Here is a 46,475-nt window from a genome sequence, read left to right as displayed (position 1 = left end):
CCCCGGCCCCCCCCCCCCCCGCGGCCGCGGGGGGGGCGCCCGCGCGGGGGGGGCCCCCCCCCCCCGGGGGCGGCCGCCCGGGGGGGGGCGGCCCCCGCCGGGGCCGGCCGCGGCGGCGGTCAGTGGTTCGGGGGGCGGTGGTTCGGAGGCCGGCGGCTCAGGGGGTCGGCGTTTGCGTGGGGGCGCAGGGGCCGTCGTTCACCCAGACGCCCCACGGGCTGTTCATGGTCGGCTCCTCGTTCAGGTTCCACCACCTCGCGTGGTAGCGGTGGGCCTGGTAGGAGACCTTGGCGCCGCCGCTGTACGCGGTGTCGCGCTTCCACTCCGGGTCCCGGCAGACCCCCGGCATGGTGTACGTCGTGGTGGGGGACGGGGACCACGGCGGGATCGTCCACGGGGTGCTGGGGGAACTGGTGGCCACGACCGTGATCGTGGCTGCCGGCGCGGCGTTCGCGGCGACGGCCACGAGACCGCCGGCCGCCAGGGCGAGCACCGCGGCCGCGGCGGCGCTCGCCCGTCGGCCGGGCGTTCTCCGGGGCTGGTGCGTCTGTCGTGGTGAGCGTGGGGGACGGGCACGTTCCATCGGGATCTGCCTCTCCAGGAAACGGCGGGGTACGGCCCGCCCGCGCCGGCAGTGGGGGCGGCGCGCCGGGCCTGCGGAACCCCGCGGCGGAGTCGGGCCGCCGCAGGACCTCACCCGGTATAGACCTGTGGCGAGGGGCCGTCAACCGGGCCGGCGGGGCGGGCGGCGGGCCGCGTGGGGAAGGGCCGGCGGGTGCCGTCGTGGGAGCTGCGATGATGCCCGGCATGGGTGTTCAGAACGCTGGCGGGTTCCTGGTGCGGCCCGCGGATCCTTCGGACTGGGGCGCGCTCGCCGGGATCGACTCGGTCGCGGCGGCGGGTGACGTGGCGCGGCGGGCGAGCATCCGCCGGTGGTGCGAGGAGGCCGCGGTCCTCGTGGCCGAGGACCCGTCCGGGCCCCTGGGGTACGGCGTGCTGGAGTACACCTTCTTCGAACAGGGCTTCGTCACCATGCTGATGGTCGCGTCCGGCGCCCGCCGGCGGGGTGTCGGGGCCCGGCTGCTCGGCGCGCTCCAGGCGGCCTGCGCCACCCCGAAGCTGTTCACCTCGACGAACGTCTCGAACCAGCCCGTGCAGCGCCTCCTGCACCGGGCGGGCTGGCGTCCGGTCGGGCTGGTCGACGGTCTGGACGAGGGGGATCCCGAACTCTTCTTCCGCTGCCCCCGGCCACGGGGCGGGAGCGGCGCCGGCTGACCGCCGGGACCGGTCCGCGAGGGGCGGCGGCCCTCCGGGAACCGCCCGCAGCGGCTCGGCTCCCCGACGGCGTGCGGATGGACGTCCCCCCGGTCCGGCCCTCTGCCCGGAGGGTGAACAATGGGGTCGTGCTGGAGTTTCTACCGGGGGTCGGTGTAGCCCTGCCGGCCGGGGCCGGGACGCTCAGGTTCGGCATGGCTCCCGCTGAGGTCCGCGTGCTGCTGGCGGCGGCAACCGGGGTCCACCAGGCAATGCAGTGCATGTCACTGACCCGCGCCGACTACACAGAACTCCGCTATGCCCATGATGCGTGGCTCTCCGGTCTGCTCTTCGATCCCGCGTGGACCACCGTCGCCACCTTCGGTGACGTGGTCCTGACCGTCGCGGGCGGCGGCCCCGGTCGCCCGGACCGCCTTGCCCGTATCGGCATGGACCGCCATCGCCCCGAGGGCGGGTGCGCGACTCCTGTGGTGTGGGACGGTGTCGATCTGTTCGGGCACCCGGCCCAGGACGTCGTGTCCGTGCTGCCGGGACCCGCGCACCCGTTCGCCCGGCCGCCCTCGGACGTGACGGTGGAGCCGCTGGGGCTGCGGCTCCACAGGCCGCCGTCGGCGGCCGGCGGCTGCTGGTCGCAACTGGTCCTGTTCGGAGCGCCCGACGGGTGGGAGCCGTGCTGCACGGGCACCTTCGAGTGCGCCAGGGGTGGGGACGCCCTCGTGGGGATCTTCCGGTAGCAAGAGCCCGTCACCGCAAGGCGTGCGGCGGTCCGGTGGGTGCCGCGCGGCGCAGCGCCGGGCGCTCGTGGCGGCGAGCGGGGCGACCGGTGGGGCAGCCGGCACGCGCCCGGTGCTCCGTCGGTTCGCGGTGTCGCCTCGACGGACGTCCCGGGTCGGGGGACGCCGGCACCGTCGCGCCGGCCGGCCGGGTGGTCACGGCGCGCTCCCGGCCGCGGGCTCCGGCAGTTCGGCCGGCTCCGCCGCCGGCGCCCGGGCCGGTTCCGGCCCGATCCTGCGCCGTACCAGGACGGCTGCGAGCGCCGCCAGCGCGAACCCCGCCCCGGCCCACGGCAGTTGCCGCGTTCCGGCGCTCGCCACCACCAGGCCGCCCACGGCGCTGCCGACGGTGATGCCCAGGTTGGAGAAGGAGATGAAGAGGCTGTTGCCGAACTCGGGCGCGTCCCGGGTGTCCCGGGCCAGCCAGGTCTGGCTCACCACGAGCCCGCCCGAGTGCACCGCTCCCCAGAGCAGCACCGCGAGGACCATCGGCGCGGGCCACGGCCCGGCCGCCCGGACCAGCGCGTAGAGCAGGACGTAGAGGAGCGGGAAGACGGTCGCCGTCCGGACGGGGTCGCGTTCCAGCAGCCGGCCGAAGGCCAGGTTGCCGAGGACCATCACGGCCCCGAAGGCCATCAGCAGCCCGCCGATCGTCGACCCGCCCAGCCGGGTGACGCGCTCCAGGTACTCGGCGAAGTAGCCGTAGACCGAGAACATCGCCGCGAAGACGAACACCACGGCCGCCATCGCCAGCCAGGGCCGGGAGCGCCGCAGGACGCCCAGTTGGCGGCCGTAGGAGAGCCGCCGCTCGGCCGGCGTGGCCGGGAACAGGGCCAGGACCCCGAGCAGGGCGAGCAGGTTGGTGCCCGCGCCGAACCAGAACGCGGCGGCCAGGGAGAGGTGTTCGGCGAGGTAGGAGGTGATCGGCACCCCGAAGGCGAAGCCGAGCGTGACCCCCGCGAACACGGTGGTGACGGCCCGGGTGGCCCGTTCCGGCGGGACGAGGCGGGTGGCGGCGGTGAGCGCGACCGCGAAGAACACCGGGTGGAAGAGCGCGGGCACGATCCGGAAGGCGAGCATCACCGAGAAGCGGTCGGTGAGCGCGTACACGGCGTTGGACGCCGCGAACACCGCGAGCGCCGAGGCCAGGACGGTCTTGCGCCGCACGCCGGAGGCCAGCAGCGTCGCGAACGGGCCCGCGACGGCGACCACGAGCGCGAAGGCGCCGACCAGCCACCCGGCGGTGGACGGCGCCACCCCGAGTTCCTCGGAGATCCTGGGCAGGACGCCGACGACGCCCATCTCCGTGGTGATGATCCCGAACACCCCCAGCGAGAGGGTCAGGACGACAGGACCGGTCTTTCGCATGACTGCCTTCCACCGCCCGGCCGTCCGCGGGCACGGCTCCGCCGCCCCGCCGCCATTCCGAGCTACAAATCTAGATAGTTAGATGAATTTTGCCGCGGAAAAGGGCACACCCCTCCCCCGCGCCGGACCGGAACGGAGCTCAGAGCTCGTCGCGCACGTACGCCGCGAAGGCGGCGATGGTCTCCTCGTCGCGCCGGTAGAAGGTCCACTTGCCGACCCGCTCCGACACCAGCAGCCCGGCGTCCCGCAGGATCTGCAGGTAGCCGGACACCACCGACTGCGCGAGCCCGGAACGCTCCCGGATCTCCGTCACGCACACGCCGATGTGGAACCCGACGCCGCGCCCCAGGTAGTACTCCTCGTCGAAGTACCGCTCGGGATGCTTCAGCCAGAGCAGGAACTCGGCCCGCGCGGGATTGGCGAGCGCCTTGTGGACGGCCAGCGGATCCACCGTGCACCCCTCTCGCGAGCCGGACCCCGGAACGCATCCAATATTCTCGATACGAAGAAATGTGTCAACCCGGCCCGGCGCACCCCGGTCCCGGGCCAACGGTCGGCGGCCCGCGCCCGGGGCCGCCGGCGCTAGAAGGTGTCGTCCTCCTCGTCGAGTTCCGCCAGCACCCTGCGCTCGACGGCCTCGACCTCGTACCGCGCGTCGGGGTCACCGCTGCGGGCGCGGACCGCGCCGCGGACCAGTGCGAGGTAGAAGAGCGCGGGCGCGCAGGGGGTCCACGACTCCGCGGGCTCGTCGCGGATGAACCGCAGGACCGATTCCGGGGCGGCGTCGACGAAGGCGTGGCCCTCGTGCTCCCACTTGTCGGCCACGCCCCGGCTCCAGCGCACCCGCAGGTCCGCTTCGGACAGGTCGGTGAGGACCGCGCGGAAGAAGCCGGCCCACTGGTTGTTGCGCATGTCGAAGCCGAAGCCGAGGAGTTCGAGGTCGACCGTGTCCGAGTCCAGCACGGCCAGTTCCTCGCGCAGCGCCCGGCGGGCGGCGGCGTGCAGGCTGACCCGCCCCTCGGGAGAGAGGTCGTGGTTGCTGGCGAGTCCCTCGTTGGCGGAGGAGTTCCACTTGGACGTGTTGGGGCCGGCGACGCGGGCGCTGCGGCGGGAGAAGAGCATCCTGCCGTCCTTGCCGGTCTCGACGGCGACGTTGACGCCGAAGCTGCAGAACATGAACGGCGGCACCTCCAGGAGGTCCCTGCCGTCCAGGTGCTGCTGACGCAGGGTCAGGCCGTTCTTCTGCCTGCGGTCCAGATTGATCGACGTGGCGAGGAAGTCGTAGTAGTCGGCGTCGCACAGGGTGAGCGTGGCCACCGGGACCTCGGCCGCGTGGGTGCGGGAGACGACGAGGCGCCGCACCGCGAAGCGCGGGTTGTTCCAGCGGTACGGCTCGCCGGCCGCCTCCTTGCGGGCCTCCTCCGCCTCGATCTCGCGCCGCCACTCGGCCACCTCGTCGGGCAGTTCCACCCGCCCGGGCACGTACTTCACCCGCATGTTCTCCTCGGCGATCGAACTGGTCCCGTCCCCTTCGAAGACATGGCAGTCGGTCCGGCGGCCGACCACGGTGAACCTGTCCATGAGGGTCATCAACCCGCCCTTTCCAAGGCCCTGTTCGGCGATTCCACGACATGCGCCACGCGGATCGATCAGTATAGGTGCGGGAGGAACCAGGGGTTGTCCGCCGATGTGGAGATCAGACGCGAAGCACTCCGGTCGACCGGCCTGGTCGGCTCGGTCGCCATCGCCGAGTACGGCGAGCGCAGCCGAACGCACGACCGCAGGCACGTCCTGCGGGCCCGCGGCACCTTCGTGAAGCTGTGCGACCGGCTCGGCTTCGGCCGCGCCGAGAACCTGGAGGGCGACGGCACTCTGAGGCGCGTGGAGGAGGGCCTCAGACGGTTCGTCGCCGCCGACGCGGCCCGGAAGATCCTCTACTGGACCGGCCACGGCCACACCACCGAGGACCAGGAGTACGTCCTCGCCTGCCGCGGCAGCTACGAACCCGGCCGGCCGCACCCCGTCGCCGCCCTGGCGATGCCCTTCACCCGTCTCCTGAAGCACCTGGCCGACGTGCGCGGCTCCGAACTGCTGGTGGTCATCGACGCCTGCGAATCCCAGCAGGCCCTCAACGGGACCCGCCGGCTGTACGAGGCCCTGCGCAGCCGCCAGGACGCCCCGTCCGCCCGCGACGGGTTCGTGCTCCTCGCCACCGCAGGCGCCGACCGCCCGGTGGAGGAGAGTCTGTGGGTGGACTGGGTCCAGGACACCCTCGCCGACCGGAGTCTCGAACTGGACGGCACGGTCCGCCCGTTCGAGCCGACGGCCCCGTTCCTCCTGGTGCCGGACCTGCTGGAGGCCGTCGACCGCCGAGCCGTCGACGCCGGCTACGAGGACGCCGCGCTGCGGCCCGCCTACGTCGAGCTCCGCTCCCTGAGCCGCAGGTTCCTGCACAACCCGCACTACGACTCCTCCGACGCCGTCTACCGCTCCGCGCACCTGCCGCCCGACCAGGAGCCCTGGCTCGCGCCCGAGCAGTTCGGGCCGGTCAACGACGGCCTGCTGCCGGGCCACTTCTCGGGCCGGGTGCGTCCGCTCAGCCGGCTGGTGACCTGGACCGCCTCCCAGAGCCGGGGCCTGATGGTGGTCACCGGTCCGGCCGGGACCGGCAAGACGGCGCTCCTCGCGCGGCTGGCCCTGCTGTCGGTGAGCCGCCGCGTGCGCACCCTGGACCCGGCGCCGCCCCCGCAGACGGTGCCTCGGCCCGGCTCGGTCCACGCGGCGCTCTCCTGCCACGGGATGTCCCTGCACTCCCTGGCCCACTGCCTGCTCCGGGCTCTCGCACCGCTGGGCGCCGAGCTGCCGCACGACGCGGGGATCACCGCGCGCGAGGCGGTGGAGCGGATCGGCTCGCTGGTGCCGCGCGTCGGCGGCGTCACACTGCTCGTGGACGGCCTGGACGAGGCCATGCCCGGACAGGCCCACGAGATCGCCCGCAGACTGCTCAACCCCCTCTCCCGGTGCCCCGGCGTGAAGCTGGTCGTCGGCACCCGCGCCCACCCCCGCCGGACGGTCGACGGCGGGGCACGCGAGTCGCTGGTCGACGCCCTGGACCGCACCTCCCCCGCCCTGGACCTGGACCTCGACCGGGACACCGAGCGCGACATCGCCGCGCTCGTGGCCACCCTCCTCGCCGACACCCCCGGCTCCCCCTACGCAGGACCGGAGAACGCGGCGCCGCGGCAGGAGGCGGTCGCCCTGGTGGCGCGGCGCAGCGGCCGCAGGTTCCTCGTCGCCCGGCTGGCGGCCCGCGCGCTCGCCCGGCAGCCCGCTGCGCTGTCCGCCGACGCGCTCGACCTCTTCGTGCGGCGCGGAGGCGGTGAACTGCGCGCGCGCATGACCGACGAGCTGAACGTGCTCGACCCCGGGGAGCGCGGCCGGTTCGCCGAGTTGCTGCTGCCGCTCGCCGTGGTCCAGGGCCCCGGCCTCGACGATCCCGACCTCTGGCTCGGCCTGGCCAACGAGCTGCGCCGCAGGCGCACTCCCGTGATCACGCGGGGGATGCTCGACGCCGTGCTCCAGCGGCTCGGGGGCGTCCTGATCACCACGGAGCACCGGCCGGGCCTGCCCGCGCTGTACCGTCTCGACCACGCCAGTTACGGCACGGCCCTGCTGGAACGGGCCCGGCTGACCGAAGGGGCCGCGCACCGCCGGGTCTTCGATGCCCTGTACCGTCCCGCGGGCGACTGGGAGCGGGCGCACGAGTACACCCTGACCTACCTGGGCGCGCATGCCGCCCAGGTGCCGGCGGGTTCTGACGATCCGCCGGACGAGCAGCATCCTCTGGAGCAGTTGTTCCTGGACCCGGAGTTCCTGGTCCACACGGCACCGGACGTGATGCTGCCGCTGACGGGGCAGCCGGCCGGCCGCTGCGAGGGGGCCGACCTCTACCGGCGGGTCGGCGGCCGGTTCCGGGACCACCTGCTGCCGGCGTTGCGCAGGGCGGTGCTCGCGGCCGAGGCGTTCGTCGGCCACCCCGACGTCCACGAGGTGCTCGACCGGCTGCCGGGGTTCGCGGAGCGCGGATGGCGGGAGGTGTGGACGGACTCGCCCCCGCGGCCGGCCGAGCTGACGCTGTCCGCCCCGCTCGGCGGCGCCCTGGCCCTGGACTGGAGCCGGGCGGGCGGCGAGATGATCTCTCTCGGCGGGCGCGGTGAGATCGTCGGCCGACGGGTGGGGACCGGTGCCTACGTCCACACCCGGCGGGCCCCGCAGGACCGGGTGCGGGACGCCGCGTTCGCCGCGGTCCGGGAGGCGTCGCTGCGGGGGCGGCGCGTCACCGCCTCGCACGACGGCCGCTGCCTGTACCTGTGGTGGGGAGAGGAGAGCCTGCCCCGCCGGACCTACGGCTGGGACGGGAGCATCCGCGCCCTGGACGCCGCGCCCTGCGGCGACGGCGTCCAGATCGTGGCGGCGGACGGGTACCGGGTGTGGGCGTGGCGCTGGGCCGTGGCCTCGGGGGGCGCCTCCGAAGGCCGGGACGTGCGCCACGACATCCTGGCGGTGCCGGCGGACCGGGTGGCCCTGCTGGCGTTGCGGGAGCGCTGCTTCCTGCTCACTGCCGGCGATTCGCTGGTCCTGCACGAACTGCACGGCAAGCGCTACGGCGACCGGCCCCTGGTGCGCAGCGGCTGGAGGCTGTGCGCCGCGCCGGATGTGCGCTACCGCGCCGCCGCGGCCCTCGCCGACGGCGCCGACCGCGGGTTCGTGGCGGTGGCCGAGGCGGGCGCCGACCAGGACGCCGTCACGGTGTGGCGGGTGTCCGCGCCGGGGCACGGGGACCCGGACATCGTCCGCACGGCGCGTTTCGACTCCCCGGCCCGGCACATCGCCCTCGGGAGGCAGGGTGCCACGCCGCTGCTCGCGCTCCATGAGGGCGGGCGGGTCCGGGTGCGGAGCCTGACCGACGGCACGCTGGACGCGGTGCTGCGGCTGGCCGAGCCTCGCGGCGGCCTGGCGTTCGACCCCGCCGGCACCGGGCGGCTGGCGGTCGGGGACGGCGACGAGGTCAGGGTGGTCGACACCGCGGCGCTGACCGGCGCCGATTCGGCCTCGCGGCCGGTGGGCGGCGAGTCCTGGCCCCGGATCGCCGTCGCGACGGGGTCCTCGGGGTCGGTGCTGCTGGCGCGGGCGGCCGGTGCGCGGGTGCTGCTCGGTGTGCACACCCCGTTGCGCGGTCGGGCGGGGCCGGGGCTCGTGTTCTCCCGGGGGAGGCGGGTCACGGCGCTGTCCGCGCTGTGGCACGACGGCGCGTGGCTCGTGGCTGCTGCGGCCGGGCGCCGCGTGCGGGTGTGGCGGCTGGGCGAGGACCTCACGGGGTGGACCGAGGACGGCCCGGTCGAGTTGGGCGGCGATGTCAACGAGGTGGTCCCCGGGCTCGCGCTCGTACCGGCCCCCGAAGGGGGGTGCCTGCTGTTCGTCCCCGACGGGCGGCGGGTGGTTCCCTACGGCCGGGCGGGCGCGGTGTGGAGTGCGCGGCCCGCCATCGAGGCCGCTCAGGTGAAGGTGTGCGACGTGGCCGCGCACACGGCGGAGGGCCGGACCTGGGTCGTGGCGGACTGCGGTGACGCGCTGACGCTGTGGCAGGGCGCCGCGGGCGGGTTTCGCCGTGTGGGGCAGCGGGCCGCTGTGCCCGACCGGCGGGTGGGCGTCGTCCTGACCACCCGCCTCGACGGCCGTGTGCGGGTGCCGCTGGTGGCCTGGAGCGAGGCGGGCGCCGTGCGGCTGGCCGAGTACGACGACGGCCAGTGGTCGGCGGGCCGGTTCTCCGTCGCGCACGGCCCGCCCACCGCGCTGGCCTTCGCGGGGGCGGCCCGGCAGCCGCTGCTGCTGGCGTTCGGCGGAGCCGGGACCGTCACCGTGCGGGACGTGGCCGCGGGCAGCGCGCTCGATGAGCTGGCGATCCCGTACCGCGGTACGGAGGTGCAGGCAGCGGGCGCCGCGTACAGCCCGCGTCATGGACTGACGCTGTTCGTCCAGGGCCGCGAGCGCTGTGACCAGGTGAGGATTCCCCAGGATCGGATGGCGGCTGCGTTGCGGCGCGGGTGATCCGGGGCGGGGACGGCAGGCGGGCAGGGGCCGCCGGAGCGGAAGAGAGCGGAGGGCCACCACGTGGACCACGACCTGGTCGTTTTCGTACCGGGCATCCTCGGCACGCGCCTGACGCGCGACGGCGAGGACGTCTGGAACCAGTCGAAGCAGGCGCTGCTCGGCCTTCGGAGGCCCGGGCGGGCGGTGGAGGGCCTGATGCTGCCGCCCGGCGTCGGCGACGAGGCGCCCGAAGGCCCTTGGGCCCTGGACGCCGACCAGTTGCTGAAGGGCCCCGAGGCGCTGCCCGGCCTCGTGTCCAGCATGGGGTACCCCGACGTGCGGGCGGCCCTCGGCTGGAGCGGGGCCGAGGGGAGGGAGCAGGGGCCGCATCCCAAGCAGTACCTGGTGTTCCCCTACGACTGGCGCCTGTCGAACCGGTTCACTGCGCGGCAGTTGCGGGAGCGGGTCGACTCGGCGCTGGCCGAGTGGCGGGAGCTCGCTCCCGGCGTCCACCCGCAGGCCCGCGACGACCCGCCGAAGCTGATCCTCGTGTGTCACTCCATGGGCGGCCTGGTCGCCCGCTACTACCTGGAGTGCCTCGGCGGACGCGAGCACACCCGCGCCCTGGTCACCCTGGGCACACCGTTCCGGGGCGCCGCCAAGGCGGTCCGGGTGCTCACCGGCCACGCCGTGGAGCCGCAGAACGCGGCCGCTCGGGCGTTCGAGCGCGTCCTGTCGGTCAACGAGAGACTGGCCCTCCTCGCGCGGTCCTTCCCGTCCGTCGCCCAACTGCTGCCCCAGTACAAGGCCGTGTTCGGCGGGGACGGCGACGAGCGGCGCCTGCTGACCCGGGTGGCCGTGCCGGACCTGCCCACCGCGCTGGTGGAGGAGGCGTTCGCGTTCCACCGGGACATCGACGAGGCGTGGGAGCGCAATCAGGCCGGACTCGCCGCACCGCCGTACCGGGTGCACTGCTTCGCCGGGAGGGCGCACCCGACCGTGCACGGTGTCGTGGTCGGCGCCGACGGGGGGCTGGAGTTCGTGACGCGTCTGGACAACGACGGGGAGTGGGGCGGCGACGGCACTGTCCCCGGTGGATCGGCCGTGGCCTCCTGGGTGCTGGAGCGCGAGGACGACGCGTTGTGGAGCGGCGAGCGCCACTCGGGCATGGCCGGTGCCGAGTCCCTGCGGCATCAGCTCGGTGCGATCCGGCGCAGCAGGCCGGCCCGCCGGATGCTCGACGGGGACACCGCGTTCGGCATCGAGGTGCCCGAACTCGCCTGGGCGGGGGTTGCGTTCACCGTCCGGGCGACGGGGCCGGCGGTCACCGGGCGGGCGCTGCGGGCCCGCCTGTCCCCTGTCTCCGGGCCGCTCACGGGTGCCGGGCCGGTGGTGCTGCTGCCGGACGGCGCGGGCGGGGCGGGCGCCGAGATGACGGCCTCGGAGGGGACCTGGGTCCTGCGGGTCGAGGCGGACCGTCCGTCCATGGTGTGCCACGAGGTCATCACCGTGGGCGAGCCGTGACCCTCCGGGCGCGACGGCGGGCGCGGCGGCGGGCTCGCCGCGCGGGGCCTCGGTGTCGTCGGAGTCGGGCGCGGTGGTGTGCGGCGGGGCGGGCGGGCGGCCGTGAGGCGGGTGCTACTTCTCGGCGAGCGACCGTGCCCGCCGTGCGCGGCGCAGGGTGTCGAGCTGGTCGACCAGTCCGCGCCGGGTCGCCGCGGTGAGGTCCGGGTCGGCCAGGCAGGCCTCGGCCGCCCGTACCGTGCGCTCGGTGGCGGCGAAGGCGGGGAAGGCCGCCCGGGTGAGCACCCGGGCCAGTGCGGGGCCGCGGCGGGCGGCGGCCGGCCCCAGCTCCTCGAAGTAGCGCGCCGTCAGCCCGTCCAGCAGGTCGGCCTGCTCGGGCTGCCACAGGCCGCTCGCGGTGGCGGCGGCGAGGTAGTTGGAGAGCTCGCCGTGGAACAGCGCCTGCCAGGCGGCCTCCTTGGCCGCCGGGTCGGGCAGTGCGGCGCGGCAGCGGGCGGCGCCCTCCTCGCCGGTGTCGCTGGGGTGGGCGGCGAGCTCGGCGGCGATCTGCGGCTCGCCGGCCGCGCCGAGCGTGCACAGCCGCAGCAGCAGCTGCCAGCGCAGGTCCGGGTCGAGTGCCGGCCCGCCGGGCACGGTGCCGGCCGCCAGCCAGTCGCGCAGTTCGGCGGCCTGCGCCGGGTCGGCGGCCGTGCCGATCACGCCGCGCACGGCCACCAGGCGCAGACCGGTGCGCTGCGGCTCGCCGCCGGTGCGCCGCAGCAGGGCCCGGCAGGCCTGCGCCAGGAGGGCCAGCGCCGCCGGGCGCTGGGGCGGGGGCACGGCGCAGTCCGTCACGAAGGTGCGGGCGAAGGAGAGCGCCGCGTCCACCAGGTGGACCGAGGTCTCGCCCGGCAGGTGGGCGGCGGCCAGCTCCAGGTACTCCCCCGGTGCCAGCTCCCCGTCCAGTACCTGGTCGCGGGCGCAGTTCCAGAGCACCGCCCGGGCCAGTTCCTCGGGCACGGCGCCGAGCGAGGAGCGCACGGTCTGCCAGGAGCCGGGGTCGAGCCGGACCTTGACGAAGCCGAGGTCGGTGTCGTTGGGCAGGGTCAGCGCGGCGGGGCCCGTCCTCGCCCCGGTGCCGTCGGCCGCCAGCTCCAGCGGCACCCGCTCGGCGAGTTCCAGGGCGCCCTCGGCGGTGCGACGGTAGTGGCCCACGGTCAGCCGGTGCGGGCGCAGGACGCCGTCGGGCGAGGTGTGGGTGATGCGGCCGTCGCCCACCCGCAGGGTGTCCACGCCGGTGGTGCGCAGCCAGCGGTCGGCCCAGGCGTGGACGTCGCGTCCGCCGGCTGCCGCCAGTGCGCGGAGCAGGTCGTCGAGGGTGGCGTTGCCGAAGGCGTGCGTGTCGAAGTGGTCGTTGACTCCGGCCAGGAAGGCCTCCTCGCCGAGCCAGGCGACCAGTTGGCGCAGCGCGGCGGCGCCCTTGGCGTAGGAGATGCCGTCGAAGTTCTGCAGTGCCTGCGCGGTGTCGTCCACCGTGGCGGGGGCCACGGGGTGGGTGGAGGGGCGCTGGTCGGCGTCGTAGCCCCAGGTCTTGCCGTCGGCGGCGAAGGCGGTCCAGGCGCCGGTGAAGCGGGTGGCGGCGGCGGTGACGGCGTGGGCCAGGTACTCGGCGAAGGACTCGTTGAGCCACAGGTCGTCCCACCACTTCATGGTGACCAGGTTGCCGAACCACATGTGCGCCATTTCGTGCACCACCACCAGGGCGCGCTGCTCGCGCTGGGTGTCGGTCACGGCGGAGCGGAAGACGAGGTCGTCGCGCAGCGTGACGCAGCCGGGGTTCTCCATCGCTCCGAGGTTGAGTTCCGGGACGAAGCACTGGTCGTAGCTGTCGAAGGCGTAGCGGTGCCGGAAGATCCGGTGGTAGTGGTCGAAGCCCTGCCGGGTGACCTCCAGCAGTTCGGCGGCGTCGGCGTCCAGGTGGGGGGCGAGCGAGCGGCGGCAGTGCAGGGCGAGCGGGATCCCGTCGTGCTCGGCGTGCACCGAGTGCAGCGGGCCGGCCACGACCGCGAGCAGGTAGCTGCTGATCGCCGGGGTGGGCGCGAACTGCCAGCGGCCGGGTGCAATCTGGCAGCCCGTGCTGTTGGCGACCACGGTCCACTGCGGCGGCGCGGTGACGGACACCGTGTACGGTGCTTTGAGGTCGGGCTGGTCGAAGGCGGCGAACACGCGCGGGCCGTCGTCGAGGAAGGACTGGGTGTAGGCGTAGTCCTCGCCGTCGGCGGGGTCGGTGAAGCGGTGCATGCCCTCGCCGGTGTGCGAGTAGGCCATGTCGGCGTCGACGGTGAGTTCGTTGTCGGCCGCGAGGTCGGTCAGCGGGAAGCGTCCCTGCCGCAGGGTGTCGACGTCCAGTTCGCGGCCGTTCAGCACCACCCGGTGGAGCCTGGCCGGTTTGACGTCCAGATGGGTTCCGGCGCCCGGGGTGGTGCAGCCGAAGCGGATCACCGTGGTGGAGCCGAACACTTCCTGGCCCCGGGTCAGGTCGAGGTCGAGGTGGACGGTGCGGACGTCGAGCAGTTGGCGGCGCTCGAGGGCCTCGGCGCGGGTGAGGATCGAGGGTTCGGGCATACGGGCCATGCTGGGCCATCGGGGGGCGGGTGGCACCCGCTTTTCGGCGTCGGGCGCGTCGAGGGGCGACGCGTCCTCGCCCCGGGCGGCGGCCTCGCGGGTCGGGCCTGGCCACGCGGCGGGGCGGCGGGCCGCGTTGGTGTGCTCGGTCGGCCCGGACGGGGCCGTACCCCGTGCCGGCCCGGCTGGGCCGAAGTGGTGCTGGACGGTGAAGTCCGCGATGTCCAGGTCCGCTGCGTCACGTCCGCACCGGGCCGGGCCCTGGTCGAGGAGCCCGGCCCGGCGCCCGGGGACGGGGGGCGAGAGCGCCGGGAGCACCGCCGGTTCGCAGCCCGGCCACGAGTTCGCCCCGATCGCGGCCGGCATCGCCGAGGACCGTGCGACGCTGCTCGCCGTCGTGCGCCGCCTGGTCGTGCCGGTGCGGCGTGACAGGAGCGGTGCGGGGTGGATCGGCGAACGCGCCGGACGCGCCGGATGCCCGACGGCCGCCTGCGCGGCGCCGGCCGACCGCCTTCGTCGAACCGGAGGTGCTGTGCCTGGCGGAGGAGGGCGGAGCAGCCGGCTGAGAGGGCGGTTCGCAGCGGCCCGGGGCTGCGCGCGCACCGGCCGGGCGCGCGTTGCGGCCGATCGCCCGGCAGCTGCCCGGCCCGTGTTCGGCTCCTGGGGGGATAGGGTCCACGGGGAGGTGCGGGGATGAGTTTCCGACTGGCGGCGTACGCCGTGTGCATGGACGGTGACCGGGTGCTGGTCTCCCGTCATGTGTCGTCCGGTGGCGAGTCCACCTGGACCCTTCCGGGTGGCAGGGTCGAGCACGGGGAGGACCCGTTCGACGCCGTGATCCGGGAGGTGGGCGAGGAGACCGGCTGCGACGCGGTGGTCGAGCGTCTGCTGGGTGTGGATTCACGGGTGATCCCTGCGGCCGAACGGGCCGTCCCCGGCGGTCCCGAGCACCAGAACGTCGGCGTCTTCTACCGGGTGCGGATCGTCGGCGGCCGGCTCCGGCCCGAGCCGGACGGCGCGATCGCCGAGTCGCTCTGGACGCCGGTCCCCCGCGTTGCCGCTCTGCGACGATCGTCGCTGGTCGACATCGGTCTCGCCCTGGCACGGACGCTTCCGGCGACCGGGCATGTCGCTCCCGTGCCGGTCGGCGGCCTGGTCCGGCACTGAGCGGGCCCGCTCGGCGGTGGCCTTCGCCTCGTTGCGAGCGGCCGGGGCCCGGAGGCGCGCCGCCGGCCTGTCCTGCTGAGCGCCCCGGCTCAGCCGAGGACCAGCGGCAGCTTCGGCCCGCGCGTGCCGAGCGCCGCCAGCTGCGAGCGCTCGGCAGGTGTCGCGGCGCGTCGGCCGGTGCCGACGAGCAGGGCGTCCGCGTCCGCGAACGAGGCCGGGAAGGGTGCTGCGGCGACGCGCTCCAGCAGTCGCCGCGCTGCGCCGAGCCCCTCGGCGGGCGGGCCGGGCGCGTGCGGCAGGTGGGCGACCAGGTCCAGGTGGTGCAGCGTCCACTCCAGCACGTAGGCGTCCAGGTAGTCGCCCGCTGTGAGCACCTGTCCCTGGGTGGCCACCCGCCGGCCCGGGGCGGCGAGCTCCGCGGCGCGTCCTGCCGCGGAGCCGACGTCGTCCAGGTGGAAGCGCAGCAGCTCCGGGTCCCCGTACGCGGCGGCCAGCCGGACGGTCAGGGCGTCCAGCGGGTCCTCGCCGTCCGGGGGGCCGTCGGCGACCTGCCAGTACGACGCCGCGTCCCTGGTCGGCTCCGCCGGGGAGGGGGTCGCCAGGGTGATCAGCACGTCCTGGGCGTCGATCACCAGATGGCACACCAGGTCGCGCACCAGCCAGCCCGCGCACCCGGAGGGCCGGGCGAAGTCCTCGGCCGCGAGGCCTTCCACCGCTGCCCTCAGCGCCGTCCACGACGGCCCGAAGAGTCCCACGCGCAGCACGCTACCACCGCCCGCGCCCGGGCCCCGTGGCGTGGACGCCGGGGGTCGGGCGGGGGCCGCAGCGCCGTGCCGGCGGTCAGGGTGCGAGCGGCCGGCACGTCTCGCGGTGCGCGGTGCGGGTCGTTGGGCCGCAGGCGGCTTGCGGCCGGCGCGCGGTCAGCCGTGGTGCGAGGTGCTGCAGGTGCGGTCCTTCGCGGGGAGCCGTCCCGTCGTCAGGTAGCGGGCGACGTCGTCCTGCGCGCAGGAGGGGCGGCCGGTCACCAGGACGCCGTGGCCCTGGCCGTCGGCGACCGTGACCATGCGGGCGCCGTGCAGGGCGCGGCGCATCCCCGCGGCCATCGTCAGGGGTGTCTGCGGGTCCCACTGGTTCTGCACGATCAGGGCGTTGACGTCGTTGTCCACCGCGGTGGCCGCCTCGCGGGGGGCGGACTTCCAGAAGGCGCAGGGCTGGATGTTGGCCCCCAGGTCGCCGGCCAGGGGGTGGGCGGCGCGGTCGCGGACGGCGTCCCGGCGGTACTGCTCGGGGTCGCGCGGCCAGGTGCGGGCGTCCCCGCACAGGACGGCCCAGGCGGCGGAGACCGCGTTGTCCGCGTCCGGGGCACCGGCCGCGGCGGGAACCGCGGCGCCGGGCCCGGCCGGTGTGCCCGCCGCCGCGGCCCTCAGCGCGACGACGAAGGGCGTGACGGCCTCGACCTCCGTGAAGGCCCGGTACTGCGCCCGGATGGCGTCACCGTCGAACAGTTGGCCCTCCAGCGGGATCGGCGTGCGGTCGGCGCGGGCGACCAGGTCCCAGAACGCCGCGCGGACGGCCTGCGGGGTGGCGCCCAGCCGGTAGGTCGCGTCGCGTGCGGCGGCCCACTGCGTCCAGCGGGTGAAGGCGTGTTCGGCGGCTTCGCTCGCGCCGCGCAGCACACCGCGCCAGACGAGGGCCGGGTCGAGGGCGCTGTCGAGCACGAAGCGGTCCGCGCGCCGGGGGAACATCTGGGTGTAGACCGCGCCCAGGTAGGTGCCGTAGGAGTGGCCCAGGTAGGAGATCCTCCGCTCCCCCAGCGCGGCCCGCACGGCGTCCATGTCGCGTGCCGTGTTGCGGGTGGTGATGTGCGGCAGCAGGTCCCCGGCCTTGGCCCAGCACTTGTCCGCCACGTTCCTGGCGCGCGCCACGTCCTGTCCGAACGTCCGGGCCGCGTAGGGGTGGTCGAGGATCTGCTCGTCCGCCGTCAGGCCGCATTCGAGGGGCGAACTGCGTCCGACCCCGCGCGGGTCGAAGCCGATCAGGTCGAAGCGCTCGCGCACCTCGGAGGGCAGCAGGGGCTCCATCGCGGCGGGCATGGCCAGCCCCGCACCGCCCGGGCCGCCGGGGTTCATCAGCAGCACGCCGTGCCGCTTCGCCGCACTGCCCGCCCTGATCCGGGAGACGGCGATGCCGATGGTCCGGCCGCCCGGGTCGGCGTAGTCCAGGGGCACCTTGACCGTCGTGCACTCCAGCGACGCCGGCTGGTCCGCGGCACACCGCTCCCACCGCAGTTGCTGCCGTCCCTCCCCCTGGAGCGGCTCCTGCGCGGCGAGCGCGGTCGTCGGCGCGAGCGCCGCCAGTACGGCCGCACCCGCCGTCAGCGCGGAAGTCGTTCGTCCAACTCGCAGCACCATGCCGCCCCCTATGCAGAACTCGGTCTCTCGGATCGCCTCCAGTCTCCGGTCCTCCCGACCCGCCCCCGGTCCTGCTGCGGGATGGCTTCATGATCCGACTCAGGTGCCGCCGGGCACCCCGCACCCCTACGGGAACGGCCCCGCCGACCCCGAGATGCCGGGTCGGCTCGGGCCGGCGCGCTCACCGGCCGGTCGGCGGACGGCGGTGGCCACCGGGTCCTCGCGCCGGCAAGCCCCTTCGGCCGCGACCGCGCCGGTTGCCGCCGGCGCGCCGGTGCGCGGAGGGGCGGACCGGCGCGGCGGCGGGAGGGCGGCTGTGCGGCGGGAGGGCGGGCTGTGCGGCGGGTCAGATCCGGGTGGAGAGCGGCACCGTGATCCGCTTCAGCCAGGTGCCGGTCGCGAAGTCGCGGGCCTTGATGACGACGCGGTCGCGGTACACCTCCACCTGGAGGCCCTGGTTGAAGTGGCCGGGGACGGTGGCCTCGCCGCCCTGTCCGTTGTCGGCGAAGCCGGTCTGCACGGCGCCCGTGTTGACCACCGAGAAGCCGTCGAGGTTGGCGGTGCCCGGCACGACGCGGCGCACGTACCAGTCGGAGAGGGTGAGGTCCCAGTGGGTGTGGCCGCTGAAGAGGAAGACGTCGCGGTGGCGCCCGAGGAGGCCCAGGAGGCGGTCGGGCTGGAGGTAGTCGCCGGCGTAGATCTTGCTCCGGGTGCCCGAGACGGTGTTGGGCAGCGGGTGGTGGGTGATCACCATGACCGGCTTGCGGCGCCTCGCCCAGTACTGCAGGCGCTCCTCCAGCCACCGGAACTGCGCGTCGCTGATCCACACCTCGTCCCACAGGGCGCTGTCGTGGTACCTCATGTAGCGCTCGGTGCCGAGGGTCAGGACCGGGATCCCGCCGAACGTCGTCTCCGCGTAGACCGTGGACCGCTTGGCGAACCGGTGGAAGCTGCGGAAGAGGGAGTCCTCGGTGGCGCCGTTGGGCCAGCTGCCCTGGGCGAGCGTGTCGGGGTCGGCCCACTTGGGGACGTAGAACTCGTGGTTGCCGATGGCCCAGGCCACCTCGCGGGGCTTCGGCCCCCGGTCCAGCACCTTCTGGACCTCGGCGTACTCGAAGTCGTAGCCGCGCGGTGTGATGTCGCCCGCGACGGCCAGGCCCGACGAGCGCGGGTTGGTGGCCCTGATGTCCTTGAGCGCCTGGGCGAAGTCGCCGAGGTCGCCCTGGATGTCGCTGATGACGTCGAACGTGGTCACGAGCCCGTCGGCGCCGCCGGCGGGCGCCGCCGCGGCGGGCCCCTGGGCGAGGCCCCCGAGCACCAGGGCTCCGGCGGTCGCGCCGAGCAGGGATCTGCGTTCCATGGTCTTTCCTTTCGACTGCCGCGCGGAGTCGGGGGACGCCGGCCACGCGCGCTTTGGACCAGACCCGTTATCAATAAGCGATCAAGTGGGCGCCCAGGTGAACGGGTGTCGACGCGAGGCCGAGGCCTGTGCGGCCGGACCGGCCCCTCCCCACCGGCCGTTTCCCTGGCGGTGCGCCATGCAGATTGGGAGGCAAGGCTGTTCGTTCGCGAGGTCGAGCAGGTGGGCGTCGGGGTCGGCTTCGGCGAGGGCGCGGCAGTGGGCGGACGCCTCTTCGGCGGCGGCCAGGCCCTCGGCCCGCCGGCCGGCCTCGGCCAGACCAGCAGCAACGGCTCGATCCGCGCCCACAGCTCGTCGTCCACGATCCACGGCTTCTTGCTCACGCCATCACGAACGGACGAATCGCCACATCGGCCACGCCTCACCAGCAACGATCAGCAAGATCGTGTTGCGAGTTCTTTGAGCTGCGGCGATTCTCCATACCGCAGGAAAATGCGCAGCGTTGACCATGCGATTGCGCCAGCGAATCTTCGTCGAAGCCGGATAAAAGCCGCCGCACGGGCTGGCGCGGCTCTGCACTTGTCAGCCCGCCCGCGCCGAGGACGTTGAATCCGGGCGTTTCGTCCACTCGGCGGGCCACCCTGCAATACGATCCCGTCGGGGCCCCAACGGTCCCAGGTCGAAGGAGGGGGAGCCATGACGACGGTTGGCCGGCTCAACTGGATGTCCGGGGTGGACAACGGCACCAAGTTGCACAAACTGAGCATCCTCGGGACCCACGAGTCCTGCGCCCTGTACGGCGGCGGACCGACGCAGTGCCAGTCGAAGAGCATCACCGAGTTGCTCGAGGCCGGAGTCCGCTTCCTCGACGTGCGCTGTGTCCATGCGCATGGGACGTGGGACTTCCCCGTCTTCCACGGCAGCGTGTACCAGGAGACGCACTTCGCCGACGTCGAAAGGGCGTGCCGGGATTTCCTGCACGCCCATCCGTCCGAGACGATCCTCATGAACCTCCAGCAAGAAATAAACAACGGCTTGGTCAACCGGACGGGCGAGGAGTTCCTCGAGCGCTTCCTGGACCTGTACGACCCTTCGGTGTGGGTGTTCCCCAATTCCAGCCCGAAGCTGGAGGATTGCCGGGGAAAGATCGTCCTTGTCCGGGCGTACGATCCCGCGTCCAAGGCAGGCTGGCCGTCGACCTACCCCTCGGTGGGCAAGGCGCTGCCCGGTGGGGGAGGCCTGGAGTGGAACGGATTCCACACCGACGGCACGTCCTACAACACGTTGTTCGAAACCCAGAACGGCTGGGAGATCTACGGGAAGGGCAGGTCCTTCGATGCGGCCAACGCGGTGAAGGAGGGCAAGGTCGAGGAGTATCTGAAACTCGCCGCCGCCGGGAAGGTGAGCCCCAACCGGTTCTATATCAATTTCTTGAGCCGCGCTGCCGGTGCTTACGTCGGGACGGCGGCCGAGAAGATCAACGGCGCCACCCGGCAATTTCTGAGGAATCACCTCGCCGACTACAGTCAGCGGCTCGGGATCGTGCCGATCGACTTCGTCGGGAACACCTCGGTGCCGAATTGCCTTGAGGACCTGGTCCTGCGTCACAACCCGTACATCGCGGCGGTGAGATTCCAGTACTGAGGCCCGACCGAAGGCACCGCAACGGGGCCGACTTCGGACCGGCCGTGCCAATGATTCTGATCGGGACACGCCCGTAGCTCTTTTGATCGATTGCGTAGACGGCAGTCGCGATCACCAAGGGCTGCGGGCCTCTCGCTGGGCGTTTCACCCGTGATCGGGCGGGTTGAGCCCCGAACGGAGTTGGCCCCGGAATCCTGCCTATAGCCCCAGCCGCGAGGGTGGGGCGAGGCCTGGTGGGCGACGGACGGTGGGCGACGGACGGCGTCGGCCGGGGCGGGGCGGCGTCGGCCGGGCCGGGCGTGCTCGCCAGGGCGCGATGGCGGACACTCCTGTAGTGGGGCCGGCGTATTTCGCGCGGGCCGAAGTGAGGTGTTCGCCGTGCTTGAGGTCCCGCTCTGGCTGTGGGGGGCGTTCGCCGCGACGGTGGTCGTGTCGCTGGCGGTGGACCTGCTGGCCCACCGCACCGCGCACGTCATCCACTTCAAGGAGGCCGCCGCGTGGAGCGGCCTCTGGGTGGGCCTCGCCCTGACCTTCGGCGTGGTCGTCCTCCTCGTCCTCGGCACCACCGCCGGCACCGAGTACACGACGGCCTGGCTGCTGGAGAAGAGCCTGTCAGTCGACAACCTGTTCGTCTTCGCCGTGATCTTCGCGTACTTCAAGGTGCCCCGCGCCTACCAGCACCGCGTGCTGTTCTTCGGCGTCATCGGCGCACTCGTCTTCCGCGGGATCTTCCTGTCCCTCGGCGTGGCCGTGGTCAGCCGGTTCACCGCGGTGCTGTTCGCCTTCGCGGCGGTGCTCTTCTATAGCGCCTACAAGCTCCTCAAGGACGAGGAGGAGAGCTTCGACCCGGGCAGCAGCCTTGCCGTCCGGATGCTGCGCAGGATCGTCCCGGTCCGGGACGAGTACGCCGGGGCGAGGTTCTTCGTCAGGGAAGCCGGCCGCAGGGTGGCGACTCCGCTGCTCGCGGTGGTCGCGGCGATCGAGGCCGCGGACCTGATCTTCGCCGTCGACAGTGTTCCGGCCGTCCTCGCGGTCAGTGACGACGCCTTCATCGTCTACACCAGCAACGCGTTCGCCATCCTGGGCCTGAGGGCCCTCTACTTCATGCTCGCCGGCCTCCTGGACCGGTTCCACTACCTGAGCAAGGGCTTGGCGCTCATCCTCGCCTTCATCGGCGTCAAGCTCGTGCTCCAGGCGTCCCACAAGATGATCAGCCCCGACGTCCCGGAGATCCCCTCGCCGCTCAGCCTCGCCGTCATCGCCGTCGTCCTGGCGGGTTCCGTGGTGCTCAGTCTCACAAGGCCCGCCCCGAAGGGCGGGGCGGAACGGGCCGGGACCGGCGGGCAGCGGGCCGCCTTCGCGGCCTCCGAGCCGCCCGGCCCGCCACCCGCGGGGGACGGCCCCGAGCCCCCGGCCGCTCCACCGGACCGGGACGCCTGACCCCGCCCGCGCCCAGGGCGGCGGGGCCGGGCGCTTCCCCCCGCCCCAGGACGGGCATATCGTAAAGAAATGGTCAAAGGAAAGCGTGAGCCGGAAGCGTACGCGTGTCCGACCTGCAAGAAGTCCGTGCCGGTCGCCGTCCACCGCCGCGTGACCTTCGGCGTGTTCGTTCCCGTGTGGGGCCCGGGCCCCTGCCGGAACCGCGACTGCCCCGACTTCCGGCTGGACCCCCGGCGCAGGCGCTCCGCGACCCGGTAGCGCACTCGGCGGCGCGGCGACGGACGGACGGCCGAGGGCCGGCCGGGCCCTCGGGCGCGGGCGTCCGGGCCGGGGGTCAGATCATGTGCATGCCGCCGTTGACCTGGATGGTCTCGCCGTGGACGAAGCTCGCCGCGGGGGAGCACAGGAAGGTGACGACGGAGGCGACCTCCTCGGGCCGGCCCAGCCGGCCCATGGGCGTGCCGGCCAGTGCGTCCCCGCCGCGGGCGGCGACGTAGTCGCGGGTCATGGGGGTCTCGATGATGCCCGGCGAGACCGTGTTGACCCGGGCGTGCCCGCCCAGTTCCCAGGCGAGGCTGCGGGAGAAGGCGAGCAGGGCGCCCTTGGTCGCGGCGTAGTGGGCGTGCCGGATGCTGCCCCGGTGGCCCGCCATGGAGGCGAGGTTGACGATGGCGCCGTGCTTGTTGAGGTGCGGCAGGACGGCGCGGGTGAGGAAGAAGACCCCGTCGAGGTTGACGGACACGACGGTCCGCCACTGCTCGTCGGTCATGTCGGCGACGGCCTGCTCGGGGTAGATCCCGGCGGCGGGCACCAGGAAGTCGACCGAGCCGAACTCCTCGACGGCGGCGGCGACGAACGCGGTGTTGCTCTGCGCCGAGGCCGCGTCCAGGTGCCGGGTCAGCACCCGGCCCGTGCCGCTCCCCAGCGAGGCGGCGAACTCCTCCAGGGCTCCCGGGTCCAGGTCGCCCAGCACCAGGTGGGCGCCGGCCGCGTGGAACTGGCGGGCGACCTCGCGGGCGATGCCTCCGCCCGCGCCGGAGAGCAGCAGGGTCTTGCCGCGGAAGGGGGTGGGGTCACTCAGCGGTGTCATTTGCGTCCTCGCGAAAGAGTTCGGGGTGCTGGACCAGTTGGAGCCGCGTGCGGCGGAGGTGTCCGGTGAGGAAGCGTTCGGCGTCCTCGCCGTCACCGCGCCGGATGGCTTCGATGATCAGGCGGTGTTCGGCGTGGATCAGCTCCCAGCCGGCGGCGTCGGTGATGCGGGCGAACGCGCGGCGGTAGTGCTGCGTGGTGTTCCAGAAGCGGTCCACCATCTCGGTGAGCTGGCCGGCGGGGCAGCCGGCGTAGGTGAGCAGGTGCAGGCGGTGGTCCAGGACGAGGAAGCGGTCGACGTCGGTGGTGGCCTCGATCTGCCGTGCAAGGTCGGCGAGTTCGGCGATCTGGGCCGCGCTCAGGTGCGGGATGCTCTCGCTCAGCGCGAGCGGTTCGAGGCGCTCCCTGATCTTGTAGACCCCCTCGCACTCGCGCATGTCCATCTTGGAGACCCAGGCGCCGCTGTTGGACTTGACGACGGTCAGCCCCTCGGCGGCGAGGATCCGCAGGGCCTCGCGGACCGGCAGGCGGCTGGCGCCGAGCTGTTCGGCGACCTGCTCCTGCATGATCCGCGCCCCGGGCGGCAGTTCGCCGTTCAGGATGGCGGTGCGCAGGTGGTCGGCGACCCGCTGGCTGGCGACGGCGGAGGCGCTGGGTCCGGTGGTCGGTTTCTGGGGCACGACGGGTACGGCTCGCTTTCCTGTGCGCAGGCGGTGTTCAGTCGGAAGGCTGCCACAGCGGCGCGGGCGCGCCCTCCCCGCACCTCTTGCCGTGCGGGTAGGAGACCAGCTCCAGCTGCATCCCCCAGGGGGTGAGGAAGTAGACCCAGCGCTGGCCCTCGCTGGGGCCGCTGCTCGCGGTCGGCTCGCCGAGGACCCGCACCCCGTGGCGGCGCAGATGGGCGACGGCGGCGTCGAGATCGGTGACGTAGAACGCCAGGTGGTGGCCGCCGATGTCGCTGTTGCGGGGCTGGTCCGTGCGCCGGCCGGGGGCCTCGTACTCGAAGATCTCGAAGCTTGGGCCGCCCGCGCAGCGCAGGAAGCGCAGTTCGCGCACCACGGCGCGCGGGTGCACGTTCAGGTGCTCCGCCATCCACGCGCCCTCGGAGCGCAGGGGCCCGAGCGTGTAGACGTGCCGGCAGCCGATCACCTCGACGAAGAACCGGGTCGCCTCTTCGAGGTCGGGGACGGTGAAGCCGATGTGCTCGACCCCGGCCAGCCCGGGCAGCCCCTGCCGTGGGGCTTCCTCGCCCCGCTCCGGTGAATGGATCCATTGTCCTGGCATGGATATCACCCTGGTCCGCAGTAGGCGGCGTAGTCAAGGGGTTCTCTCGTCACCTGCACATCACACTCCGGTAACGGGGGGTTGGCTATGGATCCATTCGCTGGGACAGTGCTGGTCGAAACACCTAGGGGAGTTCATATGCCTACACACCGCAAACTGGCCCCGGCATCGCCCTGGACGCAGCTGGCGGCGACCCGCAGGGACTGGCAGGACGCCGACCCCGCGCTGCTGACCTCGATGTTCGCCCAGACCCTGCTGATCAGGACCTTCGAGGAGTACGTTCTCGACCTCGCCTCCCAGGGACTGGTCCACGGCCCGGCGCACTCCAGCATCGGCCAGGAGGGCGGCGCGGTCGGCTCCGTGCACGCGCTGACCAGCGCGGACTTCGTCGGAGGCTCGCACCGGGGGCACCACCAGTTCCTCGCCAAGGCCCTGGGCCACGTCGCCCCGCACGGCATCGACCCGCGCGCGCCGGTGAGCGAGGACGTCCGCAGCGTCCTCACCCGCAGCCTCGCCGAGATCTGCGGGCTGGCCCGCGGCTTCTGCCGGGGCCGGGGCGGATCCATGCACCTGCAGTGGCGCGAGGCCGGGGCGATCGGCACCAACGCCATCGTCGGCGGCGGCGTCCCGCAGTCCGCCGGGTTCGCCTGGTCGGCACGGCAGGCCGGCACCGACGCGGTGTCGGTCGCCTACTTCGGCGACGGCGCGGTGAACATCGGCTCCGTCCTGGAGACGATGAACCTCGCCGCCGCCTGGAAGCTGCCGCTCTGCTTCTTCATCGAGAACAACCGGTACGCCGTCTCCACCCACGTGGACGAGGTCACCGCCGAACCCCGGCTCTCCGCACGCGGCCTGGGCTTCAACATCCCGGCCTGGCAGGTGGACGGCATGGACCCCCTCGCCACCCACCTCGCCATGCGCGAAGCCGTCGCCCACATGCGCGCCGGCAACGGCCCCACCATCGTGGAGGCCGACGTCTACCGCTACTACCACCAGAACGGCCCGTTCCCCGGCAGCGCGTTCGGCTACCGCACCAAGGACGAGGAGAAGCAGTGGCGGGCCCGCGACCCGCTGGCCCTGCTCGCCGAGCAGCTCACCGAGCGCGGCATCCTGGACGCCGCCGCCGTCGAGGAGTGCACGGCGCAGGCCGGGCGACTGCTCGCCGGCATCGGCGACGAACTGCTGGAACCCGACCCGGACGGCAAGCCCGGAACGCGCCGCATCAAGCCCTCCGAATGGCCCGACCCGTCCTTCCGCGACGTCGGCGTACGCGGCGACCTCTCGGAGTTCGACGGCGTGCGCCAGGCCGACCTGGACACCTTCACCGGCGCCACCGCCGAGCGCAGGTTCATCGACGTCGTCTCCGAAGTGATGCGCCGCCGGATGGCCCAGGACGAGTCGATCGTCGTCATGGGCGAGGACGTCCACCGCCTCAAGGGCGGCACCAACGGCGCCACCAAGGGCCTCGCCGAGGCCCACCCCGACCGCTGCCTGGGCACGCCCATCAGCGAGAACGCCTTCGCCGGACTCGGCTGCGGCATCGCGCTGGACGGCCGCTACACACCGGTGGTCGAGTTCATGTACGCCGACTTCATGTGGGTCGCGGCCGACCAGATCTTCAACCAGATCGGCAAGGCGCGGCACATGTTCGGCGGCGACGGCGACGTGCCGCTCGTACTGCGCAGCAAGGTCGCCATGGGCACCGGCTACGGCTCCCAGCACTCCATGGACCCGGCCGGCGTCTTCGCCACGGCGCCCGGCTGGCGGATCGTCGCCCCCTCCACCCCCTTCGACTACGTCGGCCTGATGAACTCCGCACTGGCCTGCAAGGACCCGGTGGTGGTGCTGGAGCACGTGGACCTGTACAACTCCACCGGCACCGGCCCGGTGGACGACCTCGACTACTGCCTGCCGGTGGGCAAGGCGGCGGTGCGGCGCACCGGCTCGGCCCTCACCGTCGTCTCCTACCTCGCGATGACCGGCCACGTCCTGGAGGCCGTCGAACAGCTGGGGCTGGACGCCGAGGTGATCGACCTGCGCTGGCTGGACCGGGCCAGCCTGGACTGGGACACCCTCGGCGAGAGCATCCGCAAGACCAACAACGTGCTCCTCGCCGAACAGGGCCCCCTCGGCACCTCCTACGGCGGCTGGCTGGCCGACGAGATCCAGCGCCGCTACTTCGACTGGCTCGACCAGCCGGTCCAGCGCCTCACCGCCGGGGAGTCCTCGCCCAGCATCAGCAAGGTGCTGGAGCGCGCGGCCATCGCGCGGACCCCGGAGGCCCTGGCCGCGCTCCGCCGGGTCACCGAGAACTGACCCGCCCCCACGCGACCCAGGAGGGTTCCCCATGGCTGAACTGTTCCGCATGCCGGCGGTGTCCGCCGACGACACGGCGGGAGTGCTGTCCGCCTGGCAGGTGGCCGAGGGCGCCGCCTTCGCGGCGAACGACGCGCTGATCTGCATCGAGACCGACAAGGCGGAGGTCGAGGTCCCCGCCGAGCGCCCCGGCGTCCTGCTCAAGACGCTGTACGAGCCCGGCACCGAGATCGCGGTGGGTACCCCCGTCGCGGTCCTCGGCGCGCCGGACGAGCCCGTCGGGGACCTCGACGCGCTGCTCGCCGAACTGGGCGTGGCCCCCGCCGCCGAGGCCGACACCGTCCGCCCCGAACGGCGGACCGTCCCGGACACCCCCGCCCCCGACGCCCTACCGCAGCCCCCCGCGACCCCGGCGACCCCCGCGGCCCTGGCGCTCCCGGTGGTAGAGGCCGGACCCGCCACCGGCGCGCGGCTGTTCAGCAGTCCCCTCGCCCGCCGGCTGGCCCGCGAGGCCGGACTGGAACTGGCCGAGCTGACCGGCACCGGCCCGGGCGGGCGGATCGTGCGCCGGGACGTCGAGGCCGCCGCCGCCCGGCCGCACCGGCCGGAGCCGGCCGCCCCGCCCCGGGAGCCGGCGGACCGGGCCGCGCCCGCCGCACCGGTGCAGGCTCCCGCATCCGTGCCGGTGCAGGCCCCGGCCACACCGGCCGCGCCGGCCGCGCCGGCGGGGGCCGGCTACCGGGACATCCCGCACACCCGGATGCGGCGGGCCATCGCCGCACGGCTGACCGAGAGCAAGCAGCACACCCCGCACTTCTACCTCCGCGCGACCTGCGAGGTGGACGAACTGCTCGCCCTGCGGCAGCGGATCAACGCGGCGGGCCCGGTCAAGGTCTCCCTCAACGACCTCCTGGTCAAGGCCGCCGCGCTCGCGCACACGGCCGTACCCGAGATGAACGCCACCTGGCACGCGGACGCCGTACGCCGCTACGAGGGCGTGGACATCTCCATCGCCGTCGCCGCCGACCGGGGGCTGCTGACACCGGTCCTGCGGGGCGTCGAGCGCATGTCGCTGTCGGCGGTCGCCACCGCCACCCGCGAGCGCGCCGAGCAGGCGCGCTCCGGCACCCTGCGCCAGGCCGACCTGGAAGGCGGCTCCCTGACGATCTCGAACCTCGGGATGTACGGGGTCGAGGAGTTCGCCGCCATCATCAACCCGCCGCAGGCCGCCATCCTGGCCGTCGGCGCGGTACGGGAGCAGGCCGTGGTCCGCGACGGCGCGGTCACCGCGGCCAGGACGATGACCGTGGTCCTCTCCGTGGACCACCGGCCGGTGGACGGCGCCGTCGCCGCCCGCTGGCTCGCCGCCTTCACCGGCGCGCTCGGCGACCCGATGCGGATCCTGCTCTGAACCCCCTCCCCCCTCCCCCGGGCGGTGCCGCACGCGCCACGGCCTCGCGCCTGCCGCACCGCCCGGCCCCGGCCGGCGGCCCCACACCCCGGCCCCGGTCCCGCACCCCGCGGACCGCCTGGACCCTCCCCTAAGGACACCGATGCCCTCCGCCCCCACGCCCCGTGACACCCTCGGCGAGCTGGACAGACGCAACCTCCGCCGGCTGATGCCGCTGCTGCTGGCGGCCTACATCATGTCGTTCCTCGACCGGACCAACATCGGCCTGGCCAAGGAACGGCTGGAGGCCGACCTCGGCATATCCGCCGCCGCCTACGGGCTCGGAGCCGGACTGTTCTTCCTCACCTACGCGGCGTCCGAGATACCCAGCAACCTGATCATGCACCGGGTGGGCGCCCGCTGGTGGATCACCCGGATCATGCTCACCTGGGGCCTCATCTCGGCCTGCATGGCGTTCGTCCAGGGAGAGAAGTCCTTCTACGCGCTGCGGCTGCTGCTCGGCGCCGCCGAGGCGGGCCTGCTGCCGGGCATCCTCCTCTACTTCACGTACTGGTTCCGCTCCGAGACCCGGGGCCGGGCCATCGGCCTGCTGCTGCTCGGGGCCTCGATCGCCAGCGTGCTCGGCAACCCGCTGGGCGGTCTGCTCCTGGAGATGGACGGGATCGGCGGCTGGCACGGCTGGCAGTGGATGTTCGTCATCGAGGGCCTTCCCTGCGTCCTGCTGGCCTTCGTCGTCTTCCGGTACCTCCCGGACGGCCCGGCCACGGCCCCGTGGCTGAGCGCCAAGGAGGCGGCGCTGGTCAGCGAGGCGGCGGCCCGCGAGCAGGCGGAGGGCGCCAAGGCCGCCGGGACCAGCTCCGGCTCCCTGCTGACGGTGCTGCGCGACAGGCAGATGCTCATCGCGATCTTCGCCAACTGGACGCACCAGGTGGCGCTCTACTCCGTCGTCTACTTCCTGCCCGGCATCATCGGCGGCTGGGGGCACCTGTCACCGTTCACCATCGGGCTGCTGACCAGCCTGCCCTGGGTGACGGCCGCATTCGGCGCCGTCCTGGTGCCACCACGCGCCACCACCCCCCGCCGCTCCCGCAACTTCGTGGTGACCGGCCTGCTGATGATGTTCGCCGGCCTCGTCGTCGCCTCCGTCGCCGGCCCCGTGATCGCCCTGCTCGGCTTCTGCTTCACCGGCCTGGCGTTCTTCGTCGTCCAGCCGCTCCTGTTCAACTTCCCCGGCACCCGCCTGGAGGGCAAGACACTCGCCGGCGGCCTGGCGCTGCTCAACACCGTCGGCATCACCGGCGGCTTCGTCGGCCCCTACGTCATGGGCTGGGCCGAGGAGAGCACCGGCAACCACCTGGCCGGCCTGTGGATCTCCGTCGTCCTGCTCGCCCTCGGCGCCGCGGCCGCCACCCGCCTGCGGTTCTCGGCCAACGACGAACGGGGCGGCGGCAGCTGACCCCTCGCGGGCCGGCTTCTGCGACGGGGCAGGTCACGCCGGGACGCCGAGCGGCGGGTGGTCGAGCACGCGGGGCCTGTACTCGACCAGCTGGATACGGCCGTCGAAGGTGCGGTGCCCGATCATCTCCAGGGCGACGTCCGGATAGCCGTCGTAGATGCGCTCCGCACCCGTGGCCCCCGTGATCACCGGGAACATCACGACGCGGAAGCGGTCGACGAGTCCGGCCCGCAGCAGGGACCGGCACAGGCTGAGGCTGCCGATCGTACTGAGGAGCCCCGAACCGGCCGACTTCATGCCGCGGACCGCCTCGACGGCGTCCCCGCGCACGAGCGTGGAGTTGGCCCACGTCAGCGGCTCCCCGAGAGAGGAGGAGAACACCACCTTGGCAGCCCGCGTGAGCGCGTCGACGGACGCCTCCTCCTCGGGCCTGAACCCGTCCTGGCCGCCCGGGACCTCGCCCGCGGCGAAGCCCGACATCAGGCGGTAGGTGTTCGCTCCCATCAGATAGGTGACCTCGGGCTGCTCACCGAGCCATGCGAGGTACTCCGGGCCCTCAAGACCCCAGAACCCGGGCCACCCCTCCCCCGACGCGCAGCCGTCGAGGGAGGTGATGAAGTCGACGAGAAGCTCCGACACGGCGGCGCCCTTTCCTGGGGTGTCACGGGACTCGGACCGGCCGGGAGCCACACGCTCCCCGGCCGCGCCGCGAAGCAACGGGAAACGGCCCGCACCGGCTGAAACGCTCAGTCACACTACCTGTCACCGGGTGCTCCAGCCAGCCACTTGGGCAGCCGTTCGGCGCGTCCCCCGCTGCGGCTCGCCGCGGGCTCGCTGCGGTTCGATGCGGCGCGGCGCAGTGCGAAGGCGCTCCCGCCCGGCGGTCGCGCGCATGCCCGCACCTGCGCGGTGTCGGTGCGGTGGCCGGCAGCCTCCTCGTCGTCGGTGGGGGTGTTCCTGGAGCGGTCCGCGGCCTGCGAGCGTGTCAGGAAGCTCACGGTGCGCACCGCGTCCTCGGCGGGGTCGGGAACGTGAGCGTGCGCGGCAGGGCCTGGCGGGTCCTGCCGCGCACCGTCGGGCGGGGGCGGGGTGTGCGGGGGCGGGGTTCTGACGCTACGGCACCCGGGTCTGCGGGCCCCGGCCGGGGCGGGTGCTGGGGCCGGAGGGGGTGTCAGTGCTGGTGGGTGAGCTGGATGAGGTTGCCGCAGGTGTCGTCGAGGACGGCCGTGGTGACCGGTCCCGTCTCCACGGGTTCCCGGGTGAAGCGCACGCCGAGTCCGCGCAGGCGCTCGAACTCGGCGTGCACGTCGTCGACGGCGAAGGAGGCGGCGGGGATCCCGTCGCCGGCCAGCGCCCGCTTGTAGGGTCCGACGGCGGGGTGGCCGTCGGGTTCGAGGAGCAGTTCCGTCCCGTCGGGCTGCTCGGCCGAGACGACGGTCAGCCACCGGTCCTCGCCGAGCGGGACGTCGTGCTTCTTCACGAATCCGAGCACCTCCGTGTAGAAGCGCAGGGCCTTCGCCTGGTCGTCGACGAAGACGCTGGTCAGATTGATCCGCACGGGCTGTCCTCCGGTTCGTTCGGCCCGGGTGGGCGGGTGGCGGTGCGTGCGCCCGGGCGGTTCGGCGTTCAGGTCCTCGCCGGGCCCGCCGCTTGGGGGGGCCGCGGGCTCGCCACTCCACCATAGGCGGACAAATGCGTCCTTCCCGTCTGCGGACACGGACCCGGAACCGGGCCCGCAGTGGCACGCGGTCAGCGGGGGTGCGGGAGGCGGGCGGTGCGGCCGGGGACGACGTCGCCGGGGTCCGGTCGGGGCGGGTGGGGCGGGGCGGTCGAAAATGCCTTCGGACACGGGGGTGGTTCGTGGGAGTGTTCTTCCTGCTCACCCCAGTTGACGGAGAAGATGTGACGATCCGCCGTACCTCCCTGATCACCGCTGCCACGGTGCTCGCCCTGTCCGCCGTGGCGGCCTGCGACGACGGCGACGCGCAGTCGGCCTCGACGGCCGGCAGCGCACCGGCCGCGGCGAGCCCGAGCGCGACCCCGAGCGCGAGCGCGAGCGCGACCCCGAGTGCGAGCGCGAGCAGCACGCCCGGTGCGACCGCGACCGTCACGCCGACGGCGACGGCGACGGCGACGGCGTTTGCGAGTGCCAACGGTGCCCTGGTCGACGCCTCCGGCGCGTTCGACCCCGCGGTGGCGCTGGCGAACGCCGACCGGACGCCGTACGCCGCCACCGAGACCATGAGGACGACCGCGGCGGCGGACGGCCAGGAATCGGTGATCACCCAGAGCGGGCGGGTCAACTTCAACACCCCGACCCGTGAGTGCAGGATCGAGACGAAGATGACGCTCGGCGACAGCGACGAGCCGATGCTGTGGATGGAGTCGGTCAGCACCGGCACGGCCACCTTCATGCGCGACAGGACCAAGCCGGGCAGTGCCTGGAGCTCGGCGGGCACCGCCGGGGACGACAACGCCCCGGCCGAGGCCGGCGCCATCGCCTACGCCAAGGCGCTCGCCGCCGCCGGGCCTGCCGCCCGCAAGGGGATGGAGCAGAAGAACGGCGTCGCGGCCTACCACCTCGGCGCGCGCCTGACGGCCGACCAGATCAAGGCCATCGCCCCCAAGGAGCACAAGAAGCTGGTCGACAAGGGCGTCACCGCGGTCGAGCACGACATCTGGATCGACCGGGCCGGCCGCATCCTGGCCCAGCAGCAGTCCATGAAGGTGCCCCGCGGCGGCACGAGCGTCGCCTCCGTCGTCACCGTGGCCTACAGCGACTTCGGGCCCCGCGAGACCTTCCCCGCCCCCGCGTCGGCCGCCGCCGCCAGCTGAACCGGTACCGCTCCTCGAACCGCCCGCCCGGGTACCCGGGCGGGCGTGACGGGAGGTCAGGCGGGCAGGCGGCCGTCCGCGAACCCCTGCGCTCCCCCGGCGTCGCGGCGCCGCAGCACCCACGCCGCGTACAGCGCCGCGGGGACGGCCGCGGCCGGCACCGTCCACCACGGCAGGCCGGCCCAGAACGCGAGGGCCGCGGGCGCGCCGCAGGCGAGCAGCGTCCACAGGAAGAGCGAGCGGGCGAGGGCGGCGGTGGCGCGGCGGCCGGCGAGGAGCAGCGCGCCCCCGGCGGCGGTGAACAGGGCGAGCAGCGCGGCGAAGGTGCCTGCTGCGGCGGTGAACTGCGCCTCGTCGCGGGGCTTGTCGGCGGAGCGCTGCGCGACGCCGGAGCGCTCCAGGCCCATCACCCGCCCGCGCCACACCGTGCCGTCCACCCGCTCGCCGGGCTTCAGGTCCTCCAGCAGGGGCCCTGCGTCGGAGAAGCGCACCTCGCCGCTCCACAGCGGCGCGCCGTCCAGGGTGGCCCGGAACTCGGAGCTCTTGCCGGCGTGCCGCACGACCGTGCCGGCGACGGTGAAGGGGACGGTGCGCACGCACTCCTCGACGGCCGCGCCCGGACTCGCGGCCGGGCAGGGGGCGGCGGCCGTGTAGGAGCGGTAGCGCTCGGCGTCGTCCGGCAGCAGGGCGGCGAACAGGTACCAGGCGGCCGCTGCCGGGGCGAGGGCCGCAGCGGCGAGCAGCGCGCCGCCGGTGCGGGTCCATGGTGAGGGACGGTGGATCATGACGGTTCTCCCCCCGGTCCGGTGCGTGGCCCGTGCGCGCGGGTCGCCGACGCCGGGGCGTGCCGCCCCGCCCTTTCGGGGGTCGGACGGCTGCGGGCGTGCGGGACGCCGGACGGTGTCGTGGTTCTCGGACGGGCGCGTAGGCGCCTGGGCCGGTGCGAGGGCGGCGGGTGCGCGGCCGGGCGGTGGGCGTGCCGGCGGACCTCGCGTCGAGTGCCACGCACATCACCCCCGGACCGGCCCGCGGACACAGCTGTCCCTTGTTCGCCGACCAGGCTTCCCGGCACTCCTTCGTGCACGATACCGCAAGGCGGTCCGGCTTCGCACAGGAGTTCGCCCGCCGGGGCGTGGGTCTGATGTCCGGTCAGGCGGGCGGGGCTGCAGCGGTGTTCGGGGCGCTCCGGCGCGTGGTGGGGTTGCGCGGTCCGGGAGGGGCCGGTCGCGGCCTGGGCCAGGGGCTGCTCGTCGTGCGCGAGGCGGCCGGCGGGTTCTTTGCCCGGAAGCGGTGCGCGGACTCCTCGGAGGAGGGGCGCGCCAGGCGGTGTCCCCGGGGCGGTCGGCGGGGCGCGGCCGGTTCGTCCGGCTCGGGCCCGTGGGTCGGGCGCGGCGGGGGCCGCCTCGTAGGCGTGGGTGCCGGGTGCCGCCGGGCCGGGTGGCGGCGGGGCGGTGTGGTTCGGGCGGGCCGTGGCCGGCGCCGCGTCCAGGCTCTGGTGGCTGTCGGTGCCGTTGTGGAAGGCGGTGGGGTCGGCGGGCAGGGCTGTCCCGGTGCCGGCCGGTTCGGCGGCGACGGCGTCGGGGTGCCCGGCGGGTTGCGGCGCTGGCGGGCCGGTCGGGCCGGCCCTCGAAGGGGGTCGGGTCCGGTGGCGTGGCGTGGTCGTGCCCCCGCGCGCGCAGGGGTGGGGGGGGCGCGGTGGCGGGGTTTCCTCGGGGCAGGCTGGGTGTCGCCCGTCTCCTGCCGAGCGGGGCCGGCGGCCTTCCTCCCCGCTCCCCCGCTCCCCCGGCCCGGCCGGCCCGGCGCGGGGGCCGGCGGGCGGGGCGGGCGCGTTCCGGGTGGCGGGTGGGCGGGGAAGGGGTGGGAGGGGTGTTCCGCGGGGCGCGGAGCCGCCCCCGGCCCTGTACGGGCCCTGTGGTGTGGCGGCGGGGGCGGGGGCGGGGTGTCAGCCGCAGATCTCGGTGCCGGCGCGGCCGTTGGGGTGGGCGTAGGACACGCCGGTGTCGGCCCAGCCGGTGCCGCAGGCGCGGGTGTTCGGGGTGTAGACCATGCGGCTCCACTGGTAGGGCTCGCCGGAGGCGACGTCGGGGCTGCGGCCGAACCAGTTGGTGCCGCCGTCGGAGGTGGCGCTCGTGCGGTGGATCCTCGCGTCGTTGCCGCAGGGCTGGCCGCTGCAGTCGGTCACCGTCGAGTGGATGCGGATCCACTGGGTCTTGCAGGTGTAGCTGTAGCGCATCTCGATCGTGCCGACCTGGTGGCCCGTGCTGGTCTTCAGCGGGGCGGAGGAGAGTGTCGTGGAGTTGTTCGAACACCCGGTGGTCTGGGGGTCCTTGCCGTCGTAGGCGTTGGCGGCCTGGGCCGCGGGGGCGCCGTGGAGGGTGAGGCCGATGGTGCAGGCGAGGGCGGCCAGGGCCGAGGCCGCCGTCCTGCGTCGGGTGTTCGAGGACGTGGCGGTGGGCTTGGTGCGGGTGTGCTTCATGTGGTGCTCCCCCCGGGTGGACGGGCCCGGTCTCCTGCCGGGCCTTCGGTGTGCCCCAGTGTCGCGCCGGCGCCGGTGGCGGTCACCCTCGCAGGTCCGAGGTCGGGGGCGGCCTGCCGCACGGCCCCGGGGGGTGGGGCCGTGCGGGGGCGGCGTGGCCGGGCAGGGGTCAGGCGGTGAGGGCGCGGGTGATGCGGGCGGCGAGGGCGGGGGCGTGGGCGTGCAGGTAGAAGTGGCCGCCGCGGTAGAGGTGGGGGCCGTGGAAGCGGCGGGTGCGGGGGGCCCAGGCCGTGAGGTGTTCGGCGCTCACCACGGTGTCGTCGGTGCCGCCGAAGACGGCGAGGGGCACGGGCAGGGGGTCGGGGCGGGGGTCGGGGCGCCAGGTGCTGACCAGGGTGAGGTCGTTGCGGAAGACGGGGGCGAACAGGCGCCACAGGGCGGGGGTGTCGAGGACCTCGGGCGGGGTGCCTCCGGTGGACCTGAGCCATGCGCGCAGCCGGGCCTCGGTCAGCGGGGGGCGTGTGCGCCGGTCGGCGGCGGGGGGCGGGCAGGAGGACAGGCCGGTCCAGCGGGGCGGGCGGTGGCCGTCCTCGGTCAGGCGCCGGGTGAGTTCGTAGGCGGCCAGGGCGCCCATGCTGTGGCCGAAGAGGGCGTAGGGGCGGTCGGTGAACGGCTTCAGCGCGTGCAGGAAGTAGTCGACGAGGCCGTCGCCGGTCTCGATCAGCGGCTCGCCGCGCAGGTTCCCGTGGCCGGGGGCGTCCACCAGGCACACCTCCCAGTCGGCGGGGAAGGCCGCCTCCCAGCCCTGGTAGAGCAGGTGCGAGCCGCCGGCGTGGTGGAAGAGGAAGAGGCGCAGCGCGGGGTCGGGGACCGGTCGCGGGATGGTGAGGGGGCCGTGGAGGAGGGGGGGTCGGGCGGTGGTGGCGGTCATCGCCGGGCGCTTTCCGTCCGGGTGGCGAGGGTGCGCATGGTGGCGAACTCGACGACCTGGGCGGCTATCTCCTCCAGCTGTCTTTGGACGTGGGGGTCCTTGCAGTCGCCGGCGGGTGAGAAGCGGGAGGTGGTGGTGTTGATGGCGGCGCCCAGCGGGGTGGGCCAGCCGCGCAGGGCGTGGGTGACGTCGCGCAGGGCGGCGAGGGTGGAGACGGCGCCCTGCCAGCCCTGGGCGACCGCGACGCATCCGACGGCCCGTTCGCTGAAGTAGGGGCGGGTGTCCTCGCGGAGTTCCTCGACGTGGTCGAGGGCGTTCTTGACCAGGCCGGAGATTCCGCCGTGGTAGGCGGGGCTGGCGATGACGAGGGCGTCGGCGGCGGCGACGGCGGTGAGGAATCGGCGGGCCTGGGGGGTGGGGGCGCCGTTGCGGGGGTCGTAGAGGGGCATGGCCAGGGCGGGGCCGGCGATCAGTTGGACGGACGCGCCGCGTTGTTGTGCGGCGTCCAGGACCACCCGCAGGGCCTGCTCGGCGGTTGATCCGGGCCGGCTGGAACCGCCGACACCGACCACGTTCACGGTCTCGTACACAGGGGTTTCGCCTCCTTCTCTGTGGTGCCTGAGGGTGCTTGCGGTGCGGACTGGCGCGGGGGTGCGGGGTGGTGGGTGGCGCGTCGCTCTCGTGGGCGGGGGCCGGCCGGTCAGGGGTCGGTCGGCCCGGGCCCGGGCTCGGGGGTGTGGGAGGGGTTGGGGTGTCGGGGGTGGCCCCGCCCGGGGGCCGGGTGTGGTGCCGGCCGGCCGGGCGGGGTGTGGGTGGCGGGCTGTGGGTCGCTGTAAATAAAAGGTGATTCCACTCATGTGGGGACATGGAGTGGAATCATCTTTTACTTGTTCTTGGCGGTGGGTCAGACGGCGTAGGTGACGTCGTCCTGCTTCGTCGGCTCGGCGGCCGGGGGCTGCGGGGTGCGTCGGAAGTTGAAGACGACCAGCACGATCAGGGCGATGCCGGCGACGGTGGCCCACATGGCCGAGCGCACGCCGTCGGCGGTGGCCACGCGCAGTGCCTCGCCGGCCAGTCCGTCGTGTCCGGAGTTGGCGACCGCCACCAGGACGGCGAGGCCGACCGCGGCGCCGACCTGCTGGCCGGTGGAGGCGACGCCGGAGGCGATGCCCTGTTCCTCGGCGGCGACGCCGGTGGTCGCGGCCGCGTACATCGCGGTGAAGATGGTGCCCTGGCCGAGGCTGAGGATGAGTACGCCGGGTGCCATCGACAGGTAGGAGCCGTTCGCCGAGACGGAGAGCGCGAAGGCCACGGTGCCGACGAGGCCCAGCAGGAGCGCGCCGGTCAGGGTGGCCCGTACGCCGAAGCGGGTGGCGAGCCGTCCGCCGGAGAGGTTGCCGATGAGCACGCCCACGCACGGCAGGAGGAAGGCGATGCCGCTCTTGGTGGCGGAGTAGCCGAACACGCTCTGGAAGTAGACGGTGAAGAAGTAGGGCAGGGCGCCGAACGTCCCCATGAAGATGAAGGTGACGACGGTGCCGGTGCTCAGGTTGCGGTTGCGGAACAGGCGCAGTGGCAGCAGCGGGTCGCGGCCCCGGCCTTCGATGGTGAGGAAGACGGCGAGGACGGCGATCGCGATGGCGGCGCTGATGAGGATGGTCGGGGAGGTCCAGCCGGACTCCGGTCCCTGGACGAGGGTGAAGACCAGCAGGGTGGAGCCGACGGTGGCGGTGAGTGCGCCGGGCAGGTCGAACTTGCGTCCGGAGGAGCCGAGTTCGGTGTCCTTGGGGATGATGGCGAAGGCCAGGAGCATGGCGCCGCCGGCGAGGGGGACGTTGGCGAAGAAGATCGACGCCCAGCCGAAGGCGCCGGTGAGGACGCCGCCGAGGAGGGAGCCGAGGATCATTCCGCTGCCGCCGGCGCCGCCCCAGATGGCCAGGGCGCGGTTGCGCTCGGGTCCTTCGGCGAAGGTGGTGGTGACCAGGGAGAGGGTAGCGGGGGCGAGGAAGGCGCCGCCGATGCCCTGGACGGCGCGGGCGACGATCAGGGTGGTGGGGTCGCCCGCGAGTCCTCCGGCGAGGGAGGAGACGGCGTAGAGGAACAGGCCGAAGGTGAACATGCGTCGGCGTCCGAAGAGGTCGGCCGCGCGGCCGCCGAGGAGCAGGAAGCCGCCGAAGGCGACGGCGTAGGCGCTGACGACCCATTGGAGGGTCTGTGCGGAGAATCCGATGCCGGTACGGATCTCGGGCAGTGCCACGAAAACGATGCTGTAGTCGATGGCGTAGATGCACTGGGCGAAGGCCAGCAGTGCCAGGATCAAGCCGAGGCGTCGGCGAGGTGGCGCCTCGGCGCCGGCGACTGCAGGAGACATTGTCTGTGCCTACCCTTTCTGGGTGGGTTTTTTCGGGTGCTGGTCAGGTGCGTGGTGTCAAGGGGAGGCGGTGGGGCGCGGGGGTGCGGCGCCGGGCCTCGTCGGGGTGTGCGCCCTGGTGCGCGGGGGTGCGGCGCCGGGCCTCGTCGGGGTGTGCGCCCTGGTGCGCGGTGGTGTGCGCAGGGGCGGCGGTGGTGGTTCTCCTGCCGGTCGGGCAGGAGGCGGTGGTTCTCATGGGCGCGTGCCCCCTCGTGTGCTTCGGTGGTCGTGTGGTGCGGGGTGTCCCGGCGGGCGTGCGGGCGTGCGGGGGCCGTGGCCCCCGGGTGCCGGGGTGTGCGCGGTGTGCGCGGTGTGCGGTCAGGGGTGGTGGCGGGGGGCCTCTTTCGCGGCGGGCGGGTGCGCGGTGAGGTGGTCGTGGAACCACTGCACGACGGCGGCGTCGAGTGCGTCGCGTTCCTCGCGGTCGTCCGGGAGGTGGCCGCGGGAGAGGCGGATGAACCGGGCGGTCTTGCCCAGGGAGGTCAGGGTCTTGTGGAGCTGCTCGGTGCCGTTGATGACGACGGTGGCGTCGTCGACGGCGTGGGCCAGGAGCACGGGGGCCTGGATGCGGGCGGCGTGGGTGAGCGGGCTGGCCTCGCGCAGCCTGGCGAGGTCCTCGGGGTCCTCGACGTCGCCGATCCATTCGGTGACGCGCCGCCTCCAGGTGGGGGGCAGGGCGCGGACGTCGGATTCGAGGTCGGCGGGGCCGCAGATGACGGCGCCGGCCCGCCAGTAGCCGGGCAGCCGGGTCAGGCAGCTGAGGGCGGCGAAGCCGCCGTAGGACATGCCGTGGACGCCGAGCCGCTCGCCGTCGACCCACTCCAGGGTGCGCAGGTAGCGGGCGCAGGCTTCGAGGTCGGCGAGGTCGCCGCCGCCCCAGTCGCGGTAGATCAGGCGCTGGTAGGCCAGTCCGCGTCCGGTGGAGCCGCGGACGTTGGGGGCGAGGACGGCGATGCCGGCGCGTACCAGGCGCTGGATCAGCGGGTCGTGGACGGGCAGGGCGGCCCATTCGGGGCCGCCGTGGACGGTGAGGACGGCGGGGACGGGGCCGGCGGCGGCCGCGGGCGGGCGGTACAGCAGGCCGGATATCTCCAGTCCGTCGGTCCCGGTGAACCAGACGGTCGTCGGTGCGACGAGGTCGGCGGGCAGGTCCGCCCCGAAGTCGGTGAGCTGCCGCGTGCGGCCGGTGGCGAGGTCGGCGAGGTGGTAGTCGGTGGCGCGGTCGCCGGCGCCGACCTGGGCGAGCAGGCGCTCGCCGGCGAAGCGGGGCACGAAGCCGTCGTAGCCGAACGGCTGGGAGGCGAAGCCGGGCAGTTCGAGGGTGGTGTCGCGGGTGCACAGGAGGGTGCGCTGGTCGCGGGGCACGGTCCACACGACCTGGGGGCCGACGATCACGTTCTCCACGTCGGCGTCGGGGGTGGCGATCCACTCCAGGGGCCGGCCCGGGCGCAGCAGGGCGACGCCGAGGTGGTCGCGGCCCTCGGTGGTGCACAGGTAGATGCCGTCCTCGTTCCAGCCGCCGGCCTGGTACTTGGCCGGGCCGTGGTGGGGGGTGAGGTGGTGGACGCGGCCGGTGGTGAGGTCGCAGGTGTAGAGGTCGTGGTCGGTGTTCTGGTGGAACTTCAGGACGAGCAGGTGGCGGGAGTCGGGTGAGAAGCAGACGGGTACGTAGCGGTCGTCGCCTTCGAGGACCATGCGGGTGGTGGCGTCGGTGAGGTCGCGGACGTAGACGTCGAGGCAGGTGGCGTCGCGGGCGCTGGTGGCGTAGGCGAGCAGGCGTCCGTCGGGGCTGTAGGGGTGGCTGGCGCTGGAGTAGGGGACGCCGATCTCGCGTCGCACGCCGGGTTCGGTGGCGATCCATTCCACGTCGCCGGTGAGCGGGTCGATTTCGGCGAGGCGGTAGTCCTGGGTGCCGGTGACGTCGGTGACGACGAGCAGGCGGCTCTCGTCGGGGCGCCAGGCCAGGCGGGTGACGGCGCCCTCGACGGGGAGGATGCGGGTGTGGCCCTGCCAGGTCTGCAGCCAGGGCTGCGGGCGGCCGGAGGCGTCGCTGACGTAGGCGAAGCCGCTGGTGGCGGGCCAGGCTCCCCAGAGGGTCATGAGTGGGCCGCCAGGGCGAGTTGGATGGAGGCGGCGGTGACGATGCCGTGGCGGAAGCGGTCGAGGTCGAGGTTCTCGTCGGGTGCGTGGTTGGCCTCGTCGACGTTGGCCAGCGGTACGCCGTAGCAGGGGCAGGAGAGGCCGTCGCTGAGGACGGAGATCGGCAGGCTTCCGCCGAGGGCGGGGACCAGGACGGGGCGGTGGCCGAGGACGTCCTCGACGGCGCGCAGGATCGTCGCCGTGTAGGGGGACTCGGGTAAGGTGCTGGAGGGTGTCATGGCAGCGTCGGGCACGAACTCGACCTCGGGAGCGTATCTTGCGACGTGCCGCCGGATGGCGTCGGCGACGCGCTGGGGTGTCTGGCCGGCCACCAGGCGGGCCTCGCAGCGGGCGATCGCGATGTCGGGGATGACCGCCCGGTGGTCGCCGGAGTCGGCGCAGCTCAGGGAGTTCACCGTCAGGGTGGGTACGGCCAGGCGCTCGTGGAAGCCCAGGTCGGCCGGCGGTTCCATTTCGCTGGCGCCGATTCCTTCGAGGGCGGCGGCCACGTCCACCGGGAGGTCCTCCAGGGCGGCGCGCTGGCCCGCGGTCAGCGGTGCGACGTCGTCGGCGAACCCTTCGACGGTCACGGTGCCCTCCGGTGAGCGCATGGTCGCCAGGAGCTGGACCAGTGCCCAGGCCGGGTTGGGGGCGACGCCGCCCCAGTTGCCCGAGTGCAGGGGCCGGTTGGCGCCGCGTGCGCGCAGTTCGAACATCAGGATGCCGCGCACGCCCAGGACCACCGAGGAGCGGCCGGAGTCGTGGACCGGGCCGTCGCTCCAGATCACCAGGTCGGGGCGGCCCACCTGGCGTACGGCCTCGGCGAGGTTGGGGCTGCCGATCTCCTCCTCGCCGTCGAGCAGGACCGTGACGCGGCAGGGGAATCCCCCGGTCAGTTCGCGCAGTGCGCGCAGTCCCAGCAGTTGGGCGAGGTGCTGTCCCTTGTTGTCGCCCGCGCCGCGCCCGTACATGCGTCCGTCGCGGATCGAGGGCGCGAACGGCGGCGTGGTCCACAGTTCGAGGGGGCCGGCGGGCTGGACGTCGTAGTGGCCGTAGATCAGCACGTGCGGGCCGGGCCCGTCCGCGGTGCCCACCAGCGCGGGCCAGCCGCCGGTGGCGACCTCGCGCGCTTGGAGGCCCGAGGCACGCAGGAGGCGCAGGCCGTGGGCGGCGGCCTCGGCCATGCCCTCCCCGGTGCGGCTGACGCTCGGCCGGGAGATCCATTCGGCCAGCTCACCATCCAGGTCGCGGCCGTCCACCCAGGCCCGGAGCTGCTCGATCACAGACCCTCCAACCGATTGCACAGAATGATATCGATGGTAGTGAAGCAAACCGCCGACGGCTTCGCAAGGTAGGGTGCCCCCTGTGGAAGCGACGATCGAAGACCTCAAAGCACTCGGGCACCCGGTCCGCTGGCGCATCCTGCGGCTGTGCCTGGACCGCGCCTTCACCAACAAGGAGCTGTCGGTCGAACTCGACCTCGCTCCCGCGACCACCCTGCGCCACGTCCGCGCCCTGGTGAAGACGAACTTCCTGGTGGCCGAACCGGTCTGCACCGGCGAGCACGGCGCGCTGCAGCGCCCCTACCGCGCCACCGCCCGCACCTGGGGCCTGATCATCCTGCCCGACGACTCCGGCCTGGCCCAGCAGGTCGACCTCGCCGTGATCGGCGCCCACCGCACCGAACTGATCGCCGCCGGCAAGGACTCGGGGCGCGGCGCCAAGCGCGGAGTGCTGCGCCTGCGGCCCGAGTCGGTGGACTCGCTGCGCCGCCGGATGCAGGAGCTGATCGCGGAGTACACGGACGAACCCGACGGCGAGCCGCTGAGCTACCTGTGGTCACTGGCCGCCCGGCCGCAGGTTGACCTCGACTCCCGCGACAGCGGCGCCGACCCGATTGACCAATAGGTGCAACCGATGCACCATTCGATTGACGCGTTTGAGGCCGCCGGGACGGGCGGCAGGACAATGCCATCATTTCGCTTGTCAGAACGTGCACGTCAATGACCGGGCTGGGCCGGGTCGCCGGCAAATGATCACTTGGCACGGCACAGGCCCGGCGGGGTGATCGCTCCGCGCCCGCAGCACCGAATCCTGGGAAAAGGGTAACGAATGAAGATTGTCATCGCCGGCGGCCACGGCAAGATCGCCCTGCGCTTAACCCGGCGCCTCGCCGCACGCGGCGACTCGGTCCTGGGCATCGTGCGCAACCCCCGCCACATCGAGGACGTCAAGGCCGCCGGCGGACAGGCCGCCCTGCTCGACCTGGAGCGCGCCACCGTCGACGAGGTGGCCGCCGCCGTCGCCGGCGCGGACGCCGTCGTCTTCTCCGCCGGCTCCGGCAACAGCGCCACCGCCGCCCGCCGCGACAAGATGGACCGCGCCGCCGTCCTCCTCGTCATGGACGGCGCCTCCCAGGCCGGCGTCCGACGGTTCCTGCACGTCAGCTCCATCAACGTCGGCTGCGCCGACGACCGCGGCATCGGCGAGGGGTACGCCGTCTACCTGCGCGCCAAGCGCGCCGCCGAACAGCACGTCTTCGCCCGCACCGACCTCGACTGGACGGTCCTGCGCCCCGGCGTGCTCACCGACGGCCCCGGCGAGGGCAGCGTCGACCTCACCCCCGGCAACCGCCTCGCCCCCAGCGGCGCCCGCTTCGACCAGGTCGCCCGCGAGGACGTCGCCGCCGTGCTCGCGGCCCTCCTCGACCGGCCCGAGACCGCCGGGCGCATCTACGTGGTCGTCGGCGGCGACACCCCCGTCGAAAAGGCCGTCCAGGTCTAGCCGGAAAACCGCCGGGACGCCGCGAGGAACGGCCACCGCAATCGCGGCGTCCAGGGCCGCGCAAAGGCCCCCGGGGATCAATTCAGGACAACGTCACGAATAGTGACGCCACTTCGCCTCGCCCCGACCACCGGGCAGGCGGGGCGCAATCCCGCTCACACACCGTCCGATCCGGACAGTGGGCCCAGCACGAAAGGCCCTTATCTTTCTTACGACACAGGGGGGGTTTCTTTGTTGTGCAATCAATTGCCGAGACAAAGCCGGCCGCTCGGCCCGGCGTCGTGACCGCCCGTGACGGCGCCGACGCCACCTTTCCAGGACCCGGACCCGCCGGACACCGGCCGCGTCCCGCCACCGCGCCCGCCCCGCCGCAGGGCCCGCCGCAGGGCCCCGCCCCCGCACCGCCCTGCACCCGCTGGACGGTGACCACCGCCGAGGACACCGCGCACCGCACGGACCACCGCGGCGCGCACAGCGCTGCGAACGGCGCCGCGCACGGCGGCGCGGACGGCGGCGCGCTGCGGGCACCGGACGGGGCCGCGGCCACCGGCATCGCCCACCGCACCGGCCTGCTGCTCCTGGCCGGCTGCACCCACACGGCCCTGGCCGCGCACGGCGAGGCGCCCCACCCGCACCCGCCCGAGGAGGCGCTGCGCCCGGCCGCCTCCACCGTGGTCGTCGCGGCCGGCCTCGCCGGCTGGTTCGACCGGGCCCTGGCCGCCGTCGAGCGCCCCGCCGGCGCCGGCCAGCCCTGGTTCGCCGAGATCCGCTACGCCCACTGCATCGCCCTGCTGATGGCCGGCCGCGTGCACCAGGCCTGGCGGATCGCCGAGGACGGACACCGCGAGGAGCGGGCCGCCCACGACACCCCGGGCGCCGACGGCTGGCTCGCCCTGCGCGACCTCGCCACCGCCATCGCCGAACTGGAGAGCGCCTCCCGCCTGTTCGACGGCGGCACCACCTGCCCCATGCTCGCCCCCTGCCTGGCGCAGCTCGCCGCAGCCGGCGACCGCGACCGCGCACCCCGCACCCCCCGCCCCGCCGAACGGCCCCCCGAAAGCCGCCTGTTCCTGCCCTGGCTGACCCTCAGCCAGGCCTGGACCACCGCCGCCGCAGGGAACACCACCCACGCCGCCCGCCAGGCCCTGGCCGCCGCCGACATCGCCATGGCCCTCGGCCAGTACGCCGTCGAGGCCACCGCCAGCTACGACGTGGCCCGCCTCGGCAACCCCAACGCCGTCCGCCACCGCCTCGCCGCGCTCGCCGGCATGGTCCACGGACCCGTCGTGCCGGCCATGGCCGAGGCCGCCGGCGCGCTCGCCCGCTCCGACCCCCAGGCCCTCGACACCGCCACCACCACCTTCACCCGCCTCAACATGGACCTCCTCGCCGCCGAGACCGCCACCGCCGCGGCCGCCCTGCGCCACACCGCCACACCCCCCAGCCCCGTCGCCTGCCCCAACGCGACGACCCCGCTACTGCGGCTCACCGCCCCGCTGGTCGAGCTCACCCGGCGCGAACGGGACGTCACCCTGCTGGCCGCCAAGGGCTACACCAGCCCCGCCATCGGACACCGGCTGGGCCTGTCCGCCCGCACCGTCGACAACTACCTCGGCCGCGCCTACCAGAAGCTCGGCGTCACCAGCCGCCGCGAACTGGCACCCCTGGTCGCCGGCGACCGCCCACGACCCCCCATCCACGCCGAAGGGACCCACCGATGACCGCCTCCATGAGCGACCTCGAGAAAATCACCGCCAACCGCGAAGGCTTCAACCTGCGCGCACGGGCCCACATGCAGTCCTCCTACTACGACGTCGAACGCTTCCGCCAGGGCCACAACATGCTGCGCCGCCTGGAGCGGGAGGAACTCGGCGACGTCAGCGGCCGCTCCCTGCTGGAACTCCAGTGCCACATCGGCGTCAACTCCCTCTCCCTGGCCCGCATGGGCGCCCACGTCACCGGCATGGACATCTCCGACGAGGCCATCGGCATCGCCCGCGGCCTCGCCGGCGAACTCGGCCTCGACGCCCGCTTCGTCCAGTCCAACCTCTACGACCTGCCCGCCGTCCTCGACGGCGAGTTCGACATGGTGTTCACCGGCTACGGCACCCTCTCCTTCCTGCCCGACATCGCCGGCTGGGCCAAGGTCGCCGCCCAGTACGTCAAGCCCGGCGGCACCCTCACCATCGTCGAGATCCACCCCATCCTCACCCTCTTCGGCGACGTCGACGGCGAACTGCGCGTCGCCCGCTCCCTGTTCCAGTCCCGCGACGTCCACCACGAGATGACCAAGAGCTACGCCGACCGCATCGCCGACGAGGTCGAGGTCGAGAAGCACTCCATCTACGGCTGGCGCTGGACCGTCGAAGAGGTCGTCAACGCCCTCATAGACGCCGGCCTGACCATCGAACGCCTGCGCGAGGTCCCCTACGACGCCCGCCAGCGCCTGCCCCTCATGGTCCCCGACGGCGACCACAACTGGCGCATCCCCGGCGACCCCATCCCGCTGTCCTTCGCCTGCGTCGCCAGGAAGTGAGGCAGCGCCATGGCAGAACAGATCATGGCCACACCCGAGATCCGCGACTACGTCCGCTCCGTGTCCCTGCGCGAGGACCCCGTCCTCGCCGAACTCAGGACCCTCACCGGACAACTGCCCGCCGGCGCCGCCATGCAGGTCATGGCCGAGGAAGGCCAACTCCTCGCCCTCCTGGTACGCCTGTGCAACGCCGCCTCCGTCCTGGAGATCGGCACCTTCACCGGCTACAGCACCCTGTGCATGGCCCGCGCACTGCCCCCCGGCGGCACCGTCGTCACCCTCGACCTCAACGGACGGTGGCCGGCGATCGGCGCCGACTTCTGGAAACGCGCCGACGTCGCCGACCGCATCGACGTACGCCTCGGTGACGCCGCCCAGACCCTCGCCGACCTCGCCGGCGAACGCGGCCCCGACAGCTTCGACCTCGCGTTCATCGACGCCGACAAGGCCAACTACGGGACCTACTACGAGGCCGCACTCACCCACGTACGACCCGGAGGGCTGATCGTCATCGACAACACGCTCTTCTTCGGCCGCGTGATCGACCCCGCCAGCCAGGACCCCGACACCCTCGCCGTCCGGGCCCTCAACGCCTCCCTGCACGAGGACCCCCGCGTGGACGTCTCCATGCTCACCATGGCCGACGGGATCACACTCGCCCGCAGGAAATAGCACGACCGGACCCGCGAGCGACCGGACGGCGGGGAGGGACGACGCACAGCCGTCGCCCCTCCCCGCCGTCCGCGCTGCCCGGAAACACACCGGGACAGGCGGCGAGCCGAACGGGCCGGGACAGACGGCGAGCGGGACAGGCCAGGACAGGCCAGGGCAGGCGGCGGGCGGGACAGGCCGGGGCAGGCCGCGAGCCGGACAGGCCAGGGCGGGCGGGGCGGGCCGACGGCTCCTCCCCCGGCGGGGCTGCCCCGCCCCGCCGCTGGTCGCGGGCGCAGCGGCCGGCCCCTCCCCTCCCCCGCCGCCGGGCGCCGGGGCCGGGGCCGGGCGGGGGGGGGGGGGGGGGGGGGGGGTGGGGGGGGGGGGGGGGGGGGGGGGGGCCCGGCCGGGGGGCCGGGTGTGGTGCCGGCCGGCCGGGCGGGGTGTGGGTGGCGGGCTGTGGGTCGCTGTAAATAAAAGGTGATTCCACTCATGTGGGGA

39 protein-coding genes are annotated in these 46,475 nt (G+C 73.9%); 16 read left to right on the top strand and 23 right to left on the bottom strand.

All coding sequences use genetic code 11. The annotated features are described in order from the left end of the window. Positions 1 to 157 precede the first annotated feature (157 nt). Positions 158 to 421 (bottom strand): carbohydrate-binding protein, encoded by a 264-nt coding sequence (locus ACFU74_RS03750; protein ID WP_380751217.1) that lies wholly within the window; start codon positions 419 to 421, stop codon positions 158 to 160. Between the two features lie 386 nt (positions 422 to 807). Here ACFU74_RS03750 and ACFU74_RS03745 point away from each other — a divergent pair, with 386 nt between their 5' ends. Then, entirely contained in the window at positions 808 to 1,275 is a 468-nt protein-coding gene (locus ACFU74_RS03745) for a GNAT family N-acetyltransferase (RefSeq protein ID WP_380751214.1), read from the top strand. Positions 1,276 to 1,403: 128 nt separating this feature from the next. Continuing rightward, entirely contained in the window at positions 1,404 to 2,009 is a 606-nt protein-coding gene (locus ACFU74_RS03740; RefSeq protein WP_380751211.1) for a hypothetical protein, read from the top strand. Positions 2,010 to 2,204: 195 nt separating this feature from the next. On the opposite strand, the gene ACFU74_RS03735 is transcribed toward ACFU74_RS03740, so the two are convergent. The 3 genes from ACFU74_RS03735 to ACFU74_RS03725 form a co-directional block, all read right to left on the bottom strand. After that, the gene (locus tag ACFU74_RS03735) at positions 2,205 to 3,416 is read right to left on the bottom strand and encodes an MFS transporter (protein ID WP_380751208.1); all 1,212 of its coding nucleotides are present in this window, start codon (positions 3,414 to 3,416) and stop codon (positions 2,205 to 2,207) included. A gap of 139 nt (positions 3,417 to 3,555) precedes the next feature. Beyond that, complete coding sequence (locus ACFU74_RS03730) at positions 3,556 to 3,867, bottom strand: ArsR/SmtB family transcription factor (RefSeq protein WP_380751205.1); 312 nt, start codon at positions 3,865 to 3,867, stop codon at positions 3,556 to 3,558. 131 nt (positions 3,868 to 3,998) lie between these two features. Next, complete coding sequence (locus tag ACFU74_RS03725; RefSeq protein ID WP_380751202.1) at positions 3,999 to 5,006, bottom strand: translation initiation factor 2; 1,008 nt, start codon at positions 5,004 to 5,006, stop codon at positions 3,999 to 4,001. Between the two features lie 87 nt (positions 5,007 to 5,093). Here ACFU74_RS03725 and ACFU74_RS03720 point away from each other — a divergent pair, with 87 nt between their 5' ends. Further along, positions 5,094 to 9,524 carry an AAA family ATPase gene (locus ACFU74_RS03720; protein WP_380751199.1) on the top strand — a complete coding sequence of 1,477 codons (4,431 nt, stop codon included), beginning with the start codon at positions 5,094 to 5,096 and terminating at the stop codon, positions 9,522 to 9,524. A gap of 63 nt (positions 9,525 to 9,587) precedes the next feature. Continuing rightward, positions 9,588 to 11,030 (top strand): hypothetical protein, encoded by a 1,443-nt coding sequence (locus tag ACFU74_RS03715; RefSeq protein WP_380751196.1) that lies wholly within the window; start codon positions 9,588 to 9,590, stop codon positions 11,028 to 11,030. Between the two features lie 114 nt (positions 11,031 to 11,144). Here ACFU74_RS03715 and pepN read toward each other — a convergent pair whose 3' ends face one another. Next, positions 11,145 to 13,634: an aminopeptidase N gene (pepN, locus tag ACFU74_RS03710; RefSeq protein ID WP_380751193.1), complete on the bottom strand. Its 2,490-nt coding sequence runs from the start codon at positions 13,632 to 13,634 to the stop codon at positions 11,145 to 11,147. Positions 13,635 to 14,327: 693 nt separating this feature from the next. Between pepN and ACFU74_RS03705 the strand changes: the two genes are divergently transcribed. Then, positions 14,328 to 14,801, top strand: a complete 474-nt coding sequence (locus ACFU74_RS03705; RefSeq protein WP_380751190.1) for an NUDIX hydrolase — start codon at positions 14,328 to 14,330, stop codon at positions 14,799 to 14,801. 89 nt (positions 14,802 to 14,890) lie between these two features. On the opposite strand, the gene ACFU74_RS03700 is transcribed toward ACFU74_RS03705, so the two are convergent. From ACFU74_RS03700 to ACFU74_RS03685, 4 genes are all read right to left on the bottom strand, one after another. Then, a complete protein-coding gene (locus ACFU74_RS03700) occupies positions 14,891 to 15,556 on the bottom strand; it encodes a maleylpyruvate isomerase N-terminal domain-containing protein (protein ID WP_380751188.1) in 666 nt (221 codons plus the stop codon). Positions 15,557 to 15,721: 165 nt separating this feature from the next. Further along, on the bottom strand, positions 15,722 to 17,212 hold the full coding sequence (locus ACFU74_RS03695) for an alpha/beta hydrolase (protein ID WP_380751186.1): 1,491 nt from the start codon (positions 17,210 to 17,212) through the stop codon (positions 15,722 to 15,724). A 346-nt stretch (positions 17,213 to 17,558) separates the two neighbouring features. Next, the gene (locus tag ACFU74_RS03690) at positions 17,559 to 18,572 is read right to left on the bottom strand and encodes a metallophosphoesterase family protein (protein ID WP_380751183.1); all 1,014 of its coding nucleotides are present in this window, start codon (positions 18,570 to 18,572) and stop codon (positions 17,559 to 17,561) included. Positions 18,573 to 18,993: 421 nt separating this feature from the next. After that, entirely contained in the window at positions 18,994 to 19,200 is a 207-nt protein-coding gene (locus ACFU74_RS03685; RefSeq protein ID WP_380751180.1) for a hypothetical protein, read from the bottom strand. Between the two features lie 68 nt (positions 19,201 to 19,268). Between ACFU74_RS03685 and ACFU74_RS03680 the strand changes: the two genes are divergently transcribed. Further along, positions 19,269 to 20,216 carry a phosphatidylinositol-specific phospholipase C domain-containing protein gene (locus ACFU74_RS03680; protein ID WP_380751177.1) on the top strand — a complete coding sequence of 316 codons (948 nt, stop codon included), beginning with the start codon at positions 19,269 to 19,271 and terminating at the stop codon, positions 20,214 to 20,216. A gap of 378 nt (positions 20,217 to 20,594) precedes the next feature. Beyond that, positions 20,595 to 21,656, top strand: coding sequence for a TerC family protein (locus tag ACFU74_RS03675; RefSeq protein WP_380751174.1), 1,062 nt, complete (start codon positions 20,595 to 20,597; stop codon positions 21,654 to 21,656). Positions 21,657 to 21,990: 334 nt separating this feature from the next. Here the strand turns inward: ACFU74_RS03675 and ACFU74_RS03670 are convergent, their stop codons facing one another. From ACFU74_RS03670 to ACFU74_RS03660, 3 genes are read right to left on the bottom strand one after another with little or no spacing between them, the layout of a single operon-like run. After that, on the bottom strand, positions 21,991 to 22,746 hold the full coding sequence (locus ACFU74_RS03670) for an SDR family NAD(P)-dependent oxidoreductase (RefSeq protein ID WP_380751171.1): 756 nt from the start codon (positions 22,744 to 22,746) through the stop codon (positions 21,991 to 21,993). Beyond that, the gene (locus ACFU74_RS03665; RefSeq protein ID WP_380751169.1) at positions 22,730 to 23,425 is read right to left on the bottom strand and encodes a GntR family transcriptional regulator; all 696 of its coding nucleotides are present in this window, start codon (positions 23,423 to 23,425) and stop codon (positions 22,730 to 22,732) included. The genes ACFU74_RS03670 and ACFU74_RS03665 overlap by 17 nt, the downstream gene beginning before the upstream one ends. A 37-nt stretch (positions 23,426 to 23,462) precedes the next feature. Further along, on the bottom strand, positions 23,463 to 24,029 hold the full coding sequence (locus ACFU74_RS03660) for a VOC family protein (protein WP_380751166.1): 567 nt from the start codon (positions 24,027 to 24,029) through the stop codon (positions 23,463 to 23,465). Positions 24,030 to 24,167: 138 nt separating this feature from the next. Here ACFU74_RS03660 and ACFU74_RS03655 point away from each other — a divergent pair, with 138 nt between their 5' ends. The 3 genes from ACFU74_RS03655 (at position 24,168) to ACFU74_RS03645 (ending at position 29,212) form a co-directional block, all read left to right on the top strand. After that, complete coding sequence (locus tag ACFU74_RS03655; protein ID WP_380751163.1) at positions 24,168 to 26,345, top strand: thiamine pyrophosphate-dependent enzyme; 2,178 nt, start codon at positions 24,168 to 24,170, stop codon at positions 26,343 to 26,345. A gap of 31 nt (positions 26,346 to 26,376) precedes the next feature. Continuing rightward, positions 26,377 to 27,756 carry a dihydrolipoamide acetyltransferase family protein gene (locus ACFU74_RS03650; RefSeq protein ID WP_380751160.1) on the top strand — a complete coding sequence of 460 codons (1,380 nt, stop codon included), beginning with the start codon at positions 26,377 to 26,379 and terminating at the stop codon, positions 27,754 to 27,756. A 142-nt stretch (positions 27,757 to 27,898) separates the two neighbouring features. Further along, a complete protein-coding gene (locus ACFU74_RS03645) occupies positions 27,899 to 29,212 on the top strand; it encodes an MFS transporter (protein WP_380751157.1) in 1,314 nt (437 codons plus the stop codon). A 33-nt stretch (positions 29,213 to 29,245) separates the two neighbouring features. Here ACFU74_RS03645 and ACFU74_RS03640 read toward each other — a convergent pair whose 3' ends face one another. The 3 genes from ACFU74_RS03640 to ACFU74_RS03630 all read right to left on the bottom strand — a co-directional run bounded on the left by ACFU74_RS03640 (position 29,246) and on the right by ACFU74_RS03630 (position 30,770). Continuing rightward, the gene (locus ACFU74_RS03640; protein ID WP_380751154.1) at positions 29,246 to 29,851 is read right to left on the bottom strand and encodes a dihydrofolate reductase family protein; all 606 of its coding nucleotides are present in this window, start codon (positions 29,849 to 29,851) and stop codon (positions 29,246 to 29,248) included. A gap of 116 nt (positions 29,852 to 29,967) precedes the next feature. Then, positions 29,968 to 30,387: a DUF6357 family protein gene (locus ACFU74_RS03635; RefSeq protein WP_380751314.1), complete on the bottom strand. Its 420-nt coding sequence runs from the start codon at positions 30,385 to 30,387 to the stop codon at positions 29,968 to 29,970. Then, positions 30,384 to 30,770, bottom strand: a complete 387-nt coding sequence (locus ACFU74_RS03630) for a VOC family protein (RefSeq protein WP_380751151.1) — start codon at positions 30,768 to 30,770, stop codon at positions 30,384 to 30,386. Before ACFU74_RS03630 ends, ACFU74_RS03635 begins: the two co-directional genes overlap by 4 nt. A 344-nt stretch (positions 30,771 to 31,114) precedes the next feature. Here ACFU74_RS03630 and ACFU74_RS03625 point away from each other — a divergent pair, with 344 nt between their 5' ends. Next, on the top strand, positions 31,115 to 32,047 hold the full coding sequence (locus ACFU74_RS03625) for a hypothetical protein (RefSeq protein WP_380751148.1): 933 nt from the start codon (positions 31,115 to 31,117) through the stop codon (positions 32,045 to 32,047). A gap of 56 nt (positions 32,048 to 32,103) precedes the next feature. On the opposite strand, the gene ACFU74_RS03620 is transcribed toward ACFU74_RS03625, so the two are convergent. The 8 genes from ACFU74_RS03620 to ACFU74_RS03585 all read right to left on the bottom strand — a co-directional run bounded on the left by ACFU74_RS03620 (position 32,104) and on the right by ACFU74_RS03585 (position 41,286). Beyond that, positions 32,104 to 32,832: a hypothetical protein gene (locus ACFU74_RS03620; protein WP_380751146.1), complete on the bottom strand. Its 729-nt coding sequence runs from the start codon at positions 32,830 to 32,832 to the stop codon at positions 32,104 to 32,106. A 1,157-nt stretch (positions 32,833 to 33,989) separates the two neighbouring features. Beyond that, positions 33,990 to 34,523: a DUF2690 domain-containing protein gene (locus tag ACFU74_RS03615; RefSeq protein WP_380751143.1), complete on the bottom strand. Its 534-nt coding sequence runs from the start codon at positions 34,521 to 34,523 to the stop codon at positions 33,990 to 33,992. A 169-nt stretch (positions 34,524 to 34,692) separates the two neighbouring features. Further along, positions 34,693 to 35,454, bottom strand: coding sequence for a thioesterase II family protein (locus ACFU74_RS03610; RefSeq protein WP_380751140.1), 762 nt, complete (start codon positions 35,452 to 35,454; stop codon positions 34,693 to 34,695). After that, positions 35,451 to 36,044 (bottom strand): NADPH-dependent FMN reductase, encoded by a 594-nt coding sequence (locus tag ACFU74_RS03605; RefSeq protein ID WP_380751137.1) that lies wholly within the window; start codon positions 36,042 to 36,044, stop codon positions 35,451 to 35,453. The genes ACFU74_RS03610 and ACFU74_RS03605 overlap by 4 nt, the downstream gene beginning before the upstream one ends. Before the next feature lie 314 nt (positions 36,045 to 36,358). Continuing rightward, entirely contained in the window at positions 36,359 to 37,825 is a 1,467-nt protein-coding gene (locus ACFU74_RS03600; RefSeq protein ID WP_380751134.1) for an MFS transporter, read from the bottom strand. 43 nt (positions 37,826 to 37,868) lie between these two features. Next, positions 37,869 to 38,060 (bottom strand): hypothetical protein, encoded by a 192-nt coding sequence (locus ACFU74_RS03595; RefSeq protein WP_380751131.1) that lies wholly within the window; start codon positions 38,058 to 38,060, stop codon positions 37,869 to 37,871. A gap of 122 nt (positions 38,061 to 38,182) precedes the next feature. After that, positions 38,183 to 39,964, bottom strand: a complete 1,782-nt coding sequence (locus ACFU74_RS03590; protein WP_380751128.1) for a S9 family peptidase — start codon at positions 39,962 to 39,964, stop codon at positions 38,183 to 38,185. Next, positions 39,961 to 41,286, bottom strand: a complete 1,326-nt coding sequence (locus ACFU74_RS03585; RefSeq protein ID WP_380751125.1) for a M20/M25/M40 family metallo-hydrolase — start codon at positions 41,284 to 41,286, stop codon at positions 39,961 to 39,963. The genes ACFU74_RS03590 and ACFU74_RS03585 overlap by 4 nt, the downstream gene beginning before the upstream one ends. A gap of 82 nt (positions 41,287 to 41,368) precedes the next feature. Here ACFU74_RS03585 and ACFU74_RS03580 point away from each other — a divergent pair, with 82 nt between their 5' ends. The 5 genes from ACFU74_RS03580 to ACFU74_RS03560 all read left to right on the top strand — a co-directional run bounded on the left by ACFU74_RS03580 (position 41,369) and on the right by ACFU74_RS03560 (position 45,995). Then, entirely contained in the window at positions 41,369 to 41,911 is a 543-nt protein-coding gene (locus ACFU74_RS03580) for an ArsR/SmtB family transcription factor (RefSeq protein ID WP_380751122.1), read from the top strand. A gap of 204 nt (positions 41,912 to 42,115) precedes the next feature. Beyond that, positions 42,116 to 42,787 carry an NAD(P)H-binding protein gene (locus ACFU74_RS03575; RefSeq protein WP_380751119.1) on the top strand — a complete coding sequence of 224 codons (672 nt, stop codon included), beginning with the start codon at positions 42,116 to 42,118 and terminating at the stop codon, positions 42,785 to 42,787. A gap of 281 nt (positions 42,788 to 43,068) precedes the next feature. Continuing rightward, positions 43,069 to 44,508, top strand: coding sequence for a helix-turn-helix transcriptional regulator (locus ACFU74_RS03570; protein WP_380751116.1), 1,440 nt, complete (start codon positions 43,069 to 43,071; stop codon positions 44,506 to 44,508). Between the two features lie 8 nt (positions 44,509 to 44,516). Beyond that, a complete protein-coding gene (locus ACFU74_RS03565; protein ID WP_380751113.1) occupies positions 44,517 to 45,323 on the top strand; it encodes a class I SAM-dependent methyltransferase in 807 nt (268 codons plus the stop codon). Positions 45,324 to 45,332: 9 nt separating this feature from the next. Then, positions 45,333 to 45,995, top strand: a complete 663-nt coding sequence (locus ACFU74_RS03560) for an O-methyltransferase (protein WP_380751110.1) — start codon at positions 45,333 to 45,335, stop codon at positions 45,993 to 45,995. Positions 45,996 to 46,475: the final 480 nt, after the last annotated feature.

This window comes from Kitasatospora sp. NPDC057500, assembly GCF_042802195.1.
In the GTDB taxonomy this organism is placed as follows: domain Bacteria; phylum Actinomycetota; class Actinomycetes; order Streptomycetales; family Streptomycetaceae; genus Kitasatospora.
The sequence above is the reverse complement of the archived record's forward strand: the minus strand, read 5'-3'. Positions and strand labels throughout refer to the sequence as shown.

What these genes read in the sequence shown, in the direction of transcription:
- ACFU74_RS03745 (WP_380751214.1), top strand. Translation starts at nt 808, where the DNA reads ATGGGTGTTCAGAACGCTGGCGGGTTCCTGGTGCGGCCCGCGGATCCT.
- ACFU74_RS03735 (WP_380751208.1), bottom strand. Translation starts at nt 3,416, where the DNA reads ATGCGAAAGACCGGTCCTGTCGTCCTGACCCTCTCGCTGGGGGTGTTC.
- ACFU74_RS03725 (WP_380751202.1), bottom strand. Translation starts at nt 5,006, where the DNA reads ATGACCCTCATGGACAGGTTCACCGTGGTCGGCCGCCGGACCGACTGC.
- pepN (WP_380751193.1), bottom strand. Translation starts at nt 13,634, where the DNA reads ATGCCCGAACCCTCGATCCTCACCCGCGCCGAGGCCCTCGAGCGCCGC.
- ACFU74_RS03705 (WP_380751190.1), top strand. Translation starts at nt 14,328, where the DNA reads ATGAGTTTCCGACTGGCGGCGTACGCCGTGTGCATGGACGGTGACCGG.
- ACFU74_RS03695 (WP_380751186.1), bottom strand. Translation starts at nt 17,212, where the DNA reads ATGGTGCTGCGAGTTGGACGAACGACTTCCGCGCTGACGGCGGGTGCG.
- ACFU74_RS03690 (WP_380751183.1), bottom strand. Translation starts at nt 18,572, where the DNA reads ATGGAACGCAGATCCCTGCTCGGCGCGACCGCCGGAGCCCTGGTGCTC.
- ACFU74_RS03680 (WP_380751177.1), top strand. Translation starts at nt 19,269, where the DNA reads ATGACGACGGTTGGCCGGCTCAACTGGATGTCCGGGGTGGACAACGGC.
- ACFU74_RS03670 (WP_380751171.1), bottom strand. Translation starts at nt 22,746, where the DNA reads ATGACACCGCTGAGTGACCCCACCCCCTTCCGCGGCAAGACCCTGCTG.
- ACFU74_RS03660 (WP_380751166.1), bottom strand. Translation starts at nt 24,029, where the DNA reads ATGCCAGGACAATGGATCCATTCACCGGAGCGGGGCGAGGAAGCCCCA.
- ACFU74_RS03655 (WP_380751163.1), top strand. Translation starts at nt 24,168, where the DNA reads ATGCCTACACACCGCAAACTGGCCCCGGCATCGCCCTGGACGCAGCTG.
- ACFU74_RS03650 (WP_380751160.1), top strand. Translation starts at nt 26,377, where the DNA reads ATGGCTGAACTGTTCCGCATGCCGGCGGTGTCCGCCGACGACACGGCG.
- ACFU74_RS03645 (WP_380751157.1), top strand. Translation starts at nt 27,899, where the DNA reads ATGCCCTCCGCCCCCACGCCCCGTGACACCCTCGGCGAGCTGGACAGA.
- ACFU74_RS03620 (WP_380751146.1), bottom strand. Translation starts at nt 32,832, where the DNA reads ATGATCCACCGTCCCTCACCATGGACCCGCACCGGCGGCGCGCTGCTC.
- ACFU74_RS03615 (WP_380751143.1), bottom strand. Translation starts at nt 34,523, where the DNA reads ATGAAGCACACCCGCACCAAGCCCACCGCCACGTCCTCGAACACCCGA.
- ACFU74_RS03610 (WP_380751140.1), bottom strand. Translation starts at nt 35,454, where the DNA reads ATGACCGCCACCACCGCCCGACCCCCCCTCCTCCACGGCCCCCTCACC.
- ACFU74_RS03600 (WP_380751134.1), bottom strand. Translation starts at nt 37,825, where the DNA reads ATGTCTCCTGCAGTCGCCGGCGCCGAGGCGCCACCTCGCCGACGCCTC.
- ACFU74_RS03595 (WP_380751131.1), bottom strand. Translation starts at nt 38,060, where the DNA reads ATGAGAACCACCGCCTCCTGCCCGACCGGCAGGAGAACCACCACCGCC.
- ACFU74_RS03590 (WP_380751128.1), bottom strand. Translation starts at nt 39,964, where the DNA reads ATGACCCTCTGGGGAGCCTGGCCCGCCACCAGCGGCTTCGCCTACGTC.
- ACFU74_RS03575 (WP_380751119.1), top strand. Translation starts at nt 42,116, where the DNA reads ATGAAGATTGTCATCGCCGGCGGCCACGGCAAGATCGCCCTGCGCTTA.
- ACFU74_RS03565 (WP_380751113.1), top strand. Translation starts at nt 44,517, where the DNA reads ATGAGCGACCTCGAGAAAATCACCGCCAACCGCGAAGGCTTCAACCTG.
- ACFU74_RS03560 (WP_380751110.1), top strand. Translation starts at nt 45,333, where the DNA reads ATGGCAGAACAGATCATGGCCACACCCGAGATCCGCGACTACGTCCGC.